This is a genomic window from Streptomyces sp. NPDC038200, from assembly GCF_055600785.1.
This window is the reverse complement of record NZ_JBVJYH010000005.1, coordinates 179,254-234,405: the sequence shown is the minus strand read 5'-3', so window position 1 is coordinate 234,405 and position 55,152 is coordinate 179,254. Positions and strand designations below refer to the sequence as shown.

Genomic DNA, 55,152 nt, shown 5'->3' with positions numbered 1-55,152 from the left:
GAGGTCCTGCGCCTGCTCCTCGCGCACCCCGAGGTCGAGATCGGTGCCCTGACCGGCAACTCCAACGCCGGACAGCGGCTCGGCGCGCTCCAGCCGCATCTGCTGCCGCTGGCCGACCGGGTGCTGGCCGCGACCACGGCCGAGGCCCTCGCCGGGCACGACGTGGTCTTCCTCGCGCTGCCGCACGGCCAGTCCGCCGCCGTCGCCGAGCAGCTCGGCCCCGAGGTCCTCGTGATCGACATGGGCGCCGACTTCCGGCTGAAGGACCCGGCCGACTGGGAGGCGTTCTACGGCTCCCCGCACGCCGGCACCTGGCCCTACGGCCTCCCCGAACTGCCGGGCGCCCGCGTCGCGCTGGAGGGGTCCAAGCGCATCGCCGTGCCCGGCTGCTACCCGACCGCCGCCTCCCTCGCCCTGTACCCGGCCTACGCGGCCGGACTCGCCGAGCCCGAGGCGGTGATCGTCGCCGCGTCCGGCACCTCCGGCGCGGGCAAATCCCCCAAGCCGCATCTGCTCGGCAGCGAGGTCATGGGCTCCATGTCGCCGTACGGCGTCGGCGGCGGCCACCGGCACACCCCCGAGATGATCCAGAACCTCAGCGGGGTGGCCGGGGAGCGGATCGCGGTCTCCTTCACGCCGACCCTCGCCCCCATGCCCCGCGGCATCCTGGCCACGTGCAGCGCCAAGGCCGTCGGGGGAGTGACGGGGGACTCGCTGCGCGCCGCCTACGAGAAGGCCTACGCCGACGAGCCCTTCGTCCACCTGCTCCCCGAGGGCCGCTGGCCCGCCACGGCGTCCGTCCACGGTTCCAACGCCGTTCAGGTGCAGGTCGCGTACGACGCCGCCGTGGGCCGCATCATCGCGATCAGCGCCATCGACAACCTGACCAAGGGCACCGCCGGCGGTGCCGTCCAGAGCATGAACCTCGCCCTGGGTCTTCCCGAGACCACCGGGCTTTCCACGATCGGAGTCGCACCGTGAGCGTCACGGCAGCCAAGGGATTCACGGCGGCGGGCATCGCCGCCGGGATCAAGGAGAACGGCAACCCCGACCTGGCCCTCGTGGTCAACGACGGGCCCCGCCGTGCCGCCGCGGGCGTGTTCACCTCCAACCGTGTGAAGGCCGCGCCGGTGCTGTGGTCCGAACAGGTCGTCAAGAGCGGCCAGGTCTCGGCCGTCGTCCTCAACTCTGGCGGCGCCAACGCCTGTACGGGCCCCAAGGGCTTCCAGGACACGCACGCCACCGCCGAGAAGGCGGCGGAGGTGCTCGGCCGGGGCGCCGTCGAGGTGGCCGTCTGCTCCACCGGGCTCATCGGTGTCCTGCTCCCCATGGACAAGGTGCTCCCGGGCATCGAGACGGCCGCCGCCCAGCTCTCCGAGCACGGCGGCGAGAAGGCCGCCATCGCCATCAAGACCACCGACACCGTCCACAAGACGGCCGTCGTGACCAAGGACGGCTGGACCGTCGGCGGCATGGCCAAGGGCGCCGGCATGCTCGCCCCCGGCCTCGCCACCATGCTGGTCGTCCTCACCACCGACGCCGACCTCGGCGACGCCGACCTCGACAAGGCCCTGCGCGCGGCCACCAAGGTCACCTTCGACCGCGTCGACTCCGACGGCTGCATGTCCACCAACGACACCGTCCTGCTGCTCTCCTCCGGCTCCTCCGGCATCACCCCGGACCACGACGCGTTCGCCGAGGCCGTCCGGCAGGTCTGCGCCGACCTCGGCCGGCAGCTCATCGGCGACGCCGAGGGCGCCAGCAAGGACATCAAGGTCGAGGTGATCAATGCGGCGAGCGAGGAGGACGCCGTCGAGGTGGGCCGCTCCATCGCCCGCAACAACCTCCTCAAGTGCGCGATCCACGGCGAGGACCCCAACTGGGGCCGCGTGCTCTCCGCGATCGGCACGACCCGGGCCGCCTTCGACCCGGACCAGCTCAACGTCGCCATCAACGGCGTCTGGGTCTGCAAGAACGGCTCCGTCGGCGAGGACCGCGACCTGGTCGACATGCGCTACCGCGAGGTCCACATCGTCGCCGACCTCGCCGCCGGCACCGAGACCGCGACCATCTGGACCAACGACCTGACCGCCGACTACGTCCACGAGAACAGCGCCTACTCCTCATGAGCGACTCCAGCAAGAGCGGCACGACGCGGAAACACACGGCCCTGCCCAAGGCGCAGATCCTCATCGAGGCGCTGCCCTGGCTGACCCGGCACCACGGCAAGATCGTCGTCATCAAGTTCGGCGGCAACGCCATGGTGAACGAGGACCTGAAGGCCGCCTTCGCCCAGGACGTCGTCTTCCTGCGGCACGCCGGCCTCAAGCCGGTCGTGGTGCACGGCGGCGGCCCGCAGATCAGCGCCGCCCTCGACCGGCACGGCATCGTCAGCGAGTTCAAAGCCGGCCTGCGCGTCACCACCGAGGACGCCATGGACGTCGTGCGGATGGTGCTCGCCGGGCAGGTGCAGCGCGAGCTGGTGGGCCTGCTCAACCAGCACGGTCCGCTCGCCGTCGGACTCACCGGCGAGGACGCGCACACCATCACCGCCACCAAGCACACCCCCGAGATCGACGGCGAGCCGGTCGACATCGGACGGGTCGGCGAGATCACCGCCATCGACACGGGTGCGATCGAGGCCCTGCTCGCCGACGGCCGCATCCCGGTCGTCTCCTCCATCGCCCGCAGTCAGGACGACGGACATGTCTACAACGTCAATGCTGATACGGCGGCTGCGGCACTCGCTGCGGCACTGGGCGCCGAAACCCTCATGGTCCTCACCGACGTCGAGGGACTCTACGAGGACTGGCCGAACTCCGACGAGGTGATCAGCCGCCTCACCGCTTCCCAGCTGGAGAGACTGCTGCCGGACCTCGGCTCCGGCATGGTGCCGAAGATGGAGGGCTGCCTGCACGCCGTACGCGGCGGCGTCACGACCGCCCGGGTCATCGACGGCCGGGTCCAGCACTCGATCCTGCTGGAGATCTTCACCGACGAAGGCATCGGCACGATGGTCGTGCCCGACGAGAAGCCGGACGAACAGGGGGAGTCATGAGCAACCAGGAGCTGACCGCGCGGTGGCAGGGCGCGCTCATGAACAACTACGGCACCCCGCGCCTGCCCCTCGTCCGGGGTGAGGGCACCAGGGTGTGGGACGCCGAGGGCCGGGAGTACCTGGACTTCGTCGGCGGCATCGCCACCAACGCCCTCGGCCACGCCCACCCCGCGATCGTGGCGGCCGTGAGCGGGCAGATCGCCTCCCTCGGCCACATCTCCAACTTCTTCATGGCCGAGCCCACCGTCGCCCTCGCCGAACGCCTCCTGACGCTCTTCGGACGGGAGGGCAGGGTCTTCTTCTGCAACTCCGGCGCCGAGGCGAACGAGGCCGCCTTCAAGATCGGCCGGCTCACCGGGCGCACCCACATGGTCGCCACCGACGGCGGCTTCCACGGCCGTACGATGGGCGCCCTCGCGCTCACCGGCCAGCCCGCCAAGCAGGACCCCTTCCTGCCGCTGCCCGGCGAGGTCACCCACGTCCCCTACGGCGACGCGCAGGCACTGGCCGCCGCCGTCACCGAGGAGACGGCCCTGGTGGTCATCGAGCCGATCCAGGGCGAGAACGGCGTGGTCGTGCCCCCGCCCGGCTACCTCAAGGCCGCCCGCGCGATCACCGCCGCCACCGGCGCCCTGCTGGTCCTGGACGAGGTGCAGACCGGCATCGGCCGGACCGGTACCTGGTTCGAGTACCAGGCCCACGAGGGCGTGCTGCCCGACGTCGTCACCCTCGCCAAGCAGCTGGGCGGCGGGCTGCCGCTCGGCGCGACCGTGGCCTTCGGCCGGGCCGCCGACCTGCTCGGGCCCGGTCACCACGGGACGACCTTCGGCGGCAACCCGGTCGCCTGCGCCGCCGGGCTCGCCGTGCTCGACACCATCGCCGACGACGGCCTGCTCGACAACGTCAAGCGCCAGAGCGAGAGGTTGCGGGAGGGAATCGCGGGTCTGAACCACCCGTTGATCGACCATGTCCGGGGGGCGGGCCTGCTCCTGGGTATCGTGCTCACCGGGCCGCACGCGCAGCAGGCGCAACAGGCGGCCCAGGAGGCCGGTTTCCTGGTGAACGCGCCCGCCCCCGACGTCGTACGGCTCATGCCACCGCTGAATCTCCGCGACGACGAGGCGGGTGCGCTGCTCCGGGCGCTGCCCGGCATCCTCGACGCGGCGAACCCGGTGAACGGGGACGGACGATCCGGAGAATGAGACGACGATGAGCGAGGCGCAGGACCACGAGCAGGCGGCGGGCGCGGGTCCCGCCGTGCCGCAGACCCGCACCGCACGGCACCGCCGGATCGTGGACATCCTCAACCGGCAGCCGGTGCGGTCGCAGAGCCAGCTGGCCAAGCTGCTCGCCGACGACGGGCTGAACGTCACGCAGGCGACGCTCAGCCGGGACCTCGACGAGCTGAACGCGGTGAAGATCCGCAACACCGACGGCGACCTCATCTACGCGGTGCCGAGCGAGGGCGGCTTCCGTACGCCGCGCGCTCCGCTGGGGGGATCGGCGAAGGAGGAGCGGATGCGGCGGCTCTCCCAGGAGCTGCTGATCTCCGCCGAGGCTTCCGCCAACCTCGTGGTCCTGCGCACCCCGCCCGGGGCCGCGCAGTTCCTGGCCTCCGCCATCGACCAGGCGGAGCTGCACGACATCCTGGGCACCATCGCCGGCGACGACACGCTGCTGCTGATCAGCCGGAACCCGACCGGCGGACAGGCCCTCGCGGACCATCTGCTGCGGCTGGCGCAGAACGGGCACTGAGCCGCATGCGGGGCCCGGCCCGCCTTCGGAGAACGAGCGTGTGATCTTCCGCGGGCCGGGCCGGCCAGGCGTGTGGGCGGACCGGCCGTCGGTGCGCGGCACCGGCCGTCGTCGGTGTACGGGTCCGGCCGCCGGTGTGCGGCACCGGTTGTCGTCGGTGTACGGGTCCGCCCGTCGGCGTGTGGGCCCGGGCCGAGCGGAAGCGGGCGCGCCGGGCTCAGCCCAGGCGGGCCGCCAGCCCTCCGGTGCACCGCACCTCGTCGCCCGCCGTGATCAGCAGGCCCTCCACGTCCGGCAGGGACTCCAGCCAGGCCAGGCCCGCCCTCGACCCCATCGCGAACGCCGCCGTGGCCCAGCAGTCCGCCCAGGTCAGGTGCGGCCCCACCACCGTCACCGCGACCAGGTCCGTCACCGCGGGCCGACCGGTGCGCGGATCCACGATGTGCGCCCCCCGCTCCGCCGTGCCGGACGTGGCCACCGCGAGCTCCGCGGTGCCCGCCGCCGAGATCACCGCGGCCAGCCCCCCGGGCCGGAGCGGATCGGCCACCCCCACCCGCCAGGCCCGCAGCGGCTCCGGCACCCCCAGCAGCTGGACGTCCCCGCCGCCGTTGACGCTGACCCCGAGCACACCCTCGACCGCGCCGAGGACCCGCGCCGCCCGCTCGGCCGCCCAGCCCTTGACGATGCCGGTGGGGTCCAGCGAGCCCTGGTAGCGCGTGCTGAACCAGCCCTCGCTCACCCGCTCCGCCTCGGACGCCAGCTCCAGCACCTCGGCCATCTCGGGCGCGCACCCGGCGACGGTCGCCTCGCCCCGGGCCAGCCGGGACACCTCGCTGTCCTCGCGGTACGTGCTGAAGACCGCGTCCGCCCGGTGCAGCCCGGCGACGGCCTCCGCGAGCGCCGCCCGTACGGCGTCCGGTTCCCCGCCGCGGACGTCGAAGGAGAAGACCGTCCCCATGACCTCCTCCGCGTGCCGCACCGCGGGAGGCGCCTTCGCCGGCTCGGCCACCGTGTCAGCCACCGGCCTGGTCCAGGGCCGACTGCAGCGACTGCCGGTAGCCGGTGCTGGTGTAGGTGGCGCCGGAGACCGCGTCGATGTCGGCGGTGCCCGCCGCCACCGCCTCCTGGTTGAGCTTGGGGACGGCGAGCTGGGTCTTCTGGTCGCTGAGGCCGCCCTTGGGTGCCTGGAGCGCCTCCGCCTTGGTGATCTTCCCGGCGCTGACCGTGATCCGCACCTGCACCGGCCCGTACTGGGTCTGCACCGCCTTGCCGGTGACCGTCCGCGCCTGCGCGGAGCCGGCCGAACCGGAGGCCGAGCCGGACGCACCCGGGCCCGACGAACCCGCACCCGAACCCGCCGCACCCGAAGGCGCCGCCTTCATCTTGTCCAGGGCCGACTGCAACGACTTCTTGTAGCCCTCGCTCGTGTACGTCGCCCCGGAGACCGCGTCGATGTCGGCGGTCCCGGCCGCCACCGCCTCCTGGTTGAGCTTGGGGACGGCGAGCTGGGTCTTCTGGTCGCTGAGGCCGCCCTTGGGTGCCTGGAGCGCCTCCGCCTTGGTGATCTTCCCGGCGCTGACGGTCAGCCGTACCTGCACGGCCCCGTACTGCGTCTGCGCCGCCTCACCGGTCACCGTGCCGGACCCGGCGGCGGCCTGGCCGCCGCCCGCCGCGCCGCCGCCCTGCGGCGACTCCTGCCCGGCCGGCTGCTGCGGGGCCGCGCCCGCCGCCGACGCGGCGGCCGGGTCCGACGCCGGCTTCAGCGACAGCAGCAGCACGACCGCGGACACGGTCGCGGCGGTGGCCAGCACGACCCGCCGAACAGGGTGGCTCTTCCTCATCGCTTCGCAGCTCCGCTCACATCTCGAACGACTCGTGGTGGATACGGCGGGCGGGAACCCCCGCCCCGCGCAGGGCCTCGAACACCGACTGCGCGAACCCGGGCGGACCGCACATGAAGACGTCGTGCCGGTCGATGTCCGGGATCTTCTTCTGGAGGTTCTCCGCGGAGATGTCCGGCCGCTCGCCCTCCGGGCTGTTCACCGCGTACATCAGCCGGGCCTCCCGCTCCTTCGCGATCGCCGCCAGCTCGTCCCACAGCGCCAGGTCCTGGGTGGTGTTGGCCCGGTACAGGAGAGTGATGTCCCCGGCCGCGCCGGGCAGCGTCTCGAACAGCGCGCGCATCGGCGTGATGCCCACCCCGCCCGCGACCAGCAGCACCTTGCCGCGGCTGCGGCGCTGCGCGGTGAGCGCGCCGTACGGACCCTCCGCCCACACCCGGGTGCCGGGCGTCAGCTCCCGGAGCCGGGCACTGTGGTCGCCGATCGCCTTCACCGTGATCCGCAGCATGTCGGGGCGCGGGGCGGCCGACAGGGAGTAGGGGTGCGAGCTGAAGCGCATCCCGGGAGCGAGGAACCGCCAGCGGAAGAACTGTCCCGCCTCCGCGCCCATCCGGTGCAGCTTCCGCCCGCCGATCAGCACCGACACGATGCCGGGCGTCTCCTCGATGACCGCCTCCACACGCATGCGGTGCCGGAGGTTCAGCCGGATCGGGACGAGGACCCGGTACCAGAGCACCAGCGCGGTGACCGCGCCGTACAGCCCGTACCAGAAGGTCTTCGCCGTCGGTTCGACCGCGAAGTCGTTACCGGTGGTGATCTGGTGCCAGAACGTCAGGAACACCGCCGCGTAGGTCAGCAGGTGCACGTGGTACCAGGTGTCGTACGGCAGCCGGCGGCGGATCCCGCCGATCGACGTCAGCCCGATGACCACGAACAGGCCGGTACCGATCGCGGCCTTGCCCATGTCCGGCAGCTGCTCGACGGAGTCGGTCGTCTGCTGCACGATGTCGCCGAGCGACTTGCCGGCCTGGCGCGCGTACCCCCACATGGTGAGGAAGACGTGCGCGACGATCAGGCAGAGCGTGTACCGGCCGCTCATCGCGTGCCAGCGGGCCACCCGGTCGGAGCCGACCCGCCGCTCCAGCGCCGGGACGCGCGCCATCTGCAGCACCACCAGCGCCAGCAGATAGCCGGCCAGCAGACCGGTGATCCGGCCCGCGTTGAGGATCCGGCCGGTGTCGTCGGCGATGGAGGGGGTGTTGTGCCACCAGAGCCACAGCACGGCCGCAGCGCCCGCCCAGACGGCGAGCAGCAGCGGGACGGCCGGGGAGCGGCGCGGGCGGATGCGGCGCATCGTCTGTCGGCGGGCGGCACGTCCGCCTGCGAGCGTGGTGGTCACGGTTCCTCCGTGGGGACTTGACCCTTGGCCCACAGGTACGTGCCGCGTGCGCCGAGTGTTCAGAGGCCCGCCGAGTCGAGAGCGGACTGCAGCGACTGGCGGTAGCCGTCGCTCGTGTACGTCGCTCCGGACACGGTGTCGATCTGCGCGCTCTGCGCGGCCAGCGCCTCGCGCCGCAGCTGGGGCAGGGCGTAGCTGTTGATCTCCTGGTCGCGCGGGTTGTCCTGGGGAAAGCTGACGGCCGTGACGTCGGTGAGCGTGCCGCTCTCGATCGTCACCCGGACCTGGACCGGCCCCCAGCGGGTCCGGACGCTGTCCCCGGTGACGGTCCCGCCGGCCGCCTTCGAGCCGGCCGCCGAACCGGCGGACGCCGACGGGGAGCCGGTGCTCGCCGTCATCACGGTGGGCGCCGTGTGCGGCTTCAGCGACAGCAGCAGCACCATCCCGGAGACGGTGGCGGCACTCGCCAGGACGATCCGCCGCAGGGGACGGCTCTTGCGCAACGCGTGCATGTCTACGGCCTCACAGTTCGAACGACTCGTGGTGGATACGGCGGTCCGGCACCCCGGCCGCCCGCAGCGCCTCGTAGACGTCCCGCGCGAAGCCGTGCGGGCCGCAGAGATAGACGTCGTGCCCGGCGAGGTCCGGGAAGGTCGCGCGCAGGGACTCCGCCGTGATGTCCGGGCGTTCTCCCCGCGGCCCGCTCAGCGCGTACAGCACCCGTGCGCCCCGCCGGCGGGCGATCGCCTCCAGCTCGCCGCCCAGCGCCAGGTCCTCGACGCCGCGCGCCCGGTAGAGCAGGGTGACCTCGCCGGGCAGCGTCTCGAACAGCGCCCGCAGCGGGGTGATGCCGACACCGGCGGCGATCAGCAGCGACCGGTGACCCCGCGCCCGGTCGGCGGTCAGCGAGCCGTACGGGCCCTCCGCCCACACCCGGGTGCCCGGCCGGAGCAGCGGCACGGCCGCGCTGTGGTCGCCGAGCGCCTTGACGGTGATCCGCAGCAGGTCCGGGCGCGGCGGCGCCGACAGCGAGTACGGCGTCGACGTCCAGCCCAGGCCCGGGGCGAGGAAGCGCCAGCGGAAGAACTGCCCCGGCCGCGCGCCCAGCTCGTCCAGGTGCCGGCCGCGTACGACGACCGAGTACACGCCCGGCGCCTCCTTGTGCACCGACTCCACCCGCAGCCGGTGGCGCCGGTTGAGCCGGACCGGGGCGAGGATCCGGTACCGGAGCACCAGCAGCGCCGCTCCGCCGTACAGCGCGTACCAGGCGGCGGTGGCCACCGGCTTGCCGTGGAACTCGTCGCCCAGGGTCAGCTGGTGCCCGAAGGCGAGGAAGACGGCCGCGTACGTCAGCAGATGGACGTGGTACCAGAACTCGTGGCTCGTGCGGCGGCGCACGGCCCGCGCCGACGTGACGCCGACCGCGAGGAGGATCACCGTGCCGGCGGTCGCCTTCAGCATGTCCGGGTAGTCCAGGACGACGGTGACCGCCTCGTGCCCCAGCGAGGCCCGGTCCTGGGCGGCGTACCCGGCGAGGATCAGCACGACGTGCGCGAGCAGCAGGCAGAGCGTGTACCGGCCGGCCGTCGCGTGCCAGCGCGCCACCCGGTCCGAGCCGATCCGCACCTCCAGCAGCGGCACCCGCGCCATCAGCGCGACCAGCACCGCGCAGGCGTAGCCGCACAGCAGCCCGGCGATCCGCCCCGCCCCCGTCAGCCAGCCCGCCGTGCCGACCACGGAGCCGGTGTCCGCCCACCACAGCGCGACCACGGCCGCCGCCCCCGCCCCCAGCACGGCCGGCACGGCGCTCGCCAGGGAGCGGCGCGCGGCCGGGGGCAGAGGTGGGGCCGGTGGGGCCGCCCGTCCCGCGTCCACGGTGGTCATCGATCCTCGTCCCTTCGTCCGTCGGCCGGGCCACTGTGCGTGCCGAAGCTCTGAGGGACCTCTGAACGAGCGCCGGACCGGCCCTCCGGGACGAGCCCGGGAGCCCTGTCCCGGGCGGTGTCCGGCGGGGCCCGGAGCCGGACACCGCCCGGCGGGGCCCGGAGCCGACTCAGAGGGAACTCACAGGTGCCCGGACGGCCGGCCGCCGTCTCCACGCGCGATGCTGGTAGGCGCGATGAACACCACCCGCTCCGGCCGCCCCGCCCTCACCCGCCCCGACGGCACCCCGCTGCGCGTCCTCGTCGTCGACGACGACCCCGACCTCGCGGAGGTGCTCACCGGCGCCCTGCGCTACGAGGGCTGGGAGGTGCGCGCGGCCGGCGAGGGTGCCTCGGCGGTCGCCGCCGCGCGCGAGCTGCTGCCCGACGCCGTCGTCCTGGACGTCATGCTCCCCGACACCGACGGCTTCGCGGTGCTGCGCAGGCTGCGCGAGGTGAAGCCGGACGTGTGCGTGCTCTTCCTCACCGCCCGGGACGCGGTCGAGGACCGTATCGCCGGGATCACCGCGGGCGGCGACGACTACGTCACCAAGCCCTTCAGCCTGGAGGAGGTCGTCGCCCGGCTGCGCGGGCTGCTGCGCCGCGCGGGCATGGCCCGCCAGTCGGCGGAGGGGCCGCGGCTGACCGTGGGTGACCTGGTGATGGACGAGGAGGCCCGTGAGGTGTCCCGGGCCGGCGAGCTGATCGAGCTGTCGCCGACCGAGTTCGAGCTGCTCCGCTTCCTCATGCGCAATCCGCGCCGGGTGCTCAGCAAGGCGCAGATCCTCGACCGGGTCTGGTCCTACGACTTCGGCGGGCGGGCCCACGTGGTCGAGCTGTACATCTCCTACCTGCGCAAGAAGGTGGACGCGGGCCGCCGGCCCATGATCCACACGGTGCGCGGGGCGGGCTACGTCCTGAAGCCGGTGACCGGGTGAGGCACCTTCGGCGGCTGCCCCGCCCCCGCACCCTGCGCGCCCGGCTCACCGTCGGCCTGGTGGTGCTGCTGGCGGTGAGCTGCGCGGCCGTGGGCCTGGCCGCGGTGGTCGGACTGAACGGCTTCCTCACCCAGCGCCTCGACGAACAGCTCGTCCAGGTCGGCACCCGGTTCCCGGAGAGCCTGGAGCGGGGCGGCCGGCTGCCGGACGACCTCCCCCGGTCTCGAAAGGACTCGACCGGGGGGACCCCCGTCGGGGACGAGCACGGCGACACCCGGCGCATGGCCACCGGCACCTTCGGCGCCCGTCTGCTGAACGGCACGGTCACCAACAAGGGGCTGATCCGCTCCGGTGACCCGGCCGCCGACCTGAGCGTGGACCTGACCGCACGGGACACCGGGCGGCTGGCCCGGGTGCCGGCGGACGGCAGGCCCCACACCGTCGAACTCTCCGCCCTGGACCACTACCGGGTGATCGCCTCGCCCGGCCGGGACGGAGACGTCCTGCTCGTCGGCCTGCCGCTGGAGCCCGTCGAGGCCACGGTGCACCGCCTGGAACTGGTGGCCGCCGCCGTCTTCGGCCTGGCCCTGGTGGTGACCGGCGTGGCGGGCGCCTTCTGGGTGCGCTGGTCGCTGCGCCCGCTCAGCCGGGTCGCCGCCACCGCCACCCGGGTCAGCGAACTCCCGCTGGCCAGCGGCGAGGTGGCCCTGCCGGCGCGGGCCCCGGAACCGGATCCGCGCAGCGAGGTGGGCCGGGTGGCGGGCGCCTTCAACCGCATGCTGGGCCACGTCGAGGACGCCCTGACCAAACGCCACGCCAGTGAGGAGCGGCTGCGCCGCTTCGCCGCCGACGCCAGCCACGAGCTGCGCACCCCGGTGGCCTCGGTCCGCGGCCACGCCGAGCTGGCGCTCCTCCATCCGGGTCCGGTGCCGCCGCGGGTGACCCGCGCCCTGGAGCGCATCGCCGCCGAGTCCGCCCGCATGGGGGACATGGTGGACGACCTGCTCCTGCTCGCCCGCCTCGACGCGGGCCGCCCCCTGGAGTGCCGCCCCGTCGATCTGACCCGCCTGGTCCTGGACGCGGTGACGGACGCGCGCGCCGCCGGCCCCGGCCACCGCTGGGCGCTGGACCTTCCGGAGGAGCCGGTCACGGTCCCGGGGGACGCCCACCGCCTGCACCAGGTGCTGGCCAACCTGCTGGCCAACGCGCGCGTGCACACACCCGTCGACACCAGGGTGACGGTCTCGCTGGGACCCGGTGCCGACTTCGCCGTCCTCACCGTCCACGACGACGGTCCCGGAGTCCCCGAGGACATCCGGCCCACCGTCTTCGAACGCTTCACCCGAGCCGAACACCGCCGCCGGTCCGATGCCCCCGGCGGCGGCGCGGGCCTGGGACTGTCGATCGTGGCGGCGGTGGTGGAGGCGCACGGGGGCGGCGTGACCCTGGACAGCCGACCGGGATCCACCGGCTTCACGGTGCGCCTCCCCGTCCAGGGGGCGCCCGGCACCCTCAGTACCGGGTGAGAGCCGTGGCCCCGCTCACCGTGCCGATGGCGATGTGCGGCTTCTTCCCGGGCGCCGCCCACTGCAGGATCCGCCGCATGGCGTCCTCCGGCACCGACACACAACCGGCCGTGGCCGCCTCGCCGTTGACGTGCAGGAAGATCCCGGCTCCGCGGCCCCGCACCGGCCGTTCGTAGTTGAAGCCGACGACCAGGCCGTACGCGTACTGCCCCTGGTAGTCCACCAGGTGTTCGGACTCGGCGGCGCGGCAGTCGGCCGGCAGCGGGTCGACCCACCGGTTGTACGCGGCCGAGTCGTTGTCCTGGCACCACCAGGAACTGTCCCTGACGGGCCGGTACTCGACCGTCGTCCCGTCCGGGGCCGCCTTGATCCCGAAGCCGAAGGGCAGGTCGTACAGCCCGGTCGGGGTCGTGTTCGTGCCCTGCTTCCGGGTGCTGCCCTCCGTCAGCCCGCCCGACCCGAAGCGGGCCGGCGCGGACCCGGCCTGGACCCACTGCCCGTCCCGCAGGTCCCACCAGCCGAGCGTGCCCTCCGTGGCCTCGCTGCTCGGGGCCTGGGCGAGGATCAGCTGGCTGCCGCCGCCGGTGTCCGCCAACCGGGCGGGCAGCGGCACCGGGTCGCGGCCCGGCGCGGCGCCGAGCAGGGCGAGAGCGGAGACGGAGACGAGGGCGAGGACCACACCGGGGCGCATGGCTCAGACGCTAGACGGAGGCAGCGGCAACGGCAGCCCGGGTAGTCCGTCCAGGCTGGTCGCGATGTGCTCCTTCTTGGTGAAGTACGTGCTCAGCGAGGCGTCGTCCTCCCGCGCGAAACGCTTCGCGTGCAGGTCGCGGTCCTCCTCGTACGCCATGTGCGGGACGGCGTACCCGCAGGAGTCCCGGACCAGTTCGGCGTGTACGACGATGACCGCGCGCAGCCCGTGCGGCCTCGGCTCGATGTCCGGGAAGCGGGCGAGCAGCTCCGGGAAGCGCGGGTCGTCGCGGAAGACCGGCTCGCCCCGGCCGTGCACGCGCACGATGTTCGGCGGCCCCTGGAAGGCGCACCACATCAGCGTGATCCGCCCGTTCTCCCGGAGGTGGGCGATGGTCTCGGCGGTGGACCCGGCGAAGTCCAGGTAGGCGACGGTGAGTTCGTCGAGCACGGCGAAGGATCCGCGCAGGCCCTTGGGGGAGAGGTTGACCGTGCCGTCGCCGGACAGCGGGGCGGTCGCGGTGAAGAAGAGGGGCTGTTCCTCGATGAAGGTGCGGAGCCTGCCGTCTATGCGCTCATAGGTCTTTCCCATGGCTGACGATTATCGGGGCAGGTCGTTCACCTGTCTAAGGAAATCTCCGGCCCGGTGCCGACGGCCTCGGCGGCCCCGCGGTCGTGTCACCCGGAACGGCGATTGACGAACCATGCAGAGTTCTGCATACTCATGCATGTCAGCGAATGCACTGTGAGGAGAAAACCCGTGACCGAGCGCGTCGTACTCGCCTACTCAGGCGGTCTGGACACCTCCGTCGCCATCGGCTGGATCGCCGAGGAGACGGGCGCCGAGGTCATCGCCGTTGCGGTCGACGTCGGCCAGGGCGGCGAGGACCTGGACGTCATCCGCAAGCGCGCCCTCGCGTGCGGCGCCGTCGAGGCCGAGGTCGCGGACGCCAAGGACGAGTTCGCCGACGAGTACTGCCTCCCGGCGATCAAGGCCAACGCCCTGTACATGGACCGCTACCCGCTGGTCTCCGCCCTCTCCCGGCCGACGATCGTCAAGCACCTCGTCGCCGCCGCCCAGAAGCACGGCGCCACCACGGTCGCCCACGGCTGCACCGGCAAGGGCAACGACCAGGTCCGCTTCGAGGCCGGCATCGTCGCCCTCGCCCCCGACCTGAAGTGCATCGCCCCGGTCCGCGACTACGCGATGACCCGGGACAAGGCGATCGCCTTCTGCGAGGAGAAGCAGCTCCCGATCGCGACCACCAAGAAGTCCCCGTACTCCATCGACCAGAACGTCTTCGGGCGCGCGGTCGAGACGGGCTTCCTGGAGGACATCTGGAACGCCCCGATCGAGGACATCTACGAGTACACCTCCAACCCGGCCGTCCCGCGGGAGGCCGACGAGGTGATCATCTCCTTCAAGGAGGGCGTCCCGGTCGCCATCGACGGCAGGCCCGTCACCGTCCTGCAGGCCATCCAGCAGCTCAACGAGCGGGCCGGCGCCCAGGGCATCGGCCGGATCGACATGGTCGAGGACCGCCTCGTCGGCATCAAGTCCCGCGAGGTCTACGAGGCTCCCGGCGCGATCGCCCTGATCACCGCCCACCAGGAGCTGGAGAACGTCACCGTCGAGCGCGAGCTGGCCCGCTACAAGCGGCAGGTCGAGCAGCGCTGGGGCGAGCTGGTCTACGACGGCCAGTGGTTCTCCCCGCTCAAGCGCGCCCTGGACGGCTTCATCGACGAGGCCAACCAGCACGTCACCGGCGACGTCCGGATGACCCTGCACGGGGGCCGCGCGGTGGTCACCGGCCGGCGCTCGCAGGAGTCGCTGTACGACTTCAACCTCGCCACCTACGACACCGGCGACACCTTCGACCAGTCCGCGGCCAAGGGCTTCATCGACATCTACAGCCTGTCGTCGAAGATCGCCGCCAAGCGCGACCTGGCGTAAGCGGTCAGCGCGTACGGCCTTCGGGTCACCTCACCCGCATCGGCCTGACAGCCGCCTCCCCGCCTGGAACGGTGGGGAGGCGGTGGCACATCGAGAGCCGATGGCACATCAAGAGTCTTCGAGGAGCACGCAAGTGAGCAGCAACAGCGGTGACGTACGGCTCTGGGGCGGCCGTTTCGCCGACGGTCCCGCCGAGGCCCTGGCGAAGCTGTCCGCGTCCGTCCACTTCGACTGGCGGCTCGCGCCCTACGACATCGCGGGGTCGCGTGCCCACGCGCGCGTGCTGCACAAGGCGGGGCTCCTCACCGAGGACGAGCTGACGCGGATGATCGCGGGCCTCGACCGGCTGGAGGCCGACGTCGCCGACGGCTCGTTCGTGGGCACCCTCGCCGACGAGGACGTCCACACGGCCCTGGAGCGCGGCCTGCTGGAGCGCCTCGGCCCCGACCTCGGCGGCAAGCTCCGGGCCGGCAGGTCCCGCAACGACCAGGTCGCCACCCTCTTCCGGATGTACCTGCGCGACCACGCCCGCATCGTCGGCGCTCTGATCGCCGACCTCCAGGATGCCCTGATCGGCCTGGCCGAGGCCCACCCGGACGTGGCGATGCCCGGCCGCACCCATCTCCAGCACGCCCAGCCGGTGCTCTTCGCCCACCATGTCCTCGCCCACGTCCAGTCCCTGTCCCGGGACGCCGAGCGGCTGCGCCAGTGGGACGAGCGCACGGCCGTGTCGCCGTACGGCTCGGGCGCCCTCGCGGGCTCCTCCCTGGGCCTGGACCCGGAGGCGGTCGCCGCGGACCTCGGCTTCGAGCACGGCAGCGTCGGCAACTCCATCGACGGCACGGCCTCGCGTGACTTCGTCGCCGAGTTCGCCTTCATCACCGCCATGATCGGCGTGAACCTCTCCCGGATCGCCGAGGAGATCATCATCTGGAACACGAAGGAGTTCTCCTTCGTGACCCTGCACGACGCGTTCTCCACCGGTTCGTCGATCATGCCGCAGAAGAAGAACCCGGACATCGCGGAGCTGGCGCGCGGCAAGTCCGGCCGCCTGATCGGCAACCTCACCGGCCTCCTGGCGACCCTCAAGGCCCTGCCCCTCGCCTACAACCGCGACCTCCAGGAGGACAAGGAGCCGGTCTTCGACTCCTGCGACCAGCTGGAGGTCCTGCTCCCGGCCTTCACCGGCATGATCGCGACCCTCACCGTCCACCGCGAACGCATGGAGGAACTGGCCCCGGCCGGCTTCTCGCTCGCCACCGACATCGCCGAATGGCTGGTCAAGCGGGGCGTGCCGTTCCGCGTGGCGCACGAGGTCGCGGGGGAGTGCGTCAAGGTCGCCGAGGCCGAGGGCAAGGAGCTGGACGGCCTCACGGACGAGCAGTTCGCGAAGATCTCCGCCCACCTCACCCCCGAGGTCCGCTCGGTCCTCAACGTCCCGGGCGCCCTCGCCTCCCGCGACGGCCGCGGCGGTACGGCCCCCAGCGCGGTGGCCGTGCAGCTGGCCGAGGTGAAGGCGGACGTGGCGGCCCAGCAGGAGTGGGCGGCCGCCAAGAAGAAGAGCTGAGGCGCGGCGCCCCGCAGGGGGCGCGGGGAACCGCGCGCGGCCACGGCGCACCCGCACGCGCCGGGCCACCGCACGGGCCAACCCCTGAGGCGGAGGTCGTCACGGGTTACGTTGGTCGGGAGCCGTACCGGACCCGACCGAACGGAGCCCGCGATGCCCTTCGCCCGACTGGCCACAGCAACAACCCCCACCTGCCACATCGGGCTGGGCCTCGCCGCCGTCGGTCGCCCCGGCTACATCAACCTCGGCCGTGCGGACGACCTCCCCGAGGAGCGGACGGTCGAGGCCCTGAGGGAGCGCACGCTCGAACTCCTGGACGCCGCCTACGCCCAGGGCGTGCGCTACTTCGACGTGGCCCGCTCCTACGGCCGCTCCGAGGAGTTCCTGGCCGACTGGCTGAACGCCCACCCCGAGGCCGAAGACATCGTGGTCGGCAGCAAGTGGGGCTACACCTACACCGCCGGCTGGTCGGCGGACGCCGAGACGCACGAGGTCAAGGACCACAGCCTCGCCACCTACGAGCGGCAGCGCGCCGAGACCGACGCCCTGCTCGGCGACCGGCTCGACCTCTACCAGATCCACTCGGTCACCCCGGACAGCCCGGCCCTCACCGACAAGGACCTCCACGCCAGGCTGGCCGAGGCCGCCGCCGGCGGTCTGACCGTCGGCTTCTCCACCAGCGGTCCCGCGCAGGCCGACGCGATCCGCGCCGCCCTCGCCGTCACGGTGGACGGCGAGCCCCTCTTCCGTACCGTCCAGTCGACGTACAACGTCCTGGAGACCTCGGCCGGCCCCGCCCTCGCCGAGGCCCACGAGGCCGGGCTCACCGTGATCGTGAAGGAGGGCATGGCCAACGGCCGACTGGCCGCGTCGCACGCCCCGGACATGCTGAAGGCCGTGGCCGAGGAGACCTCCCTGGGCTGTGACGCGGTGGCGCTCGCGTGGGTCCTGCGCCAGCCCTGGGCCGGCGTGGTCCTCTCGGGCGCCGCGACCGTCCCGCAGCTCTTCTCCAACCTGCACGCCCCCGCCGTCGACCTCGACGTGGACCAGCTGACCCGCCTGGCCACGCTCAAGGAGGAGCCGAGCGTCTACTGGGAGCGGCGCGGACAGCTGCCCTGGCACTGACGATCACCTTTCTGACCAGCAATGATGAGTCACCTACGCCCAGTGTGAGACATTGGTGTCTCACTTGGGCTATTCTCGTCTCATGGCCTTCGATCGTGACCAGGTGCTGCGCAGCGCAGCCGCCCTGCTGACCCGTAAATCCACCGCGACCATGGACGAGGTCGCCAAGGCCGCCGGAATCAGCCGGGCCACGCTGCACCGCCATTTCGCCGGCCGCGACGCGCTCGTGCGGGCCCTGGAGGCGCTCGGCATCGCCGAGTGCGAGGCCGCGCTGGACTCGGCCCGCCTGGACGAAGGCCCGGCGGGCGAGGCGGTCCACCGCCTGGTCCGCGCGCTCGAACCCTCGGGCGGTCTGCTCGCCTTCCTCTACACCGAGAACCAGCTGTTCGAGGGCGAGGAGCAGAACCAGGGCTGGGCCCGCATCGACGAGCGCCTGATCGGCCTCTTCCGGCGGGGCCAGGAGAGCGGCGAGTTCCGCATCGACCTCACCCCGGTCTGGCTCGCCGAAGCGCTCTACGGCCTGCTGGTCTCCGGCGCCTGGGCCGTGAGCGACGGCCGCGTGGCCGGCAAGGACTTCACCTACATGATCGTCGAGCTGCTGCTGGGCGGCGCACGCCGCGCCGGCGCCTGACGACACGAACGCATCGACGAAGAGAGGAATCATGACCAGCACCCTGCAGCCGGCGCGGACGACCGAGGCGGTGAAGCGCCCGGGCCGCTGGCTCGCGCTCTCCGTGCTCGTCCTGGCCGTGCTGCTGGTGGCCGTCGACGCCACCGTCCTCGGCCTGGCGACCCCCTACATCAGCGAAGACCTCAACCCCTCCGGCACCCAGCTGCTGTGGATCGGCGACGTCTACTCCTTCGTCATCGCCGGTCTGCTGGTCTCCATGGGCAGCCTCGGCGACCGCATCGGCCGCAAAAGGATCCTGCTGTGCGGCGCCACGGCGTTCGGCGCGGTGTCCGTGCTCAACGCCTACGCGACGACGCCCGAACTGATGATCCTGGCCCGGGCGCTGCTCGGCGTCGCGGGCGCCACGCTGATGCCCGCCACCCTGGCCCTGATCCGCAACATCTTCCACGACCCGCGCGAGCGCAGCCTCGCCGTCGGCATCTGGGGCGCCACCGCCTCCGCCGGTACGGCCGTCGGCCCGATCGTCGGCGGATTCCTGCTCGAACACTTCTGGTGGGGCTCGGTCTTCCTGATCAACCTGCCGGTGATGGCGGTCCTGGTGCTGGTCGGCATCCGCACCCTGCCCGAGTCCCGCAACCCCCGCCCGGGCCCGTGGGACCTGGCCAGCGTGCTGCTGTCGCTGATCGGCATGATCACCCTCGTCTACGCGGTCAAGGAGGCCGCCACCCACGGCTTCACCTGGACCACCCTCGGCACCGGCCTGCTCGGCGCCGCGGCCCTCCACGGCTTCGTCCACCGCCAGCTCACCATGCCGGTCCCGCTGCTGGACATGCGGCTGTTCAGGCGCCGCGGTTTCAGCGGGGCGGTCCTCGCCGACCTGCTGACCGTCCTCGGCATGTCCGGCCTGGTGTTCTTCCTCTCCCAGTACCTGCAGCTCGTTCAGGAACGGCGCCCGTTCGAGGCCGGTCTGGCGGAGCTTCCGGCGGCCGTCGGCGCGGTGGTGGCCGGTCTGGTCGCGGGCCGTGCCGCCCGGCGCCTCTCGGTCCGCTCGGTGGTCTCCGGCGGCCTGGCGGCGATCGGCGTCGCCCTGGCCGCCCTGACGACGCTCGGCCAGTCCACGGGCTACCCGGCCCTCGGTGCCGCCCTGCTGGTCGTGGGCGTCGGTGCGGGCTTCTCCTTCACGGTGACCGCCGACGTGATCCTTTCCAGCGTCCCCAAGGACCAGGCGGGCGCCGCCTCCGCGGTCTCCGAGACGGCGTACGAACTCGGCGCGGCCCTGGGCATCGCCCTGCTCGGCTCCATCGTGACGGGCGTCTACCGCGGCTTCGCGGGCCCGGCCGGCACCCCGGCCACGGCCCACGAGTCCCTGGGCGCGGCGGTGGAGTCCGCGGCGAACATGCCCCCGCACCAGGCGGGGGCGCTGCTCGACGCGGCGCGCGACTCCTTCGTCCACGGCCTCCACCTGGCCTCGGGGGCGGGAGCGGTGGTCCTGCTGGCGGCCTCGGCGGTGGCCTGGTTCCTGCTGAAGAACCAGAAACTGGAGAGCGCCGGCTAGGCGCTCAGGGGCGCGGGGCGGTACACCGCGGTGTACGGCTGGGGGGCGCGGTCCCGCCGTGCGGGGGCGACCGGTCCCCGCGCCGTCGCGCCCCGCGCCCGGGCGAACCGTCCCGGCCCTCAGCGCTTGTACCCCAGCACCGTCATCATCCCGCTCTCCGAGTGGTACTGGTTGTGGCAGTGCAGCATCCACAGCCCCGGATTGTCGGCGTCGAAGTCGATCACCAGCTTGCGGTGCGGCAGCACCAGCGCGGTGTCCTTGCGCGCCCCCACCGAGTCCAGACCGGTCACCGCGAAGGTGTGCCCGTGCAGGTGCATGGGGTGCCACATGTCCGTCGCGTTGACGAGGGTGAGCCGCACCCGCTCACCGGCGCGGACCGGGTGACGTTGCTGCACGGAGTAGGCCCTGTGGTCGAACCCCCAGTTGAAGTTCTTCATGTTGCCGGTGATCCTGATGCGCAGCTCGCGGTCGGGGTCACGCTTGCGCAGGGCCACCGACTCGTGGGGCACGAGGCGGCGCGCGGGGACGGTCTTGCCGTCGAGTTCGTCCGGGCGGACGTCGGTCGAGGGAATGTTCTTCCCCTTGTCGGTGCGCAGGACCGCGAGGGCCCTGCCCTTCTTGCCCTCGGGGAGCGCCACCAGCGGAAAGACCCCGTCCTTGGCGGTGATCAGCACGTCGTACCGCTCCGCCATGCCGATGAGGAGGGCGTCGGTCTTCTCGTGCTGCACGGGATAGCCGTCGGTGTGCGTGACGGTCATCTCGTGGCCGCCCAGCCCGACCCGGAAGGCGGTCTCCGAGCCGGCGTTGATGATGCGCAGTCGCACCCGGTCGCCGGGACGGCAGCGGAACACCGACGGATTGTTCGGCAGCCGCCCGTTGACCAGGTAGTACGGGTAGGCCACGCTGCCGCCCTCGCCGTGCAGCAGCCGGCTGTGGGAGTCGTGCAGCACCCGGTTGGGGCCCGAGGACTTCTTGGACGGTGCCGGGTGCGCGCTCGCGGCCCGGCCGTGGGCGGCGCCGTCGTGGCCGGGACCCATGGCCATGCCCCCCATGTCCATGGCGCCGCCCGGCCTCAGCTGGCTCATGACCCCGTCGGGGGTGGAGCCCTCCACGCCGTCGAGCCAGTCGTCCAGGATCACCACCCACTCCTGGTCGTAGGAGAGGGGCTCCTTGGGGTCCTCGACGATGAGCGGCGCGTACAGGGCACGGTCGGGCTGCATCCCGACATGGGAGTGCAGCAGGTACGTTCCCGGGTGCTTGACCGCGAAGTGGTAGCGGAAGTCGTTGCCGGAGCCGATGGCGTGCTGGGTCAGATCCGGCACGCCGTCCATGTCGCAGCGCAGCCGTACCCCGTGGGAGTGCAGGGTGGTCGTGGCGGGCAGCCGGTTGGCGAGTGTCAGGTCGAGCACGTCGCCGGCGGTGAGCCGGACGAGCGGGCCGGGCACCTCCTCGTTGTACGCCCAGGTGCGGACCGCGTGCCCGCCCAGGTCCAGCTTGGCCTCGGCGGCGGTGAAGGTGAAGCTGCGTACGCGACCGGCCCCGCGTCTCCGCTCGGCGGCAAGGACCTCCGGATCCGACGGGTTGACGTACCCTTTGGGCCCGGCCGGGACGAACTTCTCCCCGCCGCTCGCGCGTTCGGGTCCGGAGCTGGGCTCGGAATCGGAGCTGGTGCAGGCTGCCAGGAATCCCGCGCCGGCGGCGGCGATCGGGGCGCGCAGCAGAGTACGCCGAGAAGGTTTGTACATGTCTGAATCAGACATGTTGTGTGGTCATATGGCCGCTTCATACGGCCGAATGCCCGATGTGTCGGCGACAGATTCCACCGGCAGGCGGATGTACGCCGACACGTGACGGTCCGTCGGACGGGTCTAGGCGGCCTTGGCCTTGGTGGCGTACATGTCCACGTACTCCTGACCCGACAGGCGCATGACCTCGGCCATGACGGAGTCCGTCACGGCCCGCAGCACATAGCGGTCCCGGTCCATGCCCTCGTACCGCGAGAACTCCATGGCCTCGCCGAACCGGACGGTGACCCGGCCGGGCCGCGGGATGCCCCGGCCGCCCGGCTGCAGCTTGTCCGTGCCGATCATGGCGAACGGCACCACCGGCGCGCCGGTCATCAGCGTCAGCCGCGCGATACCGGTGCGCCCCCGGTACAGCCGGCCGTCGGGCGAGCGCGTGCCCTCGGGGTAGATGCCGAAGACCTTGCCCTCCTCCAGGACCCGGCGCCCGGTCATCAGCGCGGCCACACCGCCGTTCGCCCCGTCCCGGTCCACCGGGATCATGCCGACGCCGGTGAAGAACCAGGCCATCAGCCGGCCCTTGACGCCCTTGCCGGTGACGTACTCGTCCTTGCCGATGAAGAGCACCTGCCGCTTGGTGACCACCGGCAGCACGATCGAGTCGATGAACGTGAGGTGATTACCGGCCAGAATGACCGGACCGTCACCCGGGATGTGCTCCGCGCCCTCCACCTGTGGGCGGAACATCAGGCGCATGATCGGTCCGAGCACTGCCTTGATGAGCGCGAAGCGGGACAACGGGTCCTCCGATGTCGAGGTGGGCGATATGAGTCTGTGCAGGTGAGGACATTACTCGCGGCCCCGGGCCGCGCGCACATCGGGGACGGCCGGTTCACCGAGGTCTTACGAAGTGTTGACGCGGGTTTACCTGCGGTGGCGTGCCGAGGGCGGCGCGTAACACCCTTGCGGCGATGTGACGGACATCGCGCCGACCGGGGGCCGGCCGCCGACGGCCCGTCAGCGTCCGCCGTCCGCAGGACACGCGACATCACCCCGCTGTTCGGACCGGAGCCTCCCCCCGGTCATGTGCGCGCCCCTACGATCGGGCCGCACTCACGAACGAAGGCGGCAGGAGGGCGCTCATGGACAGCGACCAGGTGAACGGACGGGCGCGGGGAACGGGACGGCGGGCGCTGCTCGGCGCCGCGGTGCTCGGCGCGGGCGGAGCGGTCCTCGGGCTGCCCGGCGCGGCCCGGGCCGCCGGGACCCGCACGGCCGGGCACGGGGGCCGGGGGCTGAAGAGCCTGCCGAAGCCGACCATCATCGGCCACCGGGGAGCCAGCGGCTACCGCCCCGAGCACACCTTCGGCTCCTACGACCTGGCCCTCGACCTCGGCGCCGACATCGTCGAGGCGGGCGACCTGGTGCCCACCAAGGACGGGCACCTGGTCTGCCGGCACGAGCCGGAGATCGGCGGCACCACGGACGTCGCCTCCCACCCGGAGTTCGCCGGCCGCAGGACCACCAAGGTCCTCGACGGCGTCCCCACCACCGGCTGGTTCACCGAGGACTTCACGCTCGCCGAGCTGAAGACGCTGCGGGCCGTCGAGCGCATCCCGGCCAACCGCCCGCACAACACCCTCTACGACGGGCACTGGGAGATACCCACGTTCGAAGAGGTCCTCACGTGGCAGGACGAGCAGACCCGCAAGCGCGGCCGGCAGGTCTGGATCTACCCGGAGACCAAGCACCCCACCTACTTCCGCAAGCTGGGCCTCGGCCTGGAGGAGCGGGTGGCGAAGCTGCTGCGCAAGTACGACAAGGACGGCCGGAACTCCCCGGTCGTCCTGCAGTCCTTCGAGCCCAGCAGCATCCAGAGGCTGAACCAGCTGGTCGACAACCCGCTCGTCGTCCTGCTCTCCTCGGCCGGCAGCCGTCCGTACGACTTCGTCGAGGCGAACGACCCGCGTACGGTCGCCGACCTCGTGACGCCCAAGGGGCTGCGCGAGATCGCCGGCTACGCCCAGGGCATCGGCCCGACCCTGGACCTGGTCATCCCGAAGAACGCGGACGGCACCCTGGCCGAGCCGACCACCCTGGTGTCGGACGCGCACAAGGTCGGCCTGCTCCTGCACCCGTACACCATGCGCAACGAGAACCCCTTCCTGCCGGCCGAGTACCGCAAGGGCAGCGCGGCCGACGCCTACGGAGACGTCTTCGGCGCCTTCAAGACGTACTTCGCCACCGGTATCGACGGCGTCTTCACCGACAACGCCGACACCGGACTGCTCGCCCGCGCCGACTTCCTCAAGGGCTGACACGTCAACTCACGGCGCCGGCCCGCACTCCCTTCGGGGTGACTGCGCGCCGCCCCGGCAACCCGCCGCCGGGGCGGCGCGTCGTTCCGTGTATGACGCACGACCTGGTAGCCGCCCTGCGCCCGCTGCTCACCGCCGAGGCCTCCGCGGAGGCGTCCGCCTCCGGAAGCGAGCCGGGCGATCTGGAGCAGGCCGTCTGGCTCCGGCTGCTGGAGCGGCTGGAGGCCGACGGGCCACCGCCGGATCCGTCCGGCTGGCTGCGCGGGGCCGTCCGCGCCGAGGCCCGGCGCAGCCGCCGCACCACCCGCCGGGAGCGGCCCTACGACGGTGAACCGGCCGACGACACCCGCGCCGGACCCGAACAGCACGTGCTGACCGCCGCCCGGTACCGCGCGCTGCGCGACGCGGTCCGCCGCCTGCCCGGCCGCTGCCCCCGTCTCATGGAGGCGCTGCTCTCGCCGAGGGACCTGACATACCGGGAGATCGCGGGGGAGTTGGGTATCTCACAGGGCAGTCTTGGCCCGGAACGCTCCAGATGCCTGGGATGTCTGCGGCGTTTGCTCGCGCCGGAGGTTGCGGCGTGCGAAGCGCGGGGATAGGAGTGGGGGACGACAGGTGATCAGGTGAGCGGGAGGCGTGCGCACATGGGCATGAGCGTGACCATCTCGGTGGCGACCGAGCAGGACGCGGAGCAGATCTTCAGGCTCCAGTACCTGTGCTTCCAGAGCGAGGCGGCGTTGTACGGCAACTACCGCATCGACCCGCTCGTGCAGACCCTGGACTCCGTCCGCCAGGAGGTCGTCTCCGACTGCGTCTTCGTCGCCCGGCTCGGCGACGAGGTGGTCGGCTCGGTGCGCGGCAAGGTGACCGAGGACAACGCGGCGGCCATCGGCAAGCTGTGCGTCCACCCCCGTCTGCAGGGCCACGGCATCGGCGCGCGGCTGCTGCGCGCGGCCGAGGCGGCGCTCGTCGAGCAGCGGGGCGCCGAGCGGTTCCGCCTCTTCACCGGCCACCGCAGCGAGGGCAACCTCCGTCTGTACCGCCGCTCCGGCTACGAGACGGTGGGCCGGGCCAAGGGTGCCGACGGAGTCGAGATGATCATCCTGGAGAAGCAGGCGGGCACCTACGCGGCCACGGCCTGACGGCCGGCCCCGGGGCGCGGCGAACCGCCCCGGCGGTCACCGCGCGACCGCGCGCCCACGCCCCTCAAGCGGCCCTTCGGGCCTGCGCCTTCCGCAACCAGTACATCGCCGACAGGGGTAGCAGCACGGGGATGAAGACGTAGCCCATGCCGTACTTCGACCACACCGTCGCGTCCGGGAACGCCGAGGGCTCCACCAGCGTCCACGTGCCGACGATCAGCACACCCGCCAGCTCGGCGGCGCAGCACACCAGCGCCGCCCGGCGAGCGGTCTCCCCGCCCCGGACCAGGGTGTAGGTGATGAACCCGTACACCACGCCGGCCAGGGCGGACAGGGAGTAGGCGAGCGGCGCCCGGTCGAACTCCGTCGAGATCTGGTAGACGGAACGCGACACCGCCCCGACCACCATCACGCCGTAGAACCAGACGAGCAGCATGCCCGGCCCGCCGATCAACCGGGCCGGCTTCTCCTCCACCGCCGTCACCTCAGCCTCCCCAGATGTCGTAGAGCCGTACTTCCAGGACGGCCAGCACCACGCCGCCCGCCGCGACCGTCACCGAGCCCCAGCGGGTCCGCTCGGCCAGCGACATGAGGCCCGCCGCCGGAACGCAGGCGAACGCACCCAGCAGATACGCCACGAAGATCGTCGTGCCCTGCTCCGGCTTCTCGCCCCGCGCCAGCTGCACGATGCCGATCACCAGCTGGACCACGGCCAGCAGCGACACCACGGCCATGCCGATGAAGTGCCAGTCCTTCGTCGGCTGGTCGCGAGAGGCGGCCCAGCCGCACCAGGCGGCGAGCAACAGCGCGGCGACCCCGGTCACCAGCGTCAGGGCATTGAGCATGCGGTGACCTTAATACGCCCGAAACGGGCCGGGGCCGTCGCCCCCGCCGAACGCCGTAGGGTCTAGACCATGACGATCCACGCGCACGCCCTTCTGTTCGACAACGACGGCACTCTCGTCTCCTCCCTCGACTCCGTCGAGCGCTGCTGGACCCGCTGGGCCCGGGAGTACGGGATCACCGCCGAGGAGTTCGGGCGCGTGGAACTGCACGGGCGCACGGCCGTCGAGATCGTCGCCGACCTGCTGCCCGCCCGCCTGGTCCCGGAGGCGGTCGCCCGGGTCGAGCAGCTGGAGGTCGAGGACGTGCCGAACGGCGGCGTGCGTCTGCTGCCCGGCACCCGGGAGTTCCTGGACGCCCTGCCGGCCGACCGCTGGACCGTGGTCACCTCCGCCACCCGCCGCCTGGCCGAGGCCCGCCTGGGCGCCGTCGGCATCACTCCTAAGGCACTGGTCTCCGCCGACGACGTCACCCGCGGCAAGCCCGACCCCGAGCCCTATCTGCTGGCCGCCCGGCAGCTCGGCGTCGACCCCGCCCACTGCGTCGTCTTCGAGGACGCCCCCGCCGGACTGCGGGCGGGCCGCGCGGCCGGCATGACCACCGTGGCGTTGGCCACAACCCACCCGGCGGCCGAACTGGACGCCGACCTGGTGGTGAGGGACCTGTCGGCCTTGTCGGCACTGGCCACCGCCGGGGGAGTGGAGATCGCCCTGCGCGGCTGACCCCCCGCCCGGCCCTGTCCGCCGCTGTCCACGATGCGGACAGCGGCGGCCGGTCAGGACCGTAGGTCTGGTTTACTGATCGCATGACCACGACGAGCAGCCGCACCCTTGCGACCGAGGCGACCCGCACGCCCGGTGCTCGTTGTATGTGTCCGTGTCGAATGTGCGCTTTCTAGAGGGCCCCCGCAGCACCAGAGCCTCGCGCCCCGAAGCGAGAGCCGCGGCCCGTCCGGCGTCCGAACCCGGCCGTACGCGACCGAGAGCCGCCCCGCGCACACGACGTTCTCCCCGGTTCCACCGCCACCCGAGAACCGTGCCGCGTCCCTGAACGAACGCACGAAACGCTCCGTGTCCGGGCACACCCACGCCCGTGCACTCGACAGTGACGGAAACCCACGTGATCACCACCTCGGGCCTGACCAAGGTCTACCGCTCCCGCGGCCGTGAGGTCACCGCCCTCGACGGCGTCGATCTGCACGTCCGTGAAGGCGAGGTCTACGGCGTCATCGGCCAGTCCGGCGCCGGCAAGTCCTCCCTCATCCGCTGCGTCAACCTGCTGGAGCGCCCCACCTCCGGCACCGTGACCGTCGCCGGGCAGGACCTCACCGCCCTGGCCGGCCGCGGCCCGCGCGCGGGCAAGGAGCTGCGCCGGGCCCGCAGCCGGATCGGCATGGTCTTCCAGCACTTCAACCTGCTGTCCTCGCGGACCGTGCAGGACAACATCGAGCTGCCGCTCGAGATCCTCGGCAGGTCCGGCAAGGACCGCTCCCGCAAGGCGCTCGAACTGCTCGACCTGGTCGGCCTCGCCGACAAGGCCAAGGCCTACCCCGCCCAGCTCTCCGGCGGCCAGAAGCAGCGCGTCGGCATCGCCCGAGCCCTCGCCGGCGACCCCAAGGTGCTGCTCTCCGACGAGGCCACCAGCGCCCTCGACCCGGAGACCACCCGCTCCATCCTCCAGCTGCTGCGCGACCTGAACCGGCAGCTGGGCCTGACCGTCCTGCTCATCACCCACGAGATGGACGTCGTGAAGTCGATCTGCGACTCCGCGGCCCTCATGGAGAAGGGCCGGATCGTGGAGTCCGGCACGGTCAGCGAGCTGCTGGCCACCCCGGGCTCCGAGCTGGCCGCCGCGCTGTTCCCCGTGGGCGGCGAGGCCACCGGCGCCGACCGGACCGTCCTCGACATCACCTTCCACGGCGAGGCCGCCACCCAGCCGGTCATCTCCCAGCTCTCGCGCACCTACAACATCGACATCTCGATCCTCGGCGCCGCCATCGACACCGTCGGCGGCCTCCAGGTCGGCCGTATGCGCATCGAACTGCCCGGCCGTTACGAGGACAACGTGGTGCCGGTCGGCTTCCTGCGCGAACAGGGCCTGCAGATCGACGTCGTCGGCGAAGAGGGCCAGGAGCCCGTGCTCGTGAAGGATGGTGCCAAGTGACCTGGTCCGAGATGCAGCCCCTGCTGGAGCAGGCGTGTTGGGACACCCTCTACATGGTCGGCTGGTCCACCGTCATAGCCGTCGTCGGCGGGCTCCCGCTCGGCCTCCTGCTCGTCCTCACCGACAAGGGCGGGCTGCTGCAGAACGTCGTGGTGAACAAGGTCATCGGGCAGGTCGTGAACGTCGCCCGCTCGATGCCGTTCATCATCCTCATGGTCGCCCTGATGACCTTCACCCGCTGGATCACCGGCACCACCATCGGCCGTGAGGCCGCCATCGTGCCGCTCGCCGTCGGCGCCATCCCGTTCTTCGCCCGCCTGGTGGAGATGTCCGTCCGGGAAGTGGACGGCGGGCTCGTCGAGGCGGTGCAGTCCATGGGCGGCAGCACCTGGAAGGTCGTCCGCAGCGTGCTCGTGCCCGAGGCGCTCCCGTCCCTCATCTCGGGCACCACCACCACGATCGTCGCCCTCATCGGCTACTCGGCCATGGCGGGCACGGTCGGCGCCGGCGGCCTCGGTGACGTGGCCGTCCGCTACGGCTACCAGCGCTTCGAGACCGGAATGATGTGGATCACGGTGGCCATCCTGGCCGTCGTCATCTCCCTGCTCCAGTTCGTCGGCGACTTCGCGGCCCGCTCGCTGCACCGCCGCACCGGCCGGACCAGCGGCCTGCTCCTGTTCCGGCCGCTGCGCGGCATCTTCTCCGGCACGGTCGCCACCGAAGCCGTCAGGAAGAGCTGACCCGCACCCCCCTCCGTTCTCCCCGTTCACCCGTACACGGGGTCGCACCACCCTTAAGGAAAGGCACTTTTCGTGCGTAACACCGCCAAGCTCACCACCGCCGTCCTCGCCGCCGGAGCCCTCACCTTCGGGCTGACCGCCTGCGGCTCCGACAAGGACTCCGGCTCCTCCGACGGCAGCGGCCCGCTGGTCGTCGCCGCGAGCCCGACCCCGCACGCCGAGATCCTCGACTTCGTCAAGGACAAGCTGGCGAAGAAGGCGGGCCTCGACCTGGAGGTCAAGGAGTTCACCGACTACATCACGCCGAACACGGCGACCGAGGACGGCTCGGTGGACGCCAACTACTTCCAGAACCAGCCGTACCTCGACGACTTCAACAAGAAGCGCGGCACCCACATCGTGCCCGTCGTCACGGTGCACCTGGAGCCGCTCGGCCTGTACTCCCACAAGGTCAAGAAGGCCGACGCCCTCAAGAGCGGTGCGACCGTCGCCGTCCCCAACGACGCCGTCAACGAGGCCCGCGCCCTGAAGCTGCTCGCCGCCAACGGGCTCATCACCCTCAAGGACGGCGTCGGCAACGAGGCGACCCCGCAGGACATCACCAAGAACCCCAAGAACCTCAAGTTCAAGGAGGTCGAGGCGGCCCAGACCCCGCGCTCCCTGGAGGACGTGGACGCGGCCGTGGTGAACGGCAACTACGCCATCTCCGCGGGCCTGAAGCCCGCCACGGAGGCTCTCGTCCTGGAGTCCCCGAAGAACAACCCCTACGGCAACTTCCTCGCCGTGAAGAAGGGCGACGAGAAGGACCCGCGGGTCGAGAAGCTCGCCAAGCTCCTCACCTCGCCCGAGGTCAAGAAGTTCATCGAGGACAAGTACCAGGGCTCGGTCATCCCGTCCTTCTGAGCCGTTCTAGGGGGACTGCAACGATGCGCAAGTCCGTCGTCGCCGTGGCGGCCCTGGCCCTCGGCCTCACCGCCTGCGGCTCCGGCACGGACTCCGGCAAGGGCGGTGGCAAGGACGACACCCTCGTCGTCGGCGCCACCGCCGTCCCGGCCGGCGAGGTGCTCACCTACGTCAAGGACCACCTCGCCGCCAAGGCCGGCCTGAAGCTGGAGATCAAGGAGTTCACGGACTACGTCCTGCCGAACACCGCCCTCCAGGAGGGCGAGCTGGACGCGAACCTCTACCAGAACCAGCCCTACCTGGACGACTTCAACAAGTCCAAGGGCACCGACCTCGTCTCGGTCGTGAAGCCCTACCTGCCGCCCATGGGTGTCTACTCCCACACGGTCCGAAGCGTCGGCAAGCTCCCCGACGGAGCCACCGTCGCCGTGCCGGGCGACACCACCAACGAGGGCCGCGCCCTCAAGCTGCTGGCCGCCGGCGGCGTCATCGAACTGAAGGCCGGCGCCGGCGCCGACGCGTCCCCCGTGGACGTCTCGGCCAACCCGCGGCACCTGAAGTTCAAGGAGCTGGAGGCCGCCCAGCTGCCCCGCTCCCTCGACGACGTCGACGCCGCGGTGATCAACAACAACTACGCCCAGGACGCGGGCCTCAGCCCCGCCAAGGACGCGATCCTCCTGGAGTCGGCGAAGGACAACCCCTACGCCAACCTCCTCGCCGTGAAACGCGGCAACGAGGACGACCCCCGGGTGAAGAAGCTCGCCGAGCTGCTCGTCTCGCCCGAGGTGCGCGCGTTCATCCAGGACAAGTACCACGGGTCCGTCCTGCCGGTGAGCGCCGGCTGACGGCACGCACACGGCGTTTCGCGACGCACGGGGTCCACTCCCTCACCGGGTGTGGACCCCGTTGTGCGGTTCAGTGGTTTCATGCTGCATGCTGGGCAGTTCAGCAGGCCTGACGGCCCTGACGGTCTTTCGACGATTTTCCGAAGGTTACGGAGCGGCGCATGACGAGCACCTTCCCCAACATCTCCATCAGCACGGAGCGGTTGGTGCTGCGTCCCCTCGACGAGGACGACGTGCCCGCCCTGGCCGACATGATGAACGACGAGCAGGTCGTCGCCTGGACCACCGTGCCCCACCCCTACACCGAGGCCGACGCCCGCCGGTGGATCACCGGGACCGCCCCGGCGGAACGCACCGAGGGCCGCGGCATCGTCCTCGCCGTCACCGAGTTCCTCACCCAGCGGCTCGTGGGTGTCGTGCACCTGAGGAACACGGACTGGCGCGTCCGCTCCAGCGAGATCGCCTACGTCACCGCCCCCTGGGCACGCGGCGAGGGCTACGCCTCCGAGGCGGCCCTCGCCACCGCCCAGTGGCTGTTCCACCACCGGAAGTTCGAGCGGCTCGAACTGCGCACCGCCGCCGACAACACCGCCTCCCAGCAGGTCGCCCAGAAGATCGGCTGTATCAGCGAGGGCGTGCTCCGCAACGCCTGGATAGCCCGCACCAGGACCGAGGACGGGACCTGGACCGAGGTGCGCACGGACGTCATCGTCTGGAGCCTGCTGCCGGAGGACCTGGCCGGGGTCAGCGAGCAGCTGGCCGACACGGGTGGCTTCACCTCGTACTCGGACTGGAACTGAGCCCGCGCGCGACCGGCCCGCGAACCCAGGTACTCTCACGGAGCCCGCCCAGGGCTTCCCCCCCGCCAGCAGACCTGCGCAGAACCACGGGAGACTGACGACGATGGCCGACCGGGTCACGGTGATCGGCTGGGACGGCTCGCCGCTGACCGCCGCGGCACGCGCCGCCCTCGGCGCCGCCACGCTCGTGGCCGGCGCCGCCCACCATCTGACGCTGCCCGAGATCCCGCCCGCGGCCGAGCGCATCCGCCTCGGCAGCGTGGCCCTGGCCGCCCGCCGCATCGCCGCCCACCGCGGCACCGCCGTCGTCCTCGCCGACGGCGACCCCGGCTTCTTCGGCGTCGTACGGACCCTGCGCGCGCCCGAGTTCGGCCTGGAGGTCGAGGTCGTCGCCGCCGTCTCCTCGGTCGCCGCCGCCTTCGCCCGCGCCGGCATGCCCTGGGACGACGCCCAGGTCGTCGTCGCCCACCCGCGCACCCTGCGCCGCGCCGTGAACGTCTGCCGCGCCCACACCAAGGTCGCCGTCCTCACCGCACCGGGTGCCGGCCCCGCCGAGCTGGGGCTGCTCCTGGAGGGCGTCCACCGCACCTTCGTCATCTGCGAGGAACTGGGCACCGAACGCGAACAGCTCTCCATCGTCACCTCCGACAAGGCCGCCGACCACACCTGGCGCGACCCCAACGTCGTCATCGTCATCGGCGGACCGGCCGGCGCGGGGGAGGGCGGCGGCTGGATCGCCGGCCGCGACCCGGGCGCCGGCCCGCGCGGCTGGGTGCAGCCCGACGAGAGCTACGGTCCCGGACCGGGCGGCGGCCTCGGCGAGGGCGAGACGGGACTGCTCCGCGCCGCCCAACTCGCCCGCCTCGGGCCCCGGGTCGGCGACCTCGTGTGGGACATCGGCTGCGGCTCCGGCGCCTTCGCCGCCGAGGCCGCACACGCCGGCGCGGCCGTCATCGCCGTCGACCACGACCCCGCCGCCTGCGCCCGCACCGAGGGGGCCGCGCGCCGGTCCGGCGTGCAGCTCCAGGTCGTCCACGGCAGCGCCCCGCACGTCCTCGAAAACCTGCCCGAACCGGACGTCGTGCGGGTGGGCGGCGGGGGACCGGCGGTCGTCTCCGCGGTCGCCGACCGGCGCCCGCAGCGCATCGTCACGCACGCCGCGACCCGGGACACCGCCGAACGCCTCGGCCGCGACCTGACCGAGCACGGCTACCGGGTCGAATGCGCCCTGCTCCAGTCCGTGGAACTCGACACCAGGGCCTGGACCGAGACCGAGCGGAACGTAGCGTTCCTGCTCAGCGGGGTATTGCCGGATCGCGCCCCGTGATCCTGTTGTCGTACCGCGCGCGGTAGGCTGGCCGATCGTTGTACCGCACCGGTGGCCCGAACTTCGTTCGCCAATGTCCGGAACGCACGCCCGTTTTGGGGTGGGTGCGGTACTGCGGAACCGGAGGACGCGCAACGTGGCGCAGTCCACAGCGGACTGTCGCGGATCATGCTGTCGCGACGGCGGAACGGCCGGGACAATGCCACTGAATGGCTTTGTCGCCTTTTCCGGCGGGTCGTTCGTGCCGCTGGGCACGGACGCTCGTTCTTCACTGCGGGGCGGTCGGTGCGCCGTTCCGGTTGAGCTGGTCGTAGGAGCACTAACCGATGGGCGAGGGGTACGCATGACCGACACCGGCCAGGTCCCGGGCGAGGGACAGCCGGAGGGCGCAGGCATGGTGGAACAGCCGGGCGTCCCCGCGCACGGCGCGTACACCTACCTCTCCGAGGCGCCCGCCGAGGACGAAGACCTGCTGCTGCCGGGTGCCCAGGGCGCGTGGGGCAACGAGGTGCCGCCACCGGCTCCGGAGCCGGTGGTGGAAGCCGTCCACGAGCCGGGCCCGCACGAGACGGCCGGTCGTGACAGCGGCTCGGTCGACCTCAGCGGTGTCCGCCTGCCCGACCCGGGTCCGGCGTCGGTTCCGCCGTCGCCCATCCTCTCCACGCCGCACGACCCGACGGCGGCCCCGCAGCCGCCGCGCCGCCCGCTGCACCTCGGTCCGCCGATCCCCGACGCCTCCGCGAGCCCGGTCCGCTCCCTCGCCGACCGCGGCCCGGCGGGAGCGCCGGTACGGCAGCCCGGTCCGCCGGCCACGGGCCCGGAGTACCTCGACGCCCAGCCGCAGATGGCTCCGCAGAGCGCGGCCCCCTGGGGCGCGGCCCCGGCCCAGGCCGGCGCACCGGCACCGGCTGCCGAAACGGTCAGCCCGCCCCTGCCCGCGCCCGCCGAGGCGACCGACGCCGCCCAGGCCGCCATGGCCCGCCTCGCCCACCAGGCCGCGGCCGAGAGCACGGCGGGCGACACCGGTCAGATGCAGGTCGTACACGGCCACGACGGCGTGCAGCCGGCGCACGGCCACGACGGGGTGTACACCGCGCCGACGGACGCGCCCGCCGAGGACCTCCCGGCCGCGCTGACTCCGGAGGCGGCGGCTGCGCGGACGCCGGTCGTGCCGGGTGCGGAGGGTGTCCAGGCACCCGTGATCCCGGGTGCCGAGGGTGCTCCGGATGCGGAGGGTGCCCAGGCTGCCGTGGTCGGCGCCGAGACGGTTGCCGGGGGTGCCGTGCTCGACGGTGGCGTTGCCGCCGAGGTGCCGTCGGCGTCGGCGGAGGATGCCGTTCCGGCTGCCGAAGGGGCCGTTGCGCCGCCCGAGGGCGGGGACCCGGCGCAGACACCGGCCGAAGCGGTCCCGCCCACCGGGGTACCGGGCGCGGTCCAGGATCCGGCACTCGCGCAGGGTGCCGATGCCGCCGCCGGTCAGGTTGAGGCGGACGCGGTGGAGCAGGACGGCGCTGCGGCGCAGGCCGCACCAGAACTCGCCACGCCGGACCAAGCCGTGCCGGAACTCGCCACACCGGACGAGGACGTGCCGGACCTTGCGGCGCCGGACCAGGCCGTACCGGACGTCCCCGCTCCGGACCAGACCGTACGCGATCAGACGCCGGACAGCGCGCAGGCCGTGCAGGCTGTGGAGACCGCGCAACCTGCGGAGGCCACGCAGGCTGTGGAGACCGCGCAGGCTGCGGAGAGCGCCGGTGCCGCAGGAACGCCCGAGGCTGATGCGGCGCTGGCCGAGCCCGCGGTGGCCGGCCCGGCGGTGGCGGAGACTGCTGTGGCGGAGGCCGCGGTGGCGGAGGCGGCTCAGCCGACCCCGGCTGCCGAGCCGGTCGCGGAAGGCGCGCCGCCCGTGGAAGGCGTGCAGCCCGCGGAGGGTGTGCAGGTTGCCGACTCCGCTCAGGGCATCGACCCGGCGCAGGTTGTCGATCCCGCTCAGGGCATCGACCCGGCGCAGGTTGCCGATCCCGCTCAGTCGCAGCCTTCTGCCGAGGTCCCGGGCGTCGCCGCTCAGGGCGCCGTCGTGTCTCCCGACCCGGTCGAGGTCCCGGGCGTGGCCCAGGCCGCCGACCCGGTCGTCGCCGAGGCACCGGCCGCACCGGCCGCACCCGCCGCCGAGGCACCGGCCGATGTCGTTGCCGGGCCCGCCGCCCCGCAGGGCGTTGCCGAGACCACGGACGGCGCCGTTCCGGCTCAGCCGGGCCCGGACGCCGCCGTCACCGGCGACGCCGTACCGGCCGACCAGCCCGCCGTCGCGCAGGCCCCGGAACCCGGTGCCCCCGCCCCGGCGGCCCCGCAGGAGGCACCGCACGGTCAGGCACCGCAGACGGCGGCCGCCCCCCTGACCGAGGCCCCCTTGACCGAGGCCCCGCTGTCCGAGGCCCCCCAGCCTCAGGCACCCCAAGCCCAGGCCCAGGCCCCCGTGGCGCCGCAGGCCGAAGCGGTCGTCGTCGCCGAAGTGCCGCAGGCCGAGGCGGTCGTCGCGGCGCAGGACACCGTGCCCGCCGGTGACAGCGCCCCCGAGGCCGTGGTGCCGGCCGACCCGGCCGGCCGCCAGGTGCAGGGGCCGCAGCTCGCCGAGCAGGCCGCGCCCACCGCCGACACCCCGGCCGTGCCCGCTGTACCGCAGCCGCAGCCGCAGCCGCAGTCGTCGGTGGACACCGCCGAACCGGCACCGGTCGCCGGCCCCGCAGGGCCGCAGCTCCAGCCGCAGGCGCCGGACACCGCCGTGGCCGCGCAGGCACCGGACCCGGAGGGGTCGCTGCCCCCCGGCCTGCCGGTGGAGCCCAGCCCTGAGCCGCCGCTCGGGGAGTTCGTGCAGGTGGAGGGCCAGGTGCCCACCACCCCGCACCTGGCGCCCACCCCGCCGCGGCCCTTCGTCGTGCCCGCCGAGGGCGTGCCGGCACCGGACCCGCAGGGCCCGCAGGAGCAGACGGAACCCGTGGTCACGGTGCCCGCGCAGCGCGAGGGCGAGCCCGGCGTCGTACCGGCCGCGCCGGACGCGGAGTTCACCCCCGACGTCGTCCAGCACGCGGAGGACCTGCAGACCAGGGCCGCCGACCAGGAAGAGAGCACGGCCGCAGTGGCGGAAGCACGACAGTCCACCGGCCCGGCCGCGCCCGGATACGCCGACGCCGAGCGCGAGGCCGTCCTGAAGGTGATGCGCGAGCGTCGCGACATCCGCAACGGCTTCCGCGGCGACCCCATCCCGCACGAGGTGCTGCTGAGGGTCCTGGAGGCGGCGCACACCGCGCCCTCCGTCGGCCACTCGCAGCCCTGGGACTTCGTCGTCATCAGATCCGCCGAGACCCGGCGGACGATGCACGAACTGGCGATGCGTCAGCGCGAGGCCTACGCCAAGTCGCTGCCGAAGGGCCGGGCCAAGCAGTTCAAGGAACTGAAGATCGAGGCCATCCTCGACACCCCGGTCAACATCGTCGTCACCGCCGACCCCACCCGCGGCGGCCGGCACACGCTCGGCCGTCACACCCAGCCGCAGATGGCGCCCTACTCCTCGGCGCTCGCGGTGGAGAATCTCTGGCTCGCCGCCCGCGCCGAAGGCCTCGGCGTCGGCTGGGTCAGCTTCTTCGACGAGCGGGAGATGGTCCGCGCGCTCGGCCTGCCCGAGCATCTGGAGGTCGTCGCCTACCTGTGTGTCGGGTACGTCGACGAGTTCCCGGACGAGCCCGAGCTGATGCAGGCCGGCTGGTCCAAGCGACGCCCCCTGTCCTGGGTGGTGCACGAGGAGACGTACGGCCGCCGCGCCCTTCCCGGAGAGGAACCCCACGACCTGCTCGCCGAGACCGTCGCACAGATCCGCCCGCTCGACGCCAAGGCGCTCGGCGAGGCGTGGGAGCGCCAGAAGCGTATGACCAAGCCGGCCGGCGCGCTCGGCATGCTGGAGATCATCTCCGCGCAGCTGTCCGGGCTGTCCCGGCAGTGCCCGCCGCCGATCCCGGAACCCGCCGCCGTCGCGATCTTCGCCGGCGACCACGGTGTCCACGCCCAGGGCGTCACCCCCTGGCCGCAGGAGGTCACGGCCCAGATGGTGGCCAACTTCCTCGGCGGGGGAGCCGTCTGCAACGCCTTCGCCACCCAGGTCGGCGCCGAGGTGTGCGTCGTGGACGTGGGCGTGGCCGCCGACCTGCCGGCCACCCCGGGCCTGCTGCCGCGCAAGATCCGCGGGGGCACGTCCGACATGACCACCGGCCCCGCGATGACCCGCGAGGAGGCCAAGGCGGCCATCGAGGTGGGCATCGAGACCGCCCGCGACCTGGTGGCCGCCGGGAACAAGGCGCTGCTCACCGGTGAGATGGGCATCGCCAACACCACCTCCTCGGCCGCGCTGATCTCGGTCTTCACCGGGGCCGACCCGGCGGAGGTGACCGGCCGCGGCACGGGCATCAACGACGAGACGCTGGCCCGCAAGACCGAGGTGGTCCGCCGCGCCCTGGAGCTGCACCAGCCGGATCCGGCCGATCCGATCGGCGTCCTCGCGGCCATCGGCGGCTTCGAGCACGCGGCCATGGTCGGCCTGCTCCTCGGCGGTGCCTCGCTGCGTACGCCGGTGATCCTGGACGGCGTCAGCGCCGGCGCCGCGGCCCTGGTCGCCCGTGCGATCGCCCCCGAGGTCCTCGCGGCCTGCATCGCCGGCCACCGCAGCGCCGAGCCCGGACACGTGGCGGCCCTCAACAAGCTGGGCCTGCGCCCGCTGGTCGACCTCGACCTCCGCCTCGGCGAGGGCACGGGCGCGCTGCTGGCGCTGCCGCTGGTGCAGAGCACGGCCCGGGCGATGCACGAGGTGGCCACGTTCGATTCGGCGGGAGTCACCGAGAAGTAGCCGTCGCACGGGGGTGGTCCGGTGTTCAGCTGCCGGACCACCCCTGCCGTCTGCCGTGCCCACGGCATAAAATCCGCACGTCAGGGCCGCTCCGAAGGTGCAGCGCGCCCATTTCACAGCTGCACGAGGAGCCGTACCTCATGGCCGAACACCCCGCCTACCCCGTAGGTCTCCGCCTCTCCGGTCGCCGTGTGGTCGTCCTCGGCGGCGGCCAGGTGGCTCAGCGGCGTCTGCCGGCGCTCATCGCCGCGGGTGCGGACATCGTGCTGGTCTCTCCGGAGGCGACGCCCTCCGTCGAGGCCATGGCGGACGCGGGCGAGATCACCTGGACCAGGCGGCCCTACGAGGACGGCGACCTCGCCGAGGCCTGGTACGCCCTCATCGCCACCAGCGACCCCGAGGCCAACACCGCCGCCTCGGCCGAGGCGGAGCGCCACCGCGTCTGGTGCGTCCGCTCCGACGACGCCGACCGTGCGACGGCGTGGACGCCGGCGACCGGCCACAGCGAGGGTGTCACCGTCGCCGTGCTCACCACGCACGCGCGGGGCCGCGACCCCCGCCACACCGCCGCCATCCGGGACGCGGTCGTCGAGGGCCTGCGCGACGGCACCCTCGTCGCCCCGCACCACCGCACCCGCACCGCCGGCGTGGCCCTGGTCGGCGGCGGCCCCGGCGACCCCGACCTGATCACGGTCCGCGGCCGGCGTCTCCTCGCCGAGGCGGACGTCGTCATCGCCGACCGGCTCGGCCCGCGCGACCTGCTCGCCGAACTCCCGCCGCACGTCGAGGTGATCGACGCGGCCAAGATCCCGTACGGCCGCTACATGGCCCAGGAGGCCATCAACAACGCGCTCGTCGAGCACGCCCGGCAGGGCAAGGCGGTCGTCCGGCTCAAGGGCGGTGACCCCTACGTCTTCGGCCGGGGCATGGAGGAGGTCCAGGCGCTCGCCGAGGCCGGCATCGCGTGCACGGTGGTCCCGGGCATCTCCAGCTCCATCTCCGTGCCGGGCGCCGCCGGCATCCCGGTCACGCACCGCGGGGTGGCCCACGAGTTCACCGTGGTCAGCGGCCATGTCGCCCCGGACGACGAGCGTTCCCTGGTCGACTGGCCGGCGCTGGCCCGGCTCACCGGCACCCTGGTGATCCTGATGGGCGTCGACAAGATCGGGAAGATCGCGGAGACGCTCGTCGCGCACGGCAGGTCGCCGCAGACGCCGGTCGCCCTGGTCCAGGAGGGGACCACGGCCGCCCAGCGGCGCGTGGACGCCACGCTGGCCACGGTGGGCGAGACGGTGGTGGCCGAGGACGTGAAGCCCCCGGCGGTCATCGTCATCGGCGAGGTCGTCCGGGTCGGCCCCGCGACCCCCGCATGACCGTCCCTGCTCTCCGCGTGCCGGCCCCACCTTGGCTCGATCACGCGTAACCCGGGGTAACCCGCCCCTCCCAGCCGTTGGCACCACACCCAGGACAAGGCAGTATCACCCTGTGGCCGATCTCATCACCGTCGAGGATCCCGACGACCCGCGCCTCTCCGACTACACGGGCCTGACCGACGTCGAGCTGCGCCGCAAACGCGAGCCCGCCGAGGGCCTGTTCATCGCCGAGGGCGAGAAGGTCATCCGCAGGGCCAAGGAGGCCGGCTACGAGATGCGGTCGATGCTGCTCTCGGCCAAGTGGATCGACGTCATGCGCGACGTCATCGACGAACTCCCGGCCCCGGTGTACGCCGTCAGCCCGGAACTCGCCGAACGGGTCACCGGCTACCACGTGCACCGCGGCGCCCTCGCCTCCATGCAGCGCAAGCCGCTGCCGACGGCCGGTGAACTGCTCCGCTCCGCCCGCCGGGTCGTGATCATGGAATCCGTGAACGACCACACGAACATCGGGGCGATCTTCCGGTCGGCCGCGGCTCTCGGCATGGACGCGGTGCTGCTGTCGCCCGACTGCGCGGACCCGCTGTACCGGCGCAGCGTCAAGGTCAGCATGGGAGCGGTGTTCTCGGTGCCGTACGCCCGTCTGGAGACCTGGCCGAAGGGGCTGGACTCGGTCCGCGAGGCCGGCTTCACCCTGCTCGCGCTGACCCCGGACGACAAGGCCCGCACCCTGGACGAGGCCGCCCCGCACCAGATGGACCGGGTGGCGCTCATGCTCGGCGCCGAGGGCGACGGACTCTCCACCCAGGCGCTGGTCGCCGCCGACGAATGGGTCCGCATCCCGATGTCCCACGGCGTCGACTCGCTCAACGTGGGCGCGGCGGCCGCGGTGGCGTTCTACGCGGTGGCGACGGGCCGTCCCGCGTCCTGACCGGTCGTGAGCGGTCGGAGTCCTTCCGGGACGCCGCGCCGCCCTTCCCGGACACCGCCCGGGCGTGGCGCTCAGTTCCCGGCGTCGTGGCTCAGCGACGACTTGCGCGCGTCCGGCGTGAACCCGCCGTCGCCCGGCGGCGCGTGGCCCGGCTGCGTCTGCCGCTGCTGCCCGCCGCTGCCGTCGTCGCCGAGCCCGCGCGCCGGGCCCTGGCAGCCCTGGGCCAGCGCGATGCCGAGCGCCACCAGCAGCGTCACCACCACGAACACGAACAGCCGCTGGCGCAGCAGCCGCGGATTGGCCGGCCGCCGCCAGATCCCCGCCGGGCGCTGCCCCGGCCGCCCGGAACCGCCGCGCGGAGCGGGACGGCTGCCACCGGAGCGGGGGCCGCCGCGGCGCGGCACCGGAGTGGGGCGCGCCGCACCCGGCCGGGCGGCGGCACCGCGCGGGCCGCTGCCGCCGCGTGAGGCCACCCCACCGCGGGACGGCGTCTCGCCGCGTGAGGCCTCGCCCCGGGAGGGCATACCGCCCCGGGCCGGAGTGCCACCGCGCGGCAGCGGCGTACCGGGGGAGGTACGCCGCTGGGTGCGCTGTTGTTCGGGATAGGTGTCGCCGAGCCGCCCGGTGGGCCGATCGGCCTCGGCGGCACGCGGCACCGGCGGTCGTCCGCCGTCCAGGCCCTGCGCCTCCCGGGCGGCGATCTCCTTGAGCCGCAGCGACAGCTGCAGGGTGCTGGGCCGTTCGTCGGGGTCCTTCGCCAGACAGGCCCGGATGAGAGGGGCCAGCGCGTCCGGTACGCCGTACAGCTGCGGTTCCTCGTGCACCACCCGGTACAGCATCACCTCGGAACTGCCGTGTCCGAAGGGCGAGTCACCGGTCGAGGCGTAGGCCAGGGTCGCGCCCAGGGAGAAGACGTCCGTGGCGGGGGTGACCACCGCGCCGCGCACCTGCTCGGGGGCGAGGAAGCCGGGGGAGCCGACCGCGGTGCCCACATGGGTGAGCGTGGAGGCGCCGGTGGCCCAGGCGATGCCGAAGTCGATGATCCGGGGTCCCTTGGGGGACAGCAGGATGTTGGAGGGCTTCAGATCCCGGTGGACGACACCGGCCTCGTGCACGGCGACCAGCCCCTCGGACAGGGCCGCGCCGACCGCCGCGGTGTCCGCCGCGCCGAGAGCGCCCTCGTCGGCGACCTTGTCGTGCAGGGACGGGCCGGGCACGTACTGGGTGGCGAACCAGGGCCGCTCGGCCTCCAGGTCGGCGGCGACCAGCCGGGCCGTGCAGCCGCCGCGGATGCGCCGGGCCGCCGACACCTCGCGCGCGAACCGCGACCGGAACTCCTGGTCCTCCGCGAGGTCGGGCCGGATCACCTTCAGTGCGACGCGTTGGCCCTTCTTGTCGGAGCCGAGGTAGACCACGCCCATCCCACCCGCGCCGAGCCGTCGGTGAAGCCTGAACGAGCCGACGACGCGCGGGTCCTCGCGCCTCAGGCGCATCATCGCCATGTTCATCCCCGCTGCCCGGTCCCTGTGACGAGGCACAGCTTACGTTTCCACGGCCGCCTGCGCGCATAGGCCGCGCCCTCTCGGCCGGACGGATTGTGTGGGCCGTCCGGGGGAGGTGAAACGCGGTCAAGAAGCCACGCCGTACGGCGACTTTGCGTCATGGTCGAGGTCAACCAGCCGATGGGACAGGGAGGTTGGACGTGGGCGAGAACGCGGAAAGCCGGTCGGTACTCCCGTCGGCCTGCCGTCGCCGGCGGCCCGCGGCCCCGGCCGTGACCCGGGGTGCGGTCCGCTCCCGGTCCCCGTCCGGACCCCGATCGGAGTGAGCGAAGTCACGCCGTTCGAGTCACCGGATGCTTCGGATATGACCGGACAGAGCGGGCGGCCCCCTCCGGGAAGACCCCGATACACGGATCCGTGTCTCCACCCAGGGGAGTACTCCGCAGGTCGTGGCTCATCCTCCGGGAGGCCCGGCAATCGGTACGAAGGCATGACGCCGGACGTGTCCCCCGCGCCTAGATTTGAGGTCAAGCGGCGGGTGCAGCACTCGTCCCCCGAGGTCAGGCACCCGCCGCCGCACACGACAACCAAGACGGTTCAGGAGAGGGACCATGGCCTACACGGCACCGCGACGCACCGCGTTCGCTCCCCGCCGGACAGGCCGTCGCCACCCCTTGGTGGCGACGCTCATGGCCCTTCCCCTGGCGGCCCTGCTCCTGCTCGTCTTCGACGGCTGGGAGACGGTGGCCACACAGGCGTCGTCCGTGGGTGCGATGCTGGGGCGCTGAGCGGCGACCCCAGGCCCGGAAGAGCGGTCCGGGCGGGGACATCGGTCCATGAAACCCCGTGGGGACGGGGGTACGGCGGACGGCACAAATGCCGGCGCAGCTGGGGAGCTGCGCCGGCATTGGCCGTTTCGCGCCCCGTGTCCCCGGGCACCGAACCAGCCGACAGCCGACAGCCGACAGCCGACAGCCGACAGCCGACAGCCGACAGCCGACAGCCGACAGCCGACAGCCGCCCGCCGTGGCTCGCGGGCCGTCGTGCGTCCGCGGGTGCGCGTCCGCGGGTGTGTCGCGGTCGGTACTCTCGGTCGAACAGCCCCCGGCCCGAGGCAGCCTTGACCGCAGACACAGACACAGACACAGACACAGACACAGGCACCGGCACAGACGCGCGTACCCGCGCGGAGGCCGGCACCGGCGCAGGCGCCGGCGTCCACGCAGGCATCCGCGCGGACACCGCCGCGGACGCGAGCGGCTCCGGGGGCGCGGGCGGCTCCGCGGACGCAGCGGTCGGCACAGACGCCGGTACAGACGCCGGCACCGGCGCCCGTACGGGCGCGGGCGCTCCCGTCCTCGTCTCCGTGCTCGCCACCCATGCCCGGGCCGCCGCGCATCCCGGCGTCCCCGCCGCCCCCTGTGGCTGCGGCAGCACCCCTCTCGCCGACCGCCAGGACGCCACCGTCGTCCGTCACGCCGGCGTCGTCGCCAAGGCCCATGCCCCGGACACCGACTCCGCCGCCCTGGCCCTCCGCGTCGCCGTGGCCGCCCGCCTCCCGGAGCTGCTCCTCCCCCCGCTCACCGCCCGCGCCCCCACCCCGCTGCACGGCCGCCCGGTGACCCTGTGGCCGTACGGCGTCCCCGTGGACCCCGACGACCCGGACGCGGCTCCCTGGGAAGCCGCCGCCACCCTCCTGGCCCGTCTGCACCGCAGCCCCGTCCCCACCGGCCTCCCCGCGATGCGCGGCCCCGCCAAAGCCGCCCGCGCGCTCGGCCGACTCCGCGCCGCCCTGGGCGCCGCCCCTCACCGCGCCGACGCCCACGAGGCCGCCCGTGCCGTCACGGCCGCCTGGGCCGCGCTGCCCTCCTGGGCCCGGTCGGCGGCCCCGATGCCCGGCCCGGCGTCCCTCTGCCACGGTGATCTGCACCTCGGCCAGCTCGTCCGGCACCCGGCACCGGACGGGCCGTGGAAGCTGATCGACGTGGACGACCTCGGCGCCGGCGTCCCGGCCTGGGACCTCGCCCGTCCCGCCGCCTGGTACGCCTGCGGACTCCTCCCGCCCGACGAGTGGACCCGCTTCCTGACCGCCTACCGGCGGGCCGGCGGCCCGGCCGTACCCGCGGACGGCGACCCCTGGCCGGCCCTGGACGTCCCCGCTCGCGCGCTCACCGCGCAGACGGCCGCCCTGGCGATCACCAAGGCGCTCGCGGGGGAGCGCCCGCTGGACGAGGTGGAGCAGGCCGTGGTCGACGCCTGCGCGCGCATGCCGGCCGTCCCGTCCCAGCTCCCCGGCCCCCCTCGACCGGCGCCCGGAATCCCGGGCTAGGCTGCAACCGCCCGGGGGGCGGACGGAGTCTGTCCTGGGGAAACACGAAGCAGGACCGACCGGCGAGGAGTTGAGCCGACCATGCAGTGTCCGAAGTGCCATGCGCCGATGCACACCTACAACCGCAATGGCGTCCAGATCGAGCAGTGCAGCGGCTGCCGCGGCATCTTCCTCGACTACGGCGAGCTGGAGGCGCTGACCCGCCTGGAGTCCCAGTGGTCGCAGCCGGCCCCGCCGCCGCCCGCCGCCCCGCAGGCCTACCCCGCGGCCCCGGCAGCCCCCGCCTGGGGCGCCCCGCAGGGCGGTCACCACGGCGGTCACGGTCAGTACGGCCACCACCGCCACAAGAGCTTCGGCCACATGCTCTTCTCCAGCTGAGCACACGAAGAAGCCCCCGGCCGTACGAGACGGCCGGGGGCTTCTTGCTGTGTGGACGATACTGGGATTGAACCAGTGACCTCTTCCGTGTCAGGGAAGCGCTCTCCCGCTGAGCTAATCGTCCGCGGGCTGTGACTCACGAGTCACAGACAGTGCGCGATACTGGGATTGAACCAGTGACCTCTTCCGTGTCAGGGAAGCGCTCTCCCGCTGAGCTAATCGCGCGGGTGGGACCTTCGAGAAGATCCAGGATCCGAAGATCCAGTGGACGATACTGGGATTGAACCAGTGACCTCTTCCGTGTCAGGGAAGCGCTCTCCCGCTGAGCTAATCGTCCTTGGAGGTGGAGACGGGATTTGAACCCGTGTAGACGGCTTTGCAGGCCGTTGCCTCGCCTCTCGGCCACTCCACCAGGAGTGTAGGGGATCGGGATGACCCCTTCTTCCTTTGAGCGGACGACGAGGCTCGAACTCGCGACCTCAACCTTGGCAAGGTTGCGCTCTACCAACTGAGCTACGTCCGCTTGTCGTTTCGTTCCGCTTCCGCGTCCCGGCGACGTGTTGAACTCTAGCGGATTCCCGGGCCAGCACAAAAACGCGTTTGCGCAGCGTGCTGCGGTGCACTCGGCGGACCCGGTGGCCGGGGCCCCCTCCGGGACATCCCGGGGCCACCTCGCGGACACCCGACCTAGACTCGACCACGTGCTCCTCCACCCTCCTCTCGCCCGCTTCGGCGACCGCGTCGCCGGCGGCCTCCTCGACGTCACCAGCGATCCGGCCGCCCTGGACTCCACCGGCTTCTGGGCCGTCTGCGCGGACTTCGAGGGCCGGCTGACCTGCGCCCGCTTCGCGGAGGTACGGGAGGAGCCGGTGCCCGCGCCGGTGCCCGGACGGTGGCGGGGCCCCGACCCGGGGGACTGGACCTCCTCCCTGGACCGCGCCGCGTACACGGCGGCCGTCCACCGGATCCGCGAGCACATCGCGGCCGGCGAGGTCTACCAGGCCAACCTCTGCCGGGTGCTCGGCGCGCCCGTGGCCCCCGACGCCGACGTGGACGCCCTGACCGCCCTGCTGGCCCGCGGCAACCCGGCGCCGTACGCGGGAACGATCCGGCTGCCGGAGCACGGAGTGGAGATCGCCACCGCCTCGCCCGAGCTGTTCCTGCGCCGGGACGGCCGTACGGTCGAGTCGGGGCCGATCAAGGGCACCGGACGCACCGAGGCGGATCTCCTGGAGAAGGACTACGCCGAGAACGTGATGATCGTGGACCTGGTCCGCAACGACATCGGGCGCGTCTGCGCGACCGGCAGCGTGACCGTCCCCGACCTGTGCGCCGTGGAGAAGCATCCGGGGCTCGTCCATCTCGTCTCCACCGTGCGCGGCGAGCTGCGCGAGGACGCCGGGTGGCCGGAGCTGCTGGCCGCGGCCTTCCCGCCCGGCTCGGTCACCGGCGCCCCCAAGTCGAGCGCCCTCAGGATCATCGAGGCGCTGGAGACGGCCCCCCGCGGCCCGTACTGCGGCGGCATCGGCTGGGTGGACGCCGACCGGGGCACCGCCGAGCTGGCCGTGGGCATACGCACCTTCTGGATCGACCGCGCCGAGGGCGTCCTGCGTTTCGGCACCGGCGCCGGCATCACCTGGGGGTCCGATCCCGAGGGGGAGTGGCGGGAGACCGAGCTGAAGGCGTCCCGGCTGCTCGCGGTGGCGTCGGGCGCCTACGAGGAGATCGAAGGAGCGTTCGCATGAGGATCTGGCTGGACGGCGGGCTGCGGGACCTGGAAGCCGCCCGGGTCTCCGTCCTCGACCACGGGCTGACCGTCGGTGACGGCGTCTTCGAGACCGTGAAGGCGGTCCTGGGCGAGCCGTTCGCGCTCACCCGGCACCTCGACCGGCTGTCCCGCTCGGCCCGCGTCCTCGGCCTGCCCGACCCGGACCACGACGAGGTGCGCCGCGCCTGCACGGCCGTGCTGGAGGCCAACCCGATGCCGCGGGGCCGGCTGCGGATCACCTACACCGGCGGACACGGCCCGCTCGGCGTCGGCCGCGGCGAGCACGGCCCGACCCTCGTGGTCGCCGTCGGCGAGACGACCCGCCGTCCCGACTCCACCGCGGTGATCACCGTCCCGTGGACCCGCAACGAACGCGGCGCCCTCACCGGCGTGAAGACCACCTCGTACGCCGAGAACGTCGTCGCGCTGGCCCGCGCCCACGAACAGGGAGCCTCCGAGGCGCTGTTCGGCAACACGGTCGGACAGCTCTGCGAGGGCACCGGGTCGAACGTCTTCGTCGTCCTGGACGGGGAGATCCACACCCCGCCGGTCGCCTCCGGCTGCCTGCCCGGCGTCACCCGGGCCCTGGTCGTCGAGTGGACCGGCGCCAAGGAGACCGACCTGCCGCTGGACGTCCTCCGGGACGCGGACGAGGTCTTTCTGACCTCCACCCTGCGGGACGTCCAGGCCGTGCACCGGGTCGACGACCGCCAACTACCCGGCACCCCGGGCCCGGTGACCGCCGAGGCCATGCGCGTCTTCGACGAGCGGTGCGGGCAGGACCTGGACCCCTGATCCGGGAAGCCGGCCGGCGGCCGCGCGGAAAAACGGGCTGACGGGGTGGTGCGCTGCGGGTAGAACACCTGTGATGACGACGACCCTGCGGCCGGCCGAGCCGCTTCAGCAGCATCCCGACGGGACCCGTTCGCGCCGCTACCAGGTGTGCGTCAACAGCCGGCCCGTCGGCGAGATCCACCTCGGCACCTCGCCGTCCCTGGGCGACTCCGTGGCCCGCGTCCTCGACCTGCGGATCGCCGAGCCCGACCGGCGGCGCGGCCGTGCCACGGTGGCCGCGCTGGCCGCCGAGGAGGTGGCGCGCGGCTGGGGCTGCCGCCAGATCGAGACCGTGGTACCCGCCCCGGCGGACATCGCCCTGCGGCTGTTCCGGACGCTCGGCTACACGCTGCGCAACCGCGGTATGGAGAAGCACCTCGGTGCCGTACCGCCCGGACTGCCGGCGGGCAGCGGCGCGCGGCCCATGACGGAGGCCGAGTACGAGGCGTGGTACGCCCACGAGACCGAGCATTACGCCCGGGACTGGATCGAGCGGGGCGTGCCCGAAGCGGCGGCCCGTGCCAAGGCCCGCAGCGACCACGAGACGCTCCTGCCGGACGGCCTCGCCTCCGACGGCATGGTCTTCAGCGTCCTGGAGCACGAGGGGACCCGGGTGGGCACGCTGTGGCTGGCCCTCCAGGACACCAAGGCGTTCGTGTTCGACGTGGAGACCGACAGGGCCCACCGCGGCCGGGGGCACGGCCGCACGCTGATGCTGCTGGCGGAACGCCAGACGATCGAGGCGGGCCGCCGGGTCCTCGGCCTCAACGTGTTCGGGGGCAACACCCCGGCCGAGCGGCTGTACGAGTCACTCGGCTACGAGACGACGGCCCACGCACTGTCCAAGCCCCTGCTGTAGACGTGTCCGTGCAGACGCGTCCCGCGTAGACGGGTTCCGTGCAGACGTGCCCCGTGCAGACGGGATCTGTCGTGTTCCGCGCAGACGGGAGGGCCGTCGTGTTCCGCGCAGACGTGTCCCGGTCCGATCCCGTGGCGCGGGATGTTCCGGGTCCGGGCCTGTGCTCGGGGGAGTGCTCGGGTCCGAGCCTGTGCCGGGGGACGTGTCCCGCGGGTCAGGCCTCTCGCTCGGCCAGCAGGCGGTCGGCGATCTCCTCGATCCGCTCGCGCAGCCCCTCCTGGCTCTTGCCGCCGTCGAGGCGCTCGCCGCCGATGACGTACGTGGGGGTGCCGGTCACGCCGATCGCCTTGCCCTCGGCCTGGTCGGCGTCGACGACGAGGATGTGCCGGCCGTCGATCAGCGCGGTGTCGAACTCCTCGGCGTCCAGACCGAGTTCCCGGGCCGTCTCGACCAGGAAGGGTTCCCCCGTACGGTTCAGCTCCTCCACCCGCTCCAGCACGGCCTCCACGTACGGCCAGCCCTTGCCCTGCTCCAACGCCTCCTCGGCGGCCTGGGCGGCGGCGAAGGCGTGCTGGTGCTTCTCCAGCGGGAAGTGCCGCAGCCGCAGCTCCAGCCGGTCGCCGTAGCGGGCGCGCAGGGCGCGGACGTCGTCGAGGGCGCTGCGGCAGTCGGGGCACTGCAGTTCGCACCAGAGGTCGAGGACGAGGGCATCGGTGCGTGCGGGGGAGGAGTCGCTCATGCCCACCAGTCTTCCAGGCCGGGCGCGGGCGACCCAACCGGGACGGTCGCGACCCAACCGTGACCGTCCCGGGCGAACCAGCGAACCAGCGAACCAGCGAACCAGCGACCGTGCGGGTCGGCGCCGGACCGGCACCGGCACGGGCACCGCAGGAGGAGACGACCCGGAGATCTCCCTGATGTCGGGCCGGAGCATGGCATCGCGGGGACCCGGCGGTGCACGATGGAAGCGACGAACCGAGCCCGCCGGGAGGACCGCATGATTGCCGAGACAGTGTGCTCCGCCGTGTCGGCGGCGGGCCTGGGTATCGCGGTGGTCACGGCCTACCGCAAGCGTTTCCTGTCGGCGGCCCGCATCGCGGCCTACTCCCTCGTGCCGGTCGGCCTGGTGATGACCGGGGTCGTCGGCTGGCTCACCGACACCGCCCTGAGCCCCACGGCCTGGGCGGGCTTCGGAGTGCTGGGCGCGGCCTGGCTGCTCTTCGCCGGTACGCGCGCGGTGGAGCGCCGGCGTGCGGGCGCCGGTGCCGGGCGCAGGACGACGGGACGGACGGAGCGGGAGGCGGTGGCGCCCGCGGCCCCGGCGCCGTCCCTGGGCGGAACGTCCCGTCCCGCGGCACGCCCGGCCGCCGCACGCCGGGGCGGCGCCTCGTCCTCCGGGGGTTCGGCGGAGGACTTCAGCGACATCGAGGCCATCCTGAAGAAGCACGGCATATGACAGTCACATGACTCGCTGAAACGACACAGTGGGTCCCGGGGTGTCCGGATTCGTTCACCAGCCGAACGAGACCTCACGGTATTCGGCGAACTCCCGCAAGATCCCTGTGCGCTGATCGCGGGCGGGGTGCCGGGTGCGTCATGATCTGCCGCAAGATGCTGGACACGACAGAGAGCGAGGCCGCGGCGCCGCCCAAGGACGAGCCGCGCGGGTGCCTCTTCGCCCTATCCCAGCCACCGCTGATGATCTTCCTTGCGGTGATCGGGTGTCTGCTGCTCATGGCTGCGCTGCACGACCTGCTGCTGCTGTGAGCCGTACACGTCCGTCCCGGCGCCACCCGCCGGGACCGACGTCGCATCGAGCGGGCGACGGGCCGACGACGCATCCGGCATCCCGCGGGCAGGCGACCGACCAGGTCGGCGGCGGACACGAGACCAAGAGGGCTTACGGCAGGCAGGAACGGCGGAGGAGGCTCGCGGCGGGCACGGAACGGCGGAGGCCGGCAGGCACGGGAGTCAGACCCCCTCACCACCCCGCACGCGCGTACGCCTCAGCCCGCCGCCTCTTTGCGCCGGGCCCGGTAGGCGGCGACATGCAGCCGGTTCCCGCAGGTGCGGCTGTCGCAGTAGCGGCGGGAGCGATTGCGGGAGAGGTCCACGAAGGCGCGCCGGCAGTCCGGTGCCTCGCAGCGCCGCAGCCGCTCCTGCTCCCCGGCCACCACGAAGAAGGCGAGCGCCATCCCGCAGTCGGCGGCCAGGTGGTCGGCCACGGAGGCGCCTGGCGCGAAGTAGTGCACATGCCAGTCGTAGCCGTCATGGTCCGTCAGTTGCGGGGTGGTACCCGCAGCGGCCACCAGCTCATTGATCATCATGGCGGCGGACCGGGCGTCCGGGGCCGCGAAGATCGCCGCGAACCGCCCCCTGACCCTGCGCACCGCCGAGAGGTCGAACTCCGACAGCACGCCGACATCGCTCATCTTGTGGTTTCGTACGAAATCCGTGAGAGCCGGGACATCGGGCAGTCCGTCGGCCGCCGCGTCGTCCTCCGGCGCGGAGTTCACCAGATCCACCACGGTGTCGAGGGCGCACCGGGTGTCGTGGGTGATCAGCACGTTTCGCTCCCTGGCCTGCCTGGGGTCGGGCGGGCGCCCGCCGATGCTGGCCGATGGTAGCGACAACCGCGCCGACCGCACCCACCCTTGCCCCAGCTCGCCCTGCCCCGCGGACCGGGCGTGGCCGGCCCCTCACGGAACGCAGCCGGGCGGCCACAGTCCGGCGCCGCCTCCGTGAACGCTCACGGTGACGGCGCCGGGCTGTGCCGCTTCCGGCTGTCTTGGCCCGAGCCGTCTCCCCGAGTGGACGGCGCCGGGCTGCTCCGAAGGGTCGCGACCGCGACCTAGCTCTCCGCCAGGATGTGCGAGAGCTCCTGATCCAGATCGAAGTGCCGGTGTTCCGTGCCGGGCGGCACGGCGGCGTCTGTTCGCTTCAGGAAGGACTCCAGGGCCCGCGCCGGGGCCTCGAGCAGCGCCTCCCCCTCCGGGGAACTGAGGGCGATGCACACGACGCCCTGGCCATGACTACGCGATGGCCAGACACGGACGTCGCCGGTGCCGGTGGGCCGATGAAGCCCCTCGGCGAGGAGGTCGCGGGCGAACACCCACTCGACGGTCTCCTCGGCTCCGGTGTGGAAGGTGGCGTGCACGGCGTAGGGGTCGGCCGTGTCGTACCGCAGGCCTGCGGGGACAGGCAGGGATGACTCGCTCGACACAACGAGGCGCAGGTGCAGCTCGCAGCTGACCGTGGTGTTCATAAGCGCCAGGGCCTTTCGCTCAGTGTGCGCTCGGGGATTCGCACGTCGGCGAAATCGACATGCCACCTACGGTGCCGTTGTAAACCCCTCTGAGGGTTTTGCGTGTGTTTACGTAACTCTTCCGGCCGAGAACTCGTACCAGATCTACGACCATTCCGGTGACTGGATTCACTCGGGTAGGGTTTGTCTGTATGAATACGGGGAGTGACGAACCGGGCGAGGTCGCCGTGGCAGCGGACAAGGCGAGGGCGGACCGGCCGGAGGCCGGGCAGGGAGCCGAGCAGGGGCTCGGCTCACGGGCGCCGGAATTCATCAAGGCCCGCCGGTACCTGCATCTGAGCTGGCAGGTCGGGGTCTTCGTGGTCGGCCTCGCGGTGGTCGCCGCGGGCATCGTCATGCTGCCGTTGCCCGGGCCCGGCTGGGTGGTGATCTTCGGCGGCATGGCGATCTGGGCGACCGAGTTCGTCTGGGCCCAGCTCGTGCTCCGCTGGACCAAACGCAAGGTCACCGAGGCGGCCCAACGGGCTCTCGACCCCAGGGTGCGCCGCCGCAACATCACCCTGACCGCGATCGGGCTGGTGATCATCGGCGTGCTCGTCGGGATCTACCTGTGGAAGTTCGGCGTCGTCATGCCCTGGAAGATCAAGGACCAGTGAGGCCGGCGCGGGGCCGGGCGGTGTCCGCCGCCCCGCCTCTGGTCGGAGGCACCCCCTGACATGGGGTAATGTTCTTCCTGCGCCCGGGCGATTAGCTCAGTGGGAGAGCGCTTCGTTCACACCGAAGAGGTCACTGGTTCGAACCCAGTATCGCCCACCCGGACCGACGGCCCACCTGCGACAAGCAGGTGGGCCGTCGGCGTATGCGCACCCCTCCGGCAGCGGAGGGTGAGCGGCTGTCGGTGATCGTCCGGGTGTCGCGACGGCACGCTCCACGTAACCGGCCAGCCCCCGGCCACCGCCCGGCCGACAACCCTGGCGGCACTCCTGGCGACAGCCCTGCCGAAAACCCTCGTCTCCGCCGGCGGCCCGGAGAGACACCCGGACGCGTCCCCATCACCCGGACGCCTCCCCCCGTCGCCCGAGCGCATCTCCCCCTCGGCCGGGCGTGTGCGTCCCCATCACCCGGACCCTCGATCCCGCGTTCGACCCGTCGTACGCGCTCCCTCCCACCTGCGGCGATCGACGGCGGCAGCTCCGCCGCCCCCGGGGCCGGCGAGAAAATCCTGCCCGAATCATTGACGCACCCGGGGTCCTTCCGCACCTTGTGCCAGCAAGCGCTTACTTGAAACGATTCACTTCCGGTCACTGTGGGAACCAGCAATCCTGGTAGGCGGACGATCCTGAAGGCGGCCGGAGCCTCGGCGGCCACGCTCGGGCTCGCCGCGACGACCGGAGCGGAAGCGGGAGCGGTTCGGGGGGCGGGCCGATGACGATCCGTGACGCCTTGTGGGGTGCCGGGAGCGGGCCAAGAAGATCAACCAGGCCATCGCGAGGAGAAGCGCCCGAAGATCAAGGTCAAGACCGACTTCCAGGCGTATCAATCGTTCTGGGAGAAGAAGTTCCAGACGCAGGCCGCCGGCGGGAATCCGCCGGACGTTTTCCAAAACGCCGTCACTTTCCTTCGGAAGTACGACAAGCGAGGAATTCTGCTCGACCTCACGCCTCAGGTGCGGGCCGGAAATCTGAGCCTGGATCACTTCCGCGCGGGCGTCACGAAGGTCGGCGAGGTCGACGGCGAGCAGGTCGGAATTCCCGTCGGCTCCAACACCATGGCGCTCGTCACCGACAAGAAGGCCTTCTGTAAGGCGGGCGTCGAACCGCGGCCCGGCTGGACCTGGGACGAGTACGTCAAGGCCCTGAAGACCGTCCACGACAAGATCAAGATCGCGGGGGCACCGGCTTCTTCGCGATCATGTACCTGTACGACCTCTACCTGAGGCAGAAGGCAAGGCGTTCTTCACCGAGGACGGACTCGGCTTCGACAAAGCCGATCTGACGGAGTGGTGGACCGACGGCCACCACCGGATCATTCACCGTCCGCTATGCGGCGGAGGGCCACAGCGAGTACGGCCTCGCCCCCAAACTCACCGGCCAGTACCTCGCCTCCCTGATGTGTCCACCAACGACACCGCCCTCTACGGGCTCGCCGCCATCGAGAACCCGGCCCTGCTCGGCGACAGGATGCCGGCCTGACCCGGAACCGGGGGAGCGCCGTCGCACGGGCGGCGGCGCTCGCACCCCGAGTGTGCCCCGGCTCGCGGCCCGGGGCATGAGTACCCGTACTCAGATACACGCGCCCTGCCGGGGCACACTCGGTCCATGGACCGCAACCACTACCGCTTCCGCAGCCTGTGGTCCCTGCCCGCCCCGCCGGCCGCCGTCTACGCGGTACTGGAGCGGGCCGAGGACTACCCCCGGTGGTGGCCGCAGGTGCGGACGGTGACCCGGCTGGACGACTCCACCGGCATCCTCACCGTTCGGTCCCTGCTGCCGTACACGCTCACGTCCACCGTCCGGCAGACCCGCCGGGACCCGGCCGCCGGCATCCTGGAGGTCACGCTCCGAGGTGACCTCGACGGCTGGGCCCGCTGGACGGTCACCGCCGGCGGCCCCGGCACACTCGCCCGGTACGACCAGGAGGTCCGCGTACGCAAGCCGCTGCTCAGGCTGCTCGCCGTACCGGGACGGCCCCTCTTCCGCCTCAACCACCGCCTGATGATGCGGGCCGGGCGGCGCGGACTGCTGCGCCGCCTGGAAGCGGTTTGAAGGAACGGCGCCCGGACCTGTATTGTTCAGTGCGTTCCCGGGCGATTAGCTCAGTGGGAGAGCGCTTCGTTCACACCGAAGAGGTCACTGGTTCGAACCCAGTATCGCCCACGTTCGGGAGAGCGACGTGTGTCCGCCGAAAACGCGGACCACGTCGCTCTTTTCGTTTCCCGCGCGCCCACGCCACGGGCCATCCGGGCCCCGCCCCCGTCCTCGGTGATGCCGCGGCCGGGTGGCGCGAGGCTCACGCCGCCGCCGGCAGCTCCGGCCTGAGCGGCCACTCCGTACTGACGACCTCCTCCGAGCCGCTGCGCGCGAACCAGGCCTGGAGCCCCCGTGCCTGTGCCGCGTGCCAGTTCGCCTGCAGCGTGTGCAGCTCGGCGGGGGACAACCGCTCCAGCCGGGTGGCGAAGCGGCGGCCCAGCGCCCGTACGACATCCAGCGCGGCCAGCGCGTCCTCCGCCGCGTCGTGCGCGCCCTGCAAGGCCACGCCGTAGTGCGCGCACAGATCGGTCAGCGTGCGACGGCCCTTGCGGTACCGGTCCAGATGCTTGTCCAGGACCCGCGGGTCCAGCACCCTGAGCGGCGCCGACTCGAACCAGCGGTCCAGCGAGGACGCCCGGTGCCGGCGCAACTCCCGGTCCAGCAGCGTCAGATCGAACGGCGCGTTCATCACCACCAGGGGGCGGCCCAGCGTCGCGTGCTCCGCCAGCTGCTCCGCTATCTCGTACATCACCGGAGCGGGCCAGCGCCCGTTGTGCTGGAGGTGCTCCTCCGTCAGTCCGTGCACCGCCGTCGCCGCCTCCGGCACCGGAATCCCCGGGTTCACCAGCCAGCGGATCACCCGGGGGCGGGTCCCCGGCGCATCCTGGACCACGACGGCGGCCGACACGATCCGGTCGGTCTCGACGTCCACGCCCGTCGTCTCCGTGTCGAAGGCCGCCAGCGGCCCCTCGTACCAGGTCGTCATCTGCACCCAACTCCTCTTTCACCCATGGCAGGTGACGTGCCGTCTTCTGCCTGTTTGGTGATACCCGGGCCGTTTGCGCCGTACGCCGGGAGGAGACAACAGGAGTACGGGTCTTTGCAGTTCAGCGGCCCGCAGCGGGGAAAATCCTGGTTCGGAAGGCTGTTGGTCATGGCCATTGCGCAGCCCGAGCGGGGCGGGCTGCTGCCCGATCGCCCGGGCACCCTTCGCGGCACGCTCGCCACCACCGCCTGCATGGAGACACTGCAGGTCGGCTATCTGCACGCGGTCGCCGCCGCGGCCGGCTGCTCGCTGTCCCAGCCCTTCCCGGACAACGGCATCGACTGGCACGTCAGCCACAGCGCGCCCGGACACACCGTCGACGACGAAGTCACCATCAAGGTCCAGCTGAAGGCCACCTACCAGGTCGCGCCCGACCCTCCGGGGCGCTCCTTCGCCTTCACCCTCGACAACGAGCACCTGCGCAAACTCGCCCGCACCCC

General features: G+C 72.6%; 52 protein-coding genes, 7 tRNA genes and 1 pseudogene (2 of these 60 cut by a window edge). 39 read left to right on the top strand and 21 right to left on the bottom strand.

The genetic code is table 11. From position 1 onward, the window contains the following. The 5 genes in view from argC to ACZ7KF_RS13275 are tightly spaced (at most 7 nt apart) and all read left to right on the top strand, a layout consistent with a single transcriptional unit that may run on beyond the window. Positions 1–981 carry the 3' portion of an N-acetyl-gamma-glutamyl-phosphate reductase gene (gene argC / locus ACZ7KF_RS13295; RefSeq protein ID WP_471072803.1) on the top strand. Its footprint begins 48 nt before the window's first position, so 981 of the gene's 1,029 nt are visible here — the last part of the coding sequence; the start codon falls outside the window, past its left edge; it ends in the stop codon at positions 979–981. Next, positions 978–2,129, top strand: a complete 1,152-nt coding sequence (gene argJ / locus ACZ7KF_RS13290) for a bifunctional glutamate N-acetyltransferase/amino-acid acetyltransferase ArgJ (RefSeq protein ID WP_471072800.1) — start codon at positions 978–980, stop codon at positions 2,127–2,129. Before argC ends, argJ begins: the two co-directional genes overlap by 4 nt. Beyond that, positions 2,126–3,058: an acetylglutamate kinase gene (argB, locus tag ACZ7KF_RS13285; protein WP_471072797.1), complete on the top strand. Its 933-nt coding sequence runs from the start codon at positions 2,126–2,128 to the stop codon at positions 3,056–3,058. Before argJ ends, argB begins: the two co-directional genes overlap by 4 nt. Next, positions 3,055–4,260, top strand: coding sequence for an acetylornithine transaminase (locus tag ACZ7KF_RS13280; RefSeq protein WP_471072794.1), 1,206 nt, complete (start codon positions 3,055–3,057; stop codon positions 4,258–4,260). Before argB ends, ACZ7KF_RS13280 begins: the two co-directional genes overlap by 4 nt. A gap of 7 nt (positions 4,261–4,267) precedes the next feature. Then, the gene (locus ACZ7KF_RS13275; protein ID WP_225822021.1) at positions 4,268–4,813 is read left to right on the top strand and encodes an arginine repressor; all 546 of its coding nucleotides are present in this window, start codon (positions 4,268–4,270) and stop codon (positions 4,811–4,813) included. Between the two features lie 217 nt (positions 4,814–5,030). Here the strand turns inward: ACZ7KF_RS13275 and ACZ7KF_RS13270 are convergent, their stop codons facing one another. From ACZ7KF_RS13270 to ACZ7KF_RS13250, 5 genes are read right to left on the bottom strand one after another with little or no spacing between them, the layout of a single operon-like run. Beyond that, positions 5,031–5,834, bottom strand: coding sequence for an FAD:protein FMN transferase (locus ACZ7KF_RS13270; protein ID WP_471072790.1), 804 nt, complete (start codon positions 5,832–5,834; stop codon positions 5,031–5,033). Beyond that, entirely contained in the window at positions 5,827–6,654 is an 828-nt protein-coding gene (locus ACZ7KF_RS13265) for an FMN-binding protein (protein ID WP_471072787.1), read from the bottom strand. The genes ACZ7KF_RS13270 and ACZ7KF_RS13265 overlap by 8 nt, the downstream gene beginning before the upstream one ends. Before the next feature lie 16 nt (positions 6,655–6,670). Then, entirely contained in the window at positions 6,671–8,053 is a 1,383-nt protein-coding gene (locus ACZ7KF_RS13260) for a ferredoxin reductase family protein (protein WP_471072784.1), read from the bottom strand. A 59-nt stretch (positions 8,054–8,112) separates the two neighbouring features. Further along, complete coding sequence (locus tag ACZ7KF_RS13255) at positions 8,113–8,565, bottom strand: FMN-binding protein (protein WP_471072781.1); 453 nt, start codon at positions 8,563–8,565, stop codon at positions 8,113–8,115. A 10-nt stretch (positions 8,566–8,575) separates the two neighbouring features. Next, the gene (locus tag ACZ7KF_RS13250) at positions 8,576–9,937 is read right to left on the bottom strand and encodes a ferredoxin reductase family protein (RefSeq protein WP_471072778.1); all 1,362 of its coding nucleotides are present in this window, start codon (positions 9,935–9,937) and stop codon (positions 8,576–8,578) included. 235 nt (positions 9,938–10,172) lie between these two features. Here ACZ7KF_RS13250 and ACZ7KF_RS13245 point away from each other — a divergent pair, with 235 nt between their 5' ends. Continuing rightward, positions 10,173–10,913, top strand: a complete 741-nt coding sequence (locus ACZ7KF_RS13245; protein WP_471072775.1) for a response regulator transcription factor — start codon at positions 10,173–10,175, stop codon at positions 10,911–10,913. Next, positions 10,910–12,439, top strand: a complete 1,530-nt coding sequence (locus ACZ7KF_RS13240; RefSeq protein ID WP_471072772.1) for a sensor histidine kinase — start codon at positions 10,910–10,912, stop codon at positions 12,437–12,439. The genes ACZ7KF_RS13245 and ACZ7KF_RS13240 overlap by 4 nt, the downstream gene beginning before the upstream one ends. Here the strand turns inward: ACZ7KF_RS13240 and ACZ7KF_RS13235 are convergent. Then, positions 12,426–13,130 carry a L,D-transpeptidase family protein gene (locus tag ACZ7KF_RS13235; RefSeq protein WP_471072769.1) on the bottom strand — a complete coding sequence of 235 codons (705 nt, stop codon included), beginning with the start codon at positions 13,128–13,130 and terminating at the stop codon, positions 12,426–12,428. The two genes, ACZ7KF_RS13240 and ACZ7KF_RS13235, sit on opposite strands and share 14 nt — an antisense overlap. A gap of 3 nt (positions 13,131–13,133) precedes the next feature. Further along, positions 13,134–13,721 (bottom strand): pyridoxamine 5'-phosphate oxidase family protein, encoded by a 588-nt coding sequence (locus ACZ7KF_RS13230; protein WP_471072766.1) that lies wholly within the window; start codon positions 13,719–13,721, stop codon positions 13,134–13,136. A 168-nt stretch (positions 13,722–13,889) separates the two neighbouring features. Here ACZ7KF_RS13230 and ACZ7KF_RS13225 point away from each other — a divergent pair, with 168 nt between their 5' ends. The 5 genes from ACZ7KF_RS13225 (at position 13,890) to ACZ7KF_RS13205 (ending at position 19,961) form a co-directional block, all read left to right on the top strand. Further along, positions 13,890–15,083, top strand: a complete 1,194-nt coding sequence (locus tag ACZ7KF_RS13225; protein WP_471072763.1) for an argininosuccinate synthase — start codon at positions 13,890–13,892, stop codon at positions 15,081–15,083. Positions 15,084–15,216: 133 nt separating this feature from the next. Then, complete coding sequence (gene argH / locus ACZ7KF_RS13220) at positions 15,217–16,650, top strand: argininosuccinate lyase (RefSeq protein WP_471072760.1); 1,434 nt, start codon at positions 15,217–15,219, stop codon at positions 16,648–16,650. A 153-nt stretch (positions 16,651–16,803) separates the two neighbouring features. Next, complete coding sequence (locus ACZ7KF_RS13215) at positions 16,804–17,775, top strand: aldo/keto reductase (protein WP_471072757.1); 972 nt, start codon at positions 16,804–16,806, stop codon at positions 17,773–17,775. 82 nt (positions 17,776–17,857) lie between these two features. Continuing rightward, positions 17,858–18,406: a TetR/AcrR family transcriptional regulator gene (locus ACZ7KF_RS13210; protein WP_471072754.1), complete on the top strand. Its 549-nt coding sequence runs from the start codon at positions 17,858–17,860 to the stop codon at positions 18,404–18,406. A gap of 31 nt (positions 18,407–18,437) precedes the next feature. Then, positions 18,438–19,961, top strand: coding sequence for an MFS transporter (locus ACZ7KF_RS13205; RefSeq protein WP_471072751.1), 1,524 nt, complete (start codon positions 18,438–18,440; stop codon positions 19,959–19,961). Between the two features lie 119 nt (positions 19,962–20,080). Here the strand turns inward: ACZ7KF_RS13205 and ACZ7KF_RS13200 are convergent, their stop codons facing one another. Next, positions 20,081–21,706 (bottom strand): multicopper oxidase family protein, encoded by a 1,626-nt coding sequence (locus ACZ7KF_RS13200; protein ID WP_471072748.1) that lies wholly within the window; start codon positions 21,704–21,706, stop codon positions 20,081–20,083. A gap of 123 nt (positions 21,707–21,829) precedes the next feature. After that, a complete protein-coding gene (locus ACZ7KF_RS13195; RefSeq protein WP_471072745.1) occupies positions 21,830–22,501 on the bottom strand; it encodes a lysophospholipid acyltransferase family protein in 672 nt (223 codons plus the stop codon). A 344-nt stretch (positions 22,502–22,845) separates the two neighbouring features. Between ACZ7KF_RS13195 and ACZ7KF_RS13190 the strand changes: the two genes are divergently transcribed. The 3 genes from ACZ7KF_RS13190 to ACZ7KF_RS13180 all read left to right on the top strand — a co-directional run bounded on the left by ACZ7KF_RS13190 (position 22,846) and on the right by ACZ7KF_RS13180 (position 25,163). Then, positions 22,846–24,021: a glycerophosphodiester phosphodiesterase gene (locus ACZ7KF_RS13190; RefSeq protein WP_471072742.1), complete on the top strand. Its 1,176-nt coding sequence runs from the start codon at positions 22,846–22,848 to the stop codon at positions 24,019–24,021. A 92-nt stretch (positions 24,022–24,113) separates the two neighbouring features. Next, complete coding sequence (locus tag ACZ7KF_RS13185; protein WP_471072739.1) at positions 24,114–24,620, top strand: RNA polymerase sigma factor; 507 nt, start codon at positions 24,114–24,116, stop codon at positions 24,618–24,620. A 45-nt stretch (positions 24,621–24,665) separates the two neighbouring features. Next, on the top strand, positions 24,666–25,163 hold the full coding sequence (locus ACZ7KF_RS13180) for a GNAT family N-acetyltransferase (RefSeq protein WP_471073393.1): 498 nt from the start codon (positions 24,666–24,668) through the stop codon (positions 25,161–25,163). A 64-nt stretch (positions 25,164–25,227) separates the two neighbouring features. On the opposite strand, the gene ACZ7KF_RS13175 is transcribed toward ACZ7KF_RS13180, so the two are convergent. After that, the gene (locus tag ACZ7KF_RS13175; RefSeq protein ID WP_471072736.1) at positions 25,228–25,647 is read right to left on the bottom strand and encodes a hypothetical protein; all 420 of its coding nucleotides are present in this window, start codon (positions 25,645–25,647) and stop codon (positions 25,228–25,230) included. A 1-nt stretch (position 25,648) separates the two neighbouring features. Further along, a complete protein-coding gene (locus ACZ7KF_RS13170; RefSeq protein ID WP_471072733.1) occupies positions 25,649–26,008 on the bottom strand; it encodes a hypothetical protein in 360 nt (119 codons plus the stop codon). A gap of 69 nt (positions 26,009–26,077) precedes the next feature. On the opposite strand from ACZ7KF_RS13170, the gene ACZ7KF_RS13165 reads away from it, so the two are divergent. The 10 genes from ACZ7KF_RS13165 (at position 26,078) to ACZ7KF_RS13120 (ending at position 39,982) form a co-directional block, all read left to right on the top strand. After that, a complete protein-coding gene (locus ACZ7KF_RS13165) occupies positions 26,078–26,728 on the top strand; it encodes an HAD family hydrolase (protein ID WP_471072730.1) in 651 nt (216 codons plus the stop codon). A 397-nt stretch (positions 26,729–27,125) separates the two neighbouring features. Continuing rightward, the gene (locus ACZ7KF_RS13160) at positions 27,126–28,169 is read left to right on the top strand and encodes a methionine ABC transporter ATP-binding protein (protein ID WP_471072727.1); all 1,044 of its coding nucleotides are present in this window, start codon (positions 27,126–27,128) and stop codon (positions 28,167–28,169) included. Further along, a complete protein-coding gene (locus ACZ7KF_RS13155; RefSeq protein WP_471072724.1) occupies positions 28,166–28,909 on the top strand; it encodes a methionine ABC transporter permease in 744 nt (247 codons plus the stop codon). Before ACZ7KF_RS13160 ends, ACZ7KF_RS13155 begins: the two co-directional genes overlap by 4 nt. 72 nt (positions 28,910–28,981) lie before the next feature. Continuing rightward, a complete protein-coding gene (locus ACZ7KF_RS13150) occupies positions 28,982–29,812 on the top strand; it encodes a MetQ/NlpA family ABC transporter substrate-binding protein (RefSeq protein ID WP_471072721.1) in 831 nt (276 codons plus the stop codon). A gap of 23 nt (positions 29,813–29,835) precedes the next feature. Continuing rightward, the gene (locus tag ACZ7KF_RS13145; protein ID WP_471072718.1) at positions 29,836–30,657 is read left to right on the top strand and encodes a MetQ/NlpA family ABC transporter substrate-binding protein; all 822 of its coding nucleotides are present in this window, start codon (positions 29,836–29,838) and stop codon (positions 30,655–30,657) included. Positions 30,658–30,818: 161 nt separating this feature from the next. Further along, on the top strand, positions 30,819–31,457 hold the full coding sequence (locus tag ACZ7KF_RS13140) for a GNAT family N-acetyltransferase (RefSeq protein WP_471072715.1): 639 nt from the start codon (positions 30,819–30,821) through the stop codon (positions 31,455–31,457). A 103-nt stretch (positions 31,458–31,560) separates the two neighbouring features. Continuing rightward, positions 31,561–32,784, top strand: coding sequence for a precorrin-6y C5,15-methyltransferase (decarboxylating) subunit CbiE (gene cbiE / locus ACZ7KF_RS13135; protein ID WP_471072712.1), 1,224 nt, complete (start codon positions 31,561–31,563; stop codon positions 32,782–32,784). 343 nt (positions 32,785–33,127) lie between these two features. After that, positions 33,128–37,678 (top strand): nicotinate-nucleotide--dimethylbenzimidazole phosphoribosyltransferase, encoded by a 4,551-nt coding sequence (gene cobT, locus ACZ7KF_RS13130; protein WP_471072709.1) that lies wholly within the window; start codon positions 33,128–33,130, stop codon positions 37,676–37,678. 140 nt (positions 37,679–37,818) lie between these two features. Beyond that, the gene (gene cobA / locus ACZ7KF_RS13125; RefSeq protein WP_471072706.1) at positions 37,819–39,051 is read left to right on the top strand and encodes a uroporphyrinogen-III C-methyltransferase; all 1,233 of its coding nucleotides are present in this window, start codon (positions 37,819–37,821) and stop codon (positions 39,049–39,051) included. Between the two features lie 112 nt (positions 39,052–39,163). Continuing rightward, entirely contained in the window at positions 39,164–39,982 is an 819-nt protein-coding gene (locus ACZ7KF_RS13120; protein WP_225821991.1) for a TrmH family RNA methyltransferase, read from the top strand. A 71-nt stretch (positions 39,983–40,053) separates the two neighbouring features. Here the strand turns inward: ACZ7KF_RS13120 and ACZ7KF_RS13115 are convergent, their stop codons facing one another. Then, positions 40,054–41,490, bottom strand: a complete 1,437-nt coding sequence (locus ACZ7KF_RS13115; protein ID WP_471072703.1) for a serine/threonine-protein kinase — start codon at positions 41,488–41,490, stop codon at positions 40,054–40,056. Between the two features lie 605 nt (positions 41,491–42,095). Here ACZ7KF_RS13115 and ACZ7KF_RS13110 point away from each other — a divergent pair. From ACZ7KF_RS13110 to ACZ7KF_RS13100, 3 genes are all read left to right on the top strand, one after another. Continuing rightward, entirely contained in the window at positions 42,096–42,272 is a 177-nt protein-coding gene (locus ACZ7KF_RS13110; RefSeq protein WP_030654904.1) for a hypothetical protein, read from the top strand. Positions 42,273–42,850: 578 nt separating this feature from the next. Next, positions 42,851–43,813 (top strand): phosphotransferase family protein, encoded by a 963-nt coding sequence (locus ACZ7KF_RS13105; RefSeq protein WP_471072700.1) that lies wholly within the window; start codon positions 42,851–42,853, stop codon positions 43,811–43,813. An 81-nt stretch (positions 43,814–43,894) separates the two neighbouring features. Next, entirely contained in the window at positions 43,895–44,191 is a 297-nt protein-coding gene (locus tag ACZ7KF_RS13100; RefSeq protein ID WP_471072698.1) for a TFIIB-type zinc ribbon-containing protein, read from the top strand. A 52-nt stretch (positions 44,192–44,243) separates the two neighbouring features. Here the strand turns inward: ACZ7KF_RS13100 and ACZ7KF_RS13095 are convergent. The 5 genes from ACZ7KF_RS13095 to ACZ7KF_RS13075 all read right to left on the bottom strand — a co-directional run bounded on the left by ACZ7KF_RS13095 (position 44,244) and on the right by ACZ7KF_RS13075 (position 44,714). Continuing rightward, positions 44,244–44,315: transfer RNA gene (locus ACZ7KF_RS13095), tRNA-Val, on the bottom strand. A gap of 29 nt (positions 44,316–44,344) precedes the next feature. Next, positions 44,345–44,416 (bottom strand) — tRNA-Val (locus ACZ7KF_RS13090). A 40-nt stretch (positions 44,417–44,456) separates the two neighbouring features. Continuing rightward, a tRNA-Val gene (locus ACZ7KF_RS13085) sits at positions 44,457–44,528 on the bottom strand. Between the two features lies 1 nt (position 44,529). After that, positions 44,530–44,603 (bottom strand) — tRNA-Cys (locus ACZ7KF_RS13080). A gap of 38 nt (positions 44,604–44,641) precedes the next feature. Beyond that, a tRNA-Gly gene (locus ACZ7KF_RS13075) sits at positions 44,642–44,714 on the bottom strand. A 178-nt stretch (positions 44,715–44,892) separates the two neighbouring features. Here ACZ7KF_RS13075 and ACZ7KF_RS13070 point away from each other — a divergent pair. From ACZ7KF_RS13070 to ACZ7KF_RS13060, 3 genes are all read left to right on the top strand, one after another. Then, entirely contained in the window at positions 44,893–45,936 is a 1,044-nt protein-coding gene (locus tag ACZ7KF_RS13070) for a chorismate-binding protein (protein WP_471072695.1), read from the top strand. Then, positions 45,933–46,754 (top strand): aminotransferase class IV, encoded by an 822-nt coding sequence (locus tag ACZ7KF_RS13065; RefSeq protein ID WP_471072692.1) that lies wholly within the window; start codon positions 45,933–45,935, stop codon positions 46,752–46,754. Before ACZ7KF_RS13070 ends, ACZ7KF_RS13065 begins: the two co-directional genes overlap by 4 nt. A 73-nt stretch (positions 46,755–46,827) precedes the next feature. Further along, positions 46,828–47,652 carry a GNAT family N-acetyltransferase gene (locus ACZ7KF_RS13060; protein ID WP_471072689.1) on the top strand — a complete coding sequence of 275 codons (825 nt, stop codon included), beginning with the start codon at positions 46,828–46,830 and terminating at the stop codon, positions 47,650–47,652. 214 nt (positions 47,653–47,866) lie between these two features. On the opposite strand, the gene ACZ7KF_RS13055 is transcribed toward ACZ7KF_RS13060, so the two are convergent. After that, positions 47,867–48,391, bottom strand: coding sequence for a DsbA family protein (locus ACZ7KF_RS13055; RefSeq protein ID WP_471072686.1), 525 nt, complete (start codon positions 48,389–48,391; stop codon positions 47,867–47,869). Between the two features lie 258 nt (positions 48,392–48,649). Here ACZ7KF_RS13055 and ACZ7KF_RS13050 point away from each other — a divergent pair, with 258 nt between their 5' ends. Together ACZ7KF_RS13050 and ACZ7KF_RS13045 are read left to right on the top strand one after the other, a co-directional pair. After that, complete coding sequence (locus tag ACZ7KF_RS13050; protein WP_471072683.1) at positions 48,650–49,108, top strand: hypothetical protein; 459 nt, start codon at positions 48,650–48,652, stop codon at positions 49,106–49,108. A gap of 155 nt (positions 49,109–49,263) precedes the next feature. After that, positions 49,264–49,419, top strand: a complete 156-nt coding sequence (locus ACZ7KF_RS13045; protein WP_471072681.1) for a hypothetical protein — start codon at positions 49,264–49,266, stop codon at positions 49,417–49,419. A gap of 239 nt (positions 49,420–49,658) precedes the next feature. On the opposite strand, the gene ACZ7KF_RS13040 is transcribed toward ACZ7KF_RS13045, so the two are convergent. Together ACZ7KF_RS13040 and ACZ7KF_RS13035 are read right to left on the bottom strand one after the other, a co-directional pair. Next, positions 49,659–50,219: a CGNR zinc finger domain-containing protein gene (locus ACZ7KF_RS13040; RefSeq protein ID WP_471072678.1), complete on the bottom strand. Its 561-nt coding sequence runs from the start codon at positions 50,217–50,219 to the stop codon at positions 49,659–49,661. Positions 50,220–50,503: 284 nt separating this feature from the next. Then, complete coding sequence (locus ACZ7KF_RS13035; protein ID WP_004002642.1) at positions 50,504–50,917, bottom strand: SsgA family sporulation/cell division regulator; 414 nt, start codon at positions 50,915–50,917, stop codon at positions 50,504–50,506. Between the two features lie 191 nt (positions 50,918–51,108). On the opposite strand from ACZ7KF_RS13035, the gene ACZ7KF_RS13030 reads away from it, so the two are divergent. The 5 genes and pseudogenes from ACZ7KF_RS13030 to ACZ7KF_RS13010 all read left to right on the top strand — a co-directional run bounded on the left by ACZ7KF_RS13030 (position 51,109) and on the right by ACZ7KF_RS13010 (position 53,793). Further along, positions 51,109–51,573, top strand: coding sequence for a TIGR02611 family protein (locus ACZ7KF_RS13030; protein WP_471072675.1), 465 nt, complete (start codon positions 51,109–51,111; stop codon positions 51,571–51,573). Between the two features lie 85 nt (positions 51,574–51,658). Beyond that, positions 51,659–51,730 (top strand) — tRNA-Val (locus tag ACZ7KF_RS13025). A gap of 493 nt (positions 51,731–52,223) precedes the next feature. Continuing rightward, positions 52,224–53,029, top strand: a pseudogene (locus ACZ7KF_RS13020) (ABC transporter substrate-binding protein); the annotation flags it as partial. A gap of 206 nt (positions 53,030–53,235) precedes the next feature. After that, on the top strand, positions 53,236–53,682 hold the full coding sequence (locus ACZ7KF_RS13015; protein ID WP_471072672.1) for an SRPBCC family protein: 447 nt from the start codon (positions 53,236–53,238) through the stop codon (positions 53,680–53,682). Between the two features lie 39 nt (positions 53,683–53,721). Beyond that, positions 53,722–53,793, top strand: a tRNA-Val gene (locus ACZ7KF_RS13010). Between the two features lie 133 nt (positions 53,794–53,926). On the opposite strand, the gene ACZ7KF_RS13005 is transcribed toward ACZ7KF_RS13010, so the two are convergent. Further along, positions 53,927–54,652, bottom strand: coding sequence for an exonuclease domain-containing protein (locus ACZ7KF_RS13005; RefSeq protein WP_471072669.1), 726 nt, complete (start codon positions 54,650–54,652; stop codon positions 53,927–53,929). A gap of 168 nt (positions 54,653–54,820) precedes the next feature. On the opposite strand from ACZ7KF_RS13005, the gene ACZ7KF_RS13000 reads away from it, so the two are divergent. Beyond that, on the top strand, positions 54,821–55,152 hold the 5' portion of the coding sequence (locus ACZ7KF_RS13000) for a DUF4365 domain-containing protein (RefSeq protein ID WP_471072666.1). The gene runs 235 nt beyond the window's last position; only the first 332 of its 567 coding nucleotides appear in the window; it begins with the start codon at positions 54,821–54,823; the stop codon falls past the right edge of the window.

Excerpts from the sequence above, each read along its gene's own strand:
- ACZ7KF_RS13205 (WP_471072751.1), top strand. The coding sequence starts at position 18,438 with ATGACCAGCACCCTGCAGCCGGCGCGGACGACCGAGGCGGTGAAGCGC.
- cbiE (WP_471072712.1), top strand. The coding sequence starts at position 31,561 with ATGGCCGACCGGGTCACGGTGATCGGCTGGGACGGCTCGCCGCTGACC.
- ACZ7KF_RS13065 (WP_471072692.1), top strand. The coding sequence starts at position 45,933 with ATGAGGATCTGGCTGGACGGCGGGCTGCGGGACCTGGAAGCCGCCCGG.
- ACZ7KF_RS13255 (WP_471072781.1), bottom strand. The coding sequence starts at position 8,565 with ATGCACGCGTTGCGCAAGAGCCGTCCCCTGCGGCGGATCGTCCTGGCG.
- ACZ7KF_RS13170 (WP_471072733.1), bottom strand. The coding sequence starts at position 26,008 with ATGCTCAATGCCCTGACGCTGGTGACCGGGGTCGCCGCGCTGTTGCTC.
- ACZ7KF_RS13265 (WP_471072787.1), bottom strand. The coding sequence starts at position 6,654 with ATGAGGAAGAGCCACCCTGTTCGGCGGGTCGTGCTGGCCACCGCCGCG.
- ACZ7KF_RS13235 (WP_471072769.1), bottom strand. The coding sequence starts at position 13,130 with ATGCGCCCCGGTGTGGTCCTCGCCCTCGTCTCCGTCTCCGCTCTCGCC.
- ACZ7KF_RS13015 (WP_471072672.1), top strand. The coding sequence starts at position 53,236 with ATGGACCGCAACCACTACCGCTTCCGCAGCCTGTGGTCCCTGCCCGCC.
- ACZ7KF_RS13140 (WP_471072715.1), top strand. The coding sequence starts at position 30,819 with ATGACGAGCACCTTCCCCAACATCTCCATCAGCACGGAGCGGTTGGTG.
- ACZ7KF_RS13245 (WP_471072775.1), top strand. The coding sequence starts at position 10,173 with ATGAACACCACCCGCTCCGGCCGCCCCGCCCTCACCCGCCCCGACGGC.
- ACZ7KF_RS13250 (WP_471072778.1), bottom strand. The coding sequence starts at position 9,937 with ATGACCACCGTGGACGCGGGACGGGCGGCCCCACCGGCCCCACCTCTG.
- ACZ7KF_RS13200 (WP_471072748.1), bottom strand. The coding sequence starts at position 21,706 with ATGTACAAACCTTCTCGGCGTACTCTGCTGCGCGCCCCGATCGCCGCC.
- ACZ7KF_RS13005 (WP_471072669.1), bottom strand. The coding sequence starts at position 54,652 with ATGACGACCTGGTACGAGGGGCCGCTGGCGGCCTTCGACACGGAGACG.
- ACZ7KF_RS13215 (WP_471072757.1), top strand. The coding sequence starts at position 16,804 with ATGCCCTTCGCCCGACTGGCCACAGCAACAACCCCCACCTGCCACATC.
- ACZ7KF_RS13100 (WP_471072698.1), top strand. The coding sequence starts at position 43,895 with ATGCAGTGTCCGAAGTGCCATGCGCCGATGCACACCTACAACCGCAAT.
- ACZ7KF_RS13275 (WP_225822021.1), top strand. The coding sequence starts at position 4,268 with ATGAGCGAGGCGCAGGACCACGAGCAGGCGGCGGGCGCGGGTCCCGCC.
- cobT (WP_471072709.1), top strand. The coding sequence starts at position 33,128 with ATGACCGACACCGGCCAGGTCCCGGGCGAGGGACAGCCGGAGGGCGCA.
- ACZ7KF_RS13280 (WP_471072794.1), top strand. The coding sequence starts at position 3,055 with ATGAGCAACCAGGAGCTGACCGCGCGGTGGCAGGGCGCGCTCATGAAC.
- ACZ7KF_RS13165 (WP_471072730.1), top strand. The coding sequence starts at position 26,078 with ATGACGATCCACGCGCACGCCCTTCTGTTCGACAACGACGGCACTCTC.
- ACZ7KF_RS13145 (WP_471072718.1), top strand. The coding sequence starts at position 29,836 with ATGCGCAAGTCCGTCGTCGCCGTGGCGGCCCTGGCCCTCGGCCTCACC.
- ACZ7KF_RS13230 (WP_471072766.1), bottom strand. The coding sequence starts at position 13,721 with ATGGGAAAGACCTATGAGCGCATAGACGGCAGGCTCCGCACCTTCATC.
- ACZ7KF_RS13110 (WP_030654904.1), top strand. The coding sequence starts at position 42,096 with ATGGCCTACACGGCACCGCGACGCACCGCGTTCGCTCCCCGCCGGACA.
- argB (WP_471072797.1), top strand. The coding sequence starts at position 2,126 with ATGAGCGACTCCAGCAAGAGCGGCACGACGCGGAAACACACGGCCCTG.
- ACZ7KF_RS13035 (WP_004002642.1), bottom strand. The coding sequence starts at position 50,917 with ATGAACACCACGGTCAGCTGCGAGCTGCACCTGCGCCTCGTTGTGTCG.
- ACZ7KF_RS13060 (WP_471072689.1), top strand. The coding sequence starts at position 46,828 with ATGACGACGACCCTGCGGCCGGCCGAGCCGCTTCAGCAGCATCCCGAC.
- ACZ7KF_RS13180 (WP_471073393.1), top strand. The coding sequence starts at position 24,666 with ATGGGCATGAGCGTGACCATCTCGGTGGCGACCGAGCAGGACGCGGAG.
- ACZ7KF_RS13115 (WP_471072703.1), bottom strand. The coding sequence starts at position 41,490 with ATGAACATGGCGATGATGCGCCTGAGGCGCGAGGACCCGCGCGTCGTC.
- ACZ7KF_RS13185 (WP_471072739.1), top strand. The coding sequence starts at position 24,114 with ATGACGCACGACCTGGTAGCCGCCCTGCGCCCGCTGCTCACCGCCGAG.
- cobA (WP_471072706.1), top strand. The coding sequence starts at position 37,819 with ATGGCCGAACACCCCGCCTACCCCGTAGGTCTCCGCCTCTCCGGTCGC.
- ACZ7KF_RS13055 (WP_471072686.1), bottom strand. The coding sequence starts at position 48,391 with ATGAGCGACTCCTCCCCCGCACGCACCGATGCCCTCGTCCTCGACCTC.
- ACZ7KF_RS13030 (WP_471072675.1), top strand. The coding sequence starts at position 51,109 with ATGAATACGGGGAGTGACGAACCGGGCGAGGTCGCCGTGGCAGCGGAC.
- ACZ7KF_RS13190 (WP_471072742.1), top strand. The coding sequence starts at position 22,846 with ATGGACAGCGACCAGGTGAACGGACGGGCGCGGGGAACGGGACGGCGG.
- ACZ7KF_RS13045 (WP_471072681.1), top strand. The coding sequence starts at position 49,264 with ATGCTGGACACGACAGAGAGCGAGGCCGCGGCGCCGCCCAAGGACGAG.
- ACZ7KF_RS13210 (WP_471072754.1), top strand. The coding sequence starts at position 17,858 with ATGGCCTTCGATCGTGACCAGGTGCTGCGCAGCGCAGCCGCCCTGCTG.
- ACZ7KF_RS13050 (WP_471072683.1), top strand. The coding sequence starts at position 48,650 with ATGATTGCCGAGACAGTGTGCTCCGCCGTGTCGGCGGCGGGCCTGGGT.